Source organism: Pseudoalteromonas sp. SWN166 (assembly GCF_015864485.1).
Taxonomy (GTDB): Bacteria; Pseudomonadota; Gammaproteobacteria; order Enterobacterales; family Alteromonadaceae; genus Pseudoalteromonas.
This window is the reverse complement of sequence record NZ_JADYXB010000024.1, coordinates 1-57,671: the sequence shown is the minus strand read 5'-3', so window position 1 is coordinate 57,671 and position 57,671 is coordinate 1. Positions and strand designations below refer to the sequence as shown.

The following is a 57,671-nucleotide window of genomic DNA, read 5'->3' as shown; positions in this document are numbered from 1 at the left end:
AAGCGGTGCAAATGAAGAATACCTCAGCTACGAAAGTGCACTTGCTGCAGTTTCAGCTGAAGGCGCTATTGGCCCTGGTGAAACCACCACAGTAATCATTACTGTTGAAGAGCAAGAAACGCTTAATTTGTCATTTGCTGCCATGCTTGGGAATACAAATGATGCTTTTACCGGTCTTAGTTCTTTAGATGTATCAACATTAGAAGTTGGCGGCTCGTTATCACGCACTACGACAGCTTATGATGCGGGTACGGAAGCAAATACAGAAACAGCTGAAACTGTGCCAGGTCCTGCCGCTAGCGGTGAAGGGTTTAACGAAATACGTGACGATACAGCCGATATAATAACGATGCATCCAGGCATTGTTTCAAATCAAGATGGATTATCTACATCAGCACTTGGTGTTGAACATAAGTTTGATAACCCAGTATCGAAAATAGTAATTACGCGCACGCAGTAACGTTCCAGCTTGTAATGGGGAAGTAAGGGAGCACGGATGCCCCCCTTTTTACGAGGTAATACATGCGTCACGAAAAAATATTAGTAGTAGAAGATGACAGAGAAATAGGTAAGTTAATTACCACGCAGCTAACGTCGCTTAACTTACATGTTGATCATGTTGTGAGCGCAGAACTTGCCTTAAAAAAAATAGCTAAGCATCCCTACGGACTTATTTTACTCGATATAAACTTACCCCAAATGGATGGTTTAAGCTTATGCCGAAAAATAAAAGAGCATTACCCAACTACCTCCGTAATTTTACTCACCGCGCTTAGTAGCGATATGGACAGAGTTATTGGCCTTGAAATGGGCGCCGATGATTATATTTGTAAACCCTTTTTTGCACGCGAATTACAAGCCAGAGTAAAAACCCAATTACGCCACAGAGCACAACTACTCGCTAGCCAAAATAACGACAACTCCCCCGTTGATAGCGAACAAACACTAAATGTAGGCTCACTCAATATAGAATTTAGTTCGCACCAAGTGTATTTAGGCAAGCAAGCCCTTAACCTTACCGCCACCGAATTTGATTTACTCGTTTACTTTGCACGCCATCCTAATCATGTTTTTAGCCGCCAGCAGTTACTCGATAAAGTATGGGGTTACCAACACAGTGGTTACGAGCACACGGTTAATTCACATATAAACCGCTTACGTGCCAAGCTAGAAGAACACCAACAAGCGCCTATCATCGAAACAGTTTGGGGTGTTGGTTACAAACTAAACCCTAGCCAACTCAATTAAGACACCTATTATGAAATTATCTTTGTATCAAAAATTAGCTATATCGCTAGTCGTGATTTTTTGTTTTATTTGCGCCCTAGTTTACGGCTGGAGCAAGCAATTAGAACTGACTTCAAAACACCACGCCGAACAAAATCTGCACTTAGCGTTAGCGGAACATTTAGTACAAGATAACCCATTAATAAAAGAAGGTGTTTACGACTATAAAGCGCTTGAAAACCTCTTCCATACCTTAATGTTATTAGGTCCTGCGTTTGAATTTTATTTTGTAGACGAAACCGGAAAAATTCTTACTTACTCAGCAAAGCCGGGTAAAGTTAAACGCACGCATATTAGTTTAACGCCTTTAAAAAGGCTGATTAACGACCCAAGCGCTGCTCCTATTTATGGTGACAATCCTCGTAATAAAGAGCAACAAAAAATATTTTCAGCCGCGCCAGTATTTAATCAAGATAAGCTACAAGGCTATTTATATGTAATTATTGGTGGTGAGGCTTACGATACCTCCCTAAGCACTGTAAAAAATAATGATAAGTTATGGCTAGCTGCTTTATGGCTTGGCTCTGCACTAGCATTTTTATTTATTGCGATGCTAATTTTGCTACGTTTTTTTACCAACCCAATTCAGCGCTTAGCACGCGATGTTAGTAATATTGAAGCCGCTAACTACAGCCTTACCGACACCAAGCTAAGTAACTATTCAACGCAAAAAAGTAACGAAGTGCATAGTTTAGGTCGAAGTATTCAAGCCATGTTAACGCGTATTAATGAGCAGTTTAAAGCGCTTGAACAAGGCGATAAACAACGCAAAGAGTTACTAACTCACTTATCGCACGACCTACGTACACCACTTGCTTCACTGCAGGGGTTTTTAGAAGTATTAAATCAGTCAGGCGAGCAGCTAAGTAAAAAAGAGCAGCAAGAATACTTGCAGGTATCGCTTAATAATTGCGGGCAATTAAAGCTACTCATAGAGCAAATATTTGAGCTTGCTCACTTAGAAAATGGCGAAATAAGTATAAATAAAGAAACCTTTAATTTAGGTGAACTCATTTACGATTGCATGGCAAAATTTAGTTTAGCCGTTGACAAAAAAGGCATTAGTTTGTCGGTAGAACCTGCGATTTGTGATTTTCCTGTGGTTGCCGATATAGCTAAATTAGAGCGCGTGTTAAGTAACTTAATTGATAATGCAATTAGGCATACCCCTCGCGGCGGCAGCATTGCAGTACATGTAAAACGCAGTGACAATAATCAACTCTTTGTGCATGTATCAGACACGGGAGTAGGCATAAAAGAAGATGAGCTGAATGCTATTTTTGATCCGCACTACCAAGCAAGTAATTCTAATAAAGAAGGGCGCCAGCAAGGTGGTTTAGGATTGGCTATTTGCAGAGGGTTATTAAAACTGATGGATAGCGAAATTTACGTACAAAGTGAAATTGGTAAAGGCACTATGTTTAGCTTTAACTTGCCACAAAAAAAGGTGCTTTCTTAAAAAGCACCTTACATTTTTTGTTTATTTTAAATATATAAATTAATTACTTTTTAATACCCGCTAAATCAAGCATAAATGCATAGTTTAACGCGGTATCTTCTAAACGTTTAAAGCGACCCGATGCGCCGCCGTGCCCTGCTTCCATATCTATTTTAAACAGTAACTTATTGTCATCAGTTTTATAGTCACGCAGCTTAGCAACCCATTTTGCAGGTTCAAAGTATTGAACTTGTGAATCGTGCAAACCAGTCGTTACCAACATATTAGGATACGCTTGCTTAGATACTTGGTCGTATGGCGAGTAAGACAGCATGTAATCGTAATACGCTTTTTCGTTCGGATTACCCCATTCGCCGTATTCATTTGTTGTAAGCGGAATGCTCGCATCAAGCATCGTTGTTACTACATCTACAAACGGTACCGCAGCAACCATGCCTTTATAAAGCTCAGGCGCTTGATTTGCTACTGCGCCCATTAATAAGCCACCAGCACTGCCGCCTAACGCAAATATTTCATCTTTTGCGCCATACTTTTGAGAAACCAATGCTTTAGTTACGTCAACAAAGTCGTTAAATGTATTCTTTTTAGTTAGTAGCTTGCCGTCTTCGTACCAAGGACGACCTAGCATTTGCGAGCCACGTACATGGGCAATTGCAAATACAAAGCCACGGTCTAACAAGCTCAAACGTGAGCTTGAGAACGTTGGATCCATTGTCGCGCCATAAGAGCCATAACCATATTGCAGTAGCGGGTTAGTGCCATCTTTTTTAAACGCATCTTTTCGATAAACTAAGCTTACCGGTACTTTTATGCCATCGCGTGCGGTTACAAAAATACGCTCTGAGGCGTAATTTTTAGCATCAAAATCACCTAACACAACCTGTTGCTTAAGAAGCGTTTTATCGCCAGTCGCTAAATCTACATCGTACGATGAGCTTGGAGTGGTCATGCTTGTGTAGTAAACACGTAACGTGCTGCTATCTATATCGTTATTGCCATAAGTACCAATTGTATAGGCGCTGTCGTTAAAGCTCAGTGGTAACTCTTTACCTGTTTTTAAATCACGCGCAATCAACTTTGATTGGCCCATTTCACGTTCTTGGTAAACTAAGTAGTCATTAAATAAATCAATGCCTTCGAGTTTAATGTCGTCGCGCGCTGGGATCACACTTTGCCAATTAGCTTTGTCGCCTGCTTTATTAATATCAACTTTCATCAGCTGAAAATTTACAGCATCTAAGTTAGTTACAATATAATAAGTATTCCCTAGTTTAGAGATTTCATATTCAAGCCCTGCTTCGCGCTCAATTAAACGCTTAGGCATTGCCTTAGCATCATCAGCACTTAATACCGATACGCCTGATGCCGCTGTGCTGCTGTGCCAAATATAAATCTCTGACTCATCTTTACTCTTACTCATACCCATGTAATAGCTGGTATCAGTTTCTTCGTAAATTAGCTCGTCATCAGCTTGCGGTGTACCTAACGTATGGCGGTAAACTTGGTAGCCTAACAAGGTTTGTAAATCTTTTTTAATGTAGTAAACCGTTTTATTATCGTTTGCCCACACAATGCCACCGTTAGTGCCTTCAAGTGTGTCTTCGAGTAATTTACCGGTAGTTAAATCTTTTATTTTTACGCTATAAATACGACGGCTAACAGTATCTTCGCCATAAGCCATTAAATTGCCATTCGGGCTTACATCTAAACCACTTACTGCATAATAATCGTGATCTTTAGCAAGCTCATTTACATCTAAAATAACTTGCTGATCGGTACCTGCAAAATCGCTGCTGCGTAAGTAAGTAATGTACTCGTTATCGCCACGTGTTTGTGTTGAGTAAAAATAATCACCGTTTTTAACTGGGACTGAATCGTCGTCTTTTTGAATACGCCCTTTTAGCTCTTCAAACAACTCACTTTGCAGCGCTTTAGTATGTGCAAGCATGGCATCAGTGTATGTATTTTCAGCTTCTAAATAGTTAATTACCTCTGGCGCTTTTCGTTCGTCATCACGTAGCCAGTAGTAGTCATCTATACGTGTATCACCATGAATAGTCATTTCGTGCGGCACTTTTTTAGCAACCGGCGCAATAGCTTGTGCAACTTGAGTTGTTTTAACTTGCGTATTATTTTTTTGAGTGTCTTCAGGGGCTTGATTACAGCCACTTAAAATAGCGAGCGATAGTGCAGCAAGTGCAAATGGGGTACGTTTCATCAGTCAAAGTCCTTGTTGTATTTTTATTTTTTATTAAGTAGTTAAATATACCTATAAATAGCCTTTATTGTGATTTAGTTTGTGAAGCTATGTAAAAAGGGAGCCGAAGCTCCCTTTATATAACTATTTAGTTATAAAATTACTTTTGTTTACGACGACGTATAAATGCAAACGGCGCTACTAGTAATGTTAACCATGCAAGTGAACCAGATGAGCTCTTTTTCACTTTTTCAGGTGTAACCGTTGCTACTGGTGGTACAACTTTAGTAATACTCACAGTAACCATTGCCGGTGCTGATACATTACCGCGTACATCAATTGCAACAACTTGAAGTTCAGCTGATGAATCACCAGTTAACAATTCAGTATTAGTTACAACCACTTGTCCATCCGCATCAATACCAAAACCTTGGTGAGTACTTGATTGCACGTAGTATTCTGACACATCTAAGTCTTGCTCAGACTCAGTGATAGTTAGTGCACCAACAACCGTTCCGTTAGCAGCATCTTCTGAAACACTAAACTCACCACCAACTAGCATTGGAGCGTCGATTGCAGGAAGCTCTAACTCAGTACTACTCATCACTTTAACAATATCCAAACCAGATATTTGTGATAATGCAAATGGACCGCTTGCTTCAACAATTGCTTTTTCACCCGGTTTAAGTGAAGTAACTGCTTCGCCAGTTTCCATAGAAGTAAGCGTTACGCTTGGAGATGCTCCAAATGTAGTTGAGCCTTCAATACTATCGGTCTGAGTGAACACACCTGTAACATATGAAGGGTAACCTACAGATGCTTTAAAGTTCATATTCTCACCAAGTAATGAACCATCAACGTTTAGTAGCTCACTACAAGTTGAGAAGGTAATAGTATCTTCACCGGCTGAGTGATAAAGCGGAGTAACCCATGCTAACGAATCGTTACCAGCGCCATCAGTTTCACCAATTACTGTGCGGCTACGGCCAGGGAATGCTGTTTCACGACCGCGGTCGTTATAGTTTTGCATAACTTGATCATAAACACCGTCATTATCTGTATCTATTTCAAGTCTATAGCCCGCTTGGAATACATGAGTTAATGGGTCACGTAATTGGATAGACGATGTTACAAATATACCCGAATCACAAGTGTCATCAACAAAAGCAGAGAAAGTAGTCGCTAAAATATTAAACTCTGCTTCTTCTCGTGTTTTTTCTGTACCTGTTGCAACAATGCTTTCTGCGAAAGGAGTAATATCTGTTAGGCCGCTATTTTCAACAATAAGTGCCATTTCGTTATCAATGATTTGAGACGAAACACTTAATTCTGTCGCAGCTTTTGGCATTGCATGGTAAACAACATGCAAATCGTGATCTGTATCTGTGCTTGCATCATTAAATACTAACGCACCATCAAACTCTATTGAAGTAAGTGCAGCGCTTCTTGCAGCAATGTCGTCTGCACTAAATGGGTTTTCTAATTCCCACGCTGGTAGTTTTGTTGGATCAACAGTTAGCGTCACATCAAAGTTAATTGACTGACCTGCAGGGATTGTTACCGACTCAGGGAAATCCCAGCTAATTGCAGCTGTATCGTCATCATTTTGGTAGCGAGCTTCAGTACGCAGCGCATACGTTTTAGCATCTGATGAGAAGTTCTTAACAGTCACTGTTTTAGTTAGAGACTCCGTTCCAGCCATTGACACAAGGCCGAATGAAAGAGCCGCTTGTTTAGTATTAAACTGTGTATTATTAACCCATGCAGCAACTGGTAAGTTGACTGCTTTAGTTACATCAACCAAGCCTGAACCAATCATACTAATTGGAGCCAGTTCTGAGTCAGGACTGCTTGCTAAAGGCTCATTTGTTACATTTAAGTCAGCTGCATTCATTATTGTAGCTTTAATCTCAAATGCATTACGTTCAGGGTGAGCTTCACGAACCATCGCAACAGCACCGGCTGTAATAGGGCCTGAAAAAGATGTTCCAGATACAGGAGCTAGTCCATCTTGCGTGCCTGCTGCTGCAACTAATATACTAGTACCAGGAGCAGTAATTTCTGGTTTTAATAAACCATCCATCGAAGGGCCACGAGAAGAGAACGTAGCTACTGCACCTGCTGTAGTTTTAATTTTTACATCAATATCAAATGTTGCCGTATCGCCTGCAGCTAATTGAGCTTTTAAAGCAGCACCTGCAGCAAAATTAATACCTACACTTTTAATAGTTACATTGTCATCACTGCCACCCATTGGTGCAGGAGTGCCATCATCTGTGTTATTTGCAATCAGTACAAACTCAGCACCTTTCTTCTGTGCACTAAGTACTTTAACTGTAAATGCACATGCACCACGGTCGATTAAAACCGCTTTACCAGTAAAATCAACATCATCAGCAAAATCAACACAACCATCTTGGTTTGTGTCAGGGTACACTAAATCGATATCTGCACCTGTAATTACAAAATCAGTTTGCGGACCAAAGCCTGATGCTTGAATATTACCTTCGATACCAGCAACAGTACCTGTAGCAGTACCAACCTCAGTTGTAGGATGAGTCATTGCGCCTACTGATAACGCATTTGGTGTCGTGCTTGGGCCACCAATACGGAATGGATGATCACCATCATTACCAGCTGAAATAACCATATTCACACCTAAATCAACAGCACGTTGAATTAGGTATTGCGCACCACCACCTGTATATGTATCGCCAAACTCGCCACCTAATGACATGTTCATAACATCTACGCGGTCTGAAATATCACCATCGCCATTTGGATCCATTGCAGCTTCTAGTGCCGCAGCTTGAGCGGCACTTGGACAGCCACCACCACAAACAGAGTAAACATATAACTCAACATCTGGTGCAATACCATTTACTGAATTTGAAGAAGACGTACCATGATTCGTTGCATCACCTGTAGAAGGAGAATTTGCAGCATCATTTTCAATTGGATCAGCATCGTCACGAATAAAATCGTAACCGCCTTGTACAATACCTTGTGGCCAATCAACCGTTGTAGGATCAGCTTGAGCAGCCTCGTATGCTTCTACAGTACCCTCACCACCAAATGCTTTGTGGGTATAGTCAATACCAGTATCTAGTACAGCCACACGCTGACCTTTACCAGTTACAATGCCATCAACAATTAGAGGTTTAGCATTAATATAATCAGATGTTGCAGCTACATGCAGTTCGTAATCAAACATCGGTAGTACTTTAGCTACTCGAGAGTCCTTAGCAATTTTTTCTAAAGCTTCTGGCGTCGCTTGCACAATTAATGTTGGTGCTAATATTTTTGTTTTACCAATTATTTTTGCATCAAAGTCTAAGCTACTAAGCTCAATGGCCATCGTGTTTTGAAGCAGTTCAACGTTAGCAATCATTTCACGACTGCTTGACGCTTCATAAGTGCCAGCAGCCACAGCATCAACAGAAGTTGCAGCGCGTAAAACAATCATATGTGCTGAAGGCTGCTTTTGCTCAGATGCTAATTCTTTCAGCTGCTCTGCAGCTTGAGGTGCAATCGTTGCATTAGGTAAAGTTGCCGCACTAACAAAAGTAGCAAGAAATGCACTTGAGACTGCCGTAGCTATAGCAGTTTTTTTTATTATATTTTTAGCCATGAGTTTCCCTCAGATAGGTTATGTATTATTGTATTTGTAGTAATCAAAATGATTATATTGTACTGGTGAATATAAAACTTTCGGTGCAACCCAAGCAACACTTAGGTTACAAATACATGACATAAAATTGAAAAAACAAGAGATCGCCAACTCAGTAAGTTGATTTTAAACAATAAATCTAAATAAAACATTTGTGAACTAATGTAAACAACTCTAACTTTTTCTCGAGAATTAAATGAATAGTGAAGTAATTAACATTTTAACTATGGCTAAAGTGATTCAAACGGCCGTTGCTCCCGTATTTTTAATCACAGGTATAGCAGCAACTTTAGGTGTTTTATCTAATCGCTTAGCACGAATTACCGACAGAGCGCGCTTATTGGAGCGAAGATTAAAAGTAAATACAGATGACGATTTTAATAAGTCGCTAGCAACAGAACTCCGCGCTTTATTAAAACGATCTCGATGTATACATATTGCTTTTAGTTTAAGTGTATTAAGTGCCTTACTTGTATGTGCTGTGGTTATGTTTTTATTCTTGTCGCACATTCAATCAATTAACTTAAGCGTGACCATTGCTTGTTGTTTTGTAGCTGCCATGGCGTTACTCATTTGTGCATTTATTTCGTTATTAGGTGAAGTGTTTTTAGCAACCCGCAGCATGCGACGAGGCATGATATTTGCCGATATAGGCATTAATGATTAACTTTTCATTAAATCCATCGTATTCGCTTGAATAAAAATGACGTTACATACAAGATATTAAATTAGGAATAATACTCAACAGGGGCAAACTATGAAATTTAAAAAAATATTAGCAGGTATAGCATTAGCTACATGTGCACTTAGCGTATCGGCAAATTCTGCATTTAAAGAACCAAGTGACGCAATTGAATACCGCCAAGCTGCGTTTTCAATGATCTCAGTGCAAATTGGTGACATGGGCGCAATGCTAAAAGGTAAAGTACCTTTTGACGCAGAGCAATTTAAAATGCGTGCTAACAACGCTGCTGCACTTTCAAAAATGCCATGGGAAGCTTTTTACGAAGGTACTGATAAAAGCGATACAGCGGCACTTGCTGCTGTTTGGGCCGAAAATGCAACCTTCGTTGAAAAAGCAAATGCTTTTGCAGCAAATGCAGATAAGCTAGCGTTAGCTGCTCAATCAGGCGATAAAGCCGTAATTGGTAAAGCTTTTGGCGCTTGGGCTAAAGGCTGTAAAGATTGCCATAAGCAATTTAAAGATTAATATTTAGTTGTTTCGACTTAAGTCACAATAACTAAATAATAAAAAAGCACTGAGCGTTAATTACGGTCAGTGCTTTTTTTATGTTTTTTATCTACGAGACTTTCACAGCTCGGCTTTTAAATGGGCGCTTAAACACCGCACCAATATCACCTAAAATAATATATAGGCATGGCACTAATATAAGCGTTATTAACGTTGCAAACATAACAGCAAAGCCAAGTGCTACTGCCATAGGTATTACAAACTTAGCCTGCAAGCTTGTTTCAAACATAATGGGTAATACACCAGCAAAGGTTGTTATCGACGTTAATAGTATTGCTCTAAAGCGAGCACAACCAGCTTCTATTACTGCATTTTTAACGCTAACACCTTCGCGGCGAACTTGGTTTACATAATCGGTCATTACAAGTGAGTCATTTATCACAACACCTGCGGCAGCAATTAAGCCAAAGCCCGACATTAAGCTCATATCTAAATCAAACCAGTAATGACCCCAAATAGCCCCGGTTAAACTAAACGGAATAACCGACATTACAATAAGCGGTTGCGAATAACTTTTAAGCGGTACAGCTAGCAGTATGTATACTAAAATCATCCCGCCAATAAAAAACATTATTTGCTCATTAGCTTGAGCTTGCTGCTCTTCTATTGCGCCACCTAGCTCTGATTTAACACTTGGGAATTCTTCTATTAGCTGTGGCAGTAGATTTTCTTTTACTTGCTTAACCACTTCGCCTGGCTCAATTTGCTCTTCATCAATATTGCCATAAACATATACGGTACGGTAACCACCTTCGCGTCGTATATAGCTAATACCTGGCGTTTCGGTTAGCTCTACTACATCACCAAGAAGTACTTCTCGCCCTTGTGGGGTCGTAACAACGGTGTGTTTAAGCGATGAAAATGCTTCTCGAGTCAGTTTAGGGTAACGTACCATTACACGTACTTCTTCGCCGTTTCGGATTACGCGCTGCGCTTCGCCACCATAAAAACTAGCACCTACTTGATTTGCAATATCTGCCAAATCTAAGCCTAAATCGTATGCAACTGGTTTAAGGCTCATTTGCACTTCTTTGCTTGCAGGGTCGATGGTTGAACTAATATCAAACAACCCTTTTTGCTGTTGAAGTAATTGAATAAAACGACGACCTGCTTCATTTAAGGTATCTATGTCTGAGCCATACAATAAATAGCCAAACTCGCCGCCGCCATTACCACCGCCGCCACCAACATCGTCTTGAATAGTTAACGACTTAATACCAGCAATAGTCGGCATAGCTTCACGCCAGCGACGTGAAAGTTCAAATGCATTGTATGGACGTGAATCTTCGTCAACCAATGGCGCAAGTAATTGCGACTCAGTTCTGCCTTGGTTAAATACCAATACATCACGAATAATTTTTTGACCAAACTCACGCTCAGTTTCTTCATCGACTCTAAGTACCATGGCTTCTATTTCGCGAATAGCGGCAATGGTTTGTAAATCAGAAACGTTGTCGTTCATTTCAACTTGTATTTGTGGAAAGTCGTGCGGCACCTTAGGAGTAGGTACTGTGCGCACCTTATTTGAGGTAATAAGCGAAATACTTATTATAAACATAGCAATAAAGGCAAACAAAACGGTCCAGCGCCAATCTACACATTTCGCAATAAAACGTTTATACGGGCCATTTACAAAACCAAAAAAGCGCGTATTGAAGCGATCACGCCAGCCACCTTTTTTAATTGGCGAAAAGTGTGTATGCGCAATATGTGCAGGTAAAATTAGTTTTGACTCAACGAGACTAAACGCCAAGCACAGCATAACCACAACGGCTATACCATAAAAGAAGGCGCTTTCTGGTCCGCTCGACATTGTAAATGGGGCAAATACAGCAATTGTTGTTAATACCCCAAAGGTCGCCGGTGTGGCGACGCGGTTTGCTCCGCGCACCACGTTTTCAACGCCACCACCGCTTTTTTCAACTTCGGTGTAGGCGGACTCCCCTATGACAATCGCGTCATCCACCACTATGCCGAGCACCATAATAAACGCAAATAACGAAATAATATTAATACTAATGCCAAATAACGGCATCATCATCATGGCCCCTAAAAAACACACCGGTAAGCCAATCATTACCCAAAGCGCGAGTTTAAAACGCAAGAACAACGACAACATAATTGCCACTAAAATTGCACCTTGAAACAAGTTCGCTTTCATCATGTCAAGGCGAGCATTTAAGTAGTATGTCATGTCCATTAGTGGCTCTAACCTAATACCTGGCGGTAGCTGCTTATTTTTTTGATCAATAAATGCCTTAACCGAATCGGCCACAGGAATTATACTTTGTTCTTGTGTTGCTTTAACCGACATATAAACGGCATTTTCACCGTTAAACTTAAAGTAGCGCTCGCCTTCGGTAAATTGATCTTTAATTACGGCTATATCTTGCAGTAAAACTTTAGCGCCATACTCACCAATTTTTACCGGAATTTGTCTAAATTCATCACCTGAGTAAAACTGGTTTTCTACTCGAACAGAAATAACACCTGCATCTGTTTTTAACTGCCCCGCCGAAAAGTTAGCTGAGTAACGACGCACCGCATTCATAACATCACTAAGGGTTAAATTATATTGGCGAAGCGTATCGGGCTCTATTTCAATAGCAATTTCATCAAGCGGTACATCGTTTACAACCAAAGATACGTTAGATAGCTGTAGTAACTCATCTTCAATCTGATTAGCAATCGGCTTAAGCTCCGTAAGCGGCAAATCAGCAACCAGTGTCATGCCTATTACATCTTGTCTAAACTCAACCTGACTTATGGTGACCGGCTCCATACCCGCTGGAAAAGTCGCAATGCCATCTATACGTAACTTTACTTTATCAAGTACGTCGGTAAGTTCTGCATCGGTATTTATTTCGAGGCTTGCCGTACCGCCATTTCTAAATGCGCGATACACGCCTTTTTTAATTTCTGTTATATCTTTAAGTGACTCTTCAACTTTTATAAGAATACTTTCTTCTATTTCCTGAGGAGAGGCACCTGGGTAATTAGCCTCAATATTAATGTAGTTAATCTCTATATTAGGAAACATTTGGCGCTGAATCGTAAAGTAACTTATAGCCCCCATAATAATGATAAAAAACATCATTAAATTAGCGGCTACTGAATTATTAGCAAAATAGGCAATTAGCCCTGTTTGTTTTTGTTGTATTGATTCGCTCATAACTATTACACCCTACAGCTGTTGCGTGTTTGAAGTGCTCGTTTCTGAGCTTTCTGGTTTTGCAGCTACACCTGCAATTTTAACCTGCATTCCTTTTTGCGGGTATTCAGGTAGAGTAATAACGAGTTTGTCATCGGCATTTAAACCGCTGCTAATGTAAAAATACTCACCTTCTTCACGAATAACAGTTACTTTACGTGGCTCTAGTTCTTGGTTCTCGTTCACTACCCACACAGTTTGGTTATTTACTAAAGCTTGCGGTAAACGGTAAATATTATTAAGCATTGCACCTGCAAAATTTACCTGTACATAACTGCCAAACTTAATAGCAGGCTGTTTTGCTTTTAAGCCGTATGGGTCTTCAATACGTACCACTAAACTACTCATACGCGTAGCGTTATCAACAATCCCTAGGTCGCGGTCAATTACGCCTTCACGGGTAAAGCTGTTTAGCCCTTTTTGAATAATCGTTGCCGTAATACCTTTAATACGCTCTGGTAAAAAGACGCTGTCGAATCCTGCGATAGGAATAATCACTTCAGCAGTTTCAATATTATTGAGCTCAGCAACTTGCGAACCCATAGTGACAAATTGGCCAACACCTACGTTACGGCTAATCACTAATGCATCGTAAGGAGCGGTTACTTCACAATTATCTAAGTCACGCTGTGCACGCTTTAATGCTGCTTGCGCCGATTTAACAGATGCCTGCGCGCTTAGCACTTGAGGTTTACGTAAAAATAAGTCTGTACGCGCTTTATCAGGAAAACGCTTTGCTTCATCTTCTGCTACTTGGGCTTGGGCTTGTTCTTCAATTAAGCCAGCTTGTGCGCGAGCTATTTCGGCCTCAGCAACAAGTACTGCAGCTTCATAGTTATCTTTTTCGATAGTAAATAACGTCTCACCGCGAGCAACGATGCCACCGGCTACAAAATTAGGATGCCAACTTAATACTTCACCCGACACCTGCGCCGAAAGCTGTGTATTTTCAAGTGGCTTTACTTCACCGTAGCTATTAATAATAACTTGATGATCGTTCGCAGCTACAGGCTCAACTTGCACTGTTGGACGAGTATCAATAACTTCTTTTTTTTCTGGCTCTTGTGCAATGGCATTTATTCCCATAAAGCCAATAATACCAACAGCTAGCGCTACAAATGGAAAAACCCATCTAAGTGAATTTGTTTGCATATTCTATTATCCCCAAAACTCTATTAGCATCATAATACCAGAGCCTTATGAAACATTAAGGTGACATTTGTAAGCAACTGTTGCAAAAACTTATAAGCCAATACCTTTTGGGGGTTATAAAAAGTAAGTTTCCTGTAATTCATCTCATTCGTTATATTTTGTTACAAACTTTTACTTATAAATATCAACTAAGTAGGATTAAACCATCATATTTCATCGCGAAGATGTGCGAAATAAAATTAATTTACGTACAGTCCAATTAAATTAACAAATATTAAAAGTCTCAAAATGAAATTAACGACCATCACCCTTGCACTAAGCTTAGCGTTTGGCGGCCATGCATTTGCAGCCGATAAAAAAGACGAAAAAGAGCCAAAAACACTTAGCGAGATGATTAAAGGACAAACCGAATTTGCCGGTATATTTAGCCTTTATCAAGATGAAAAAACCGGTGACCATTTAATGGTGATTAACGAATCTCAACTTAATACACCATTTGTATATTTTGCGCATACTGTTGATGGCGTCACCGATGCGGGTCATTATCGTGGATCGTACCGCGAAACTAAGTTAATTGAATTTAGAAAATACTTTGACCGTATCGATATTATTAGCAAAACTCCTCGCTACAAGTTTGATGAGAACAGTGCGATTTCAAAGGCAAGCGACGCCAATATTAGTGAAGCGGTACTTGCGAGTATTAAAATAGAAAAAGAAGAAGACGGTAAAATAGCATTCAATGTAAATAAGTTATTTTTAAGCGAAGCACTTCATAAAGTATCGCCTACACCAAATCCTGCTGATAAAAACGCTAAAAAGCGCTTTAAAGTAGGCAAATTAGACGATAAAAAATCACGCATTATTAAACAGCGCCCATACCCTAATAACTTAGACGTGGTTGTTGATTATGTATTTACTAACCCAAGCCCAACGGTACGCGGCTCAAATGCAGTAAGCGACCCGCGTAGTGTATCGGTAAAAGTACAGCACTCGTTTGTTGCACTCCCAGACAATAACTACGTGCCACGCATGGATGATGCGCGCATTGGTTATTTTACAAATCAATTTGATCAAATGACGTCGACCGACTGGGCACCTTATGAAGACGTTATAAAGCGCTGGGATCTGCAAAAGAAGGACCCGAGTGCAGCACTTTCAGAGCCAGTAAAACCAATTACTTGGTGGATAGAAAACACCACACCAATTGAGTGGCGCGATACTATTCGTGATGCTGTTTTAACGTGGAATACTTCTTTTGAAAAAGCCGGTTTTAAAAATGCGTTAGAAGTAAAAGTACAACCAGACGATGCAAATTGGGATGCAGGCGATATTAATTACAACGTGTTACGTTGGACTTCGTCGCCTAAACCTCCATTTGGCGGATACGGACCTGCACTTGCTAACCCATTAACTGGCGAAATACTAGGCTCAGACATTATGCTTGAGTTTGTATTTATGAAAAACCGTTGGATTTACGACACACTTTTCACGCAAGGAACAATGAGCCACGGTGAAACTACAAATACTGGCGAGTTAAATTGCTCACTAGGGCATGAAATTCAACAAAACCTAATGCTTGCCAAAGGCCTCGCTAGCGGCGACAAAATTGAAGATAAAGAAATGCTTCGCCAAGGTTTAACGCAATTAGTACTACACGAAGTTGGCCATACTTTAGGTCTTAACCACAATATGAAATCATCAATTTTGTGGGATGAAAAAGAAGTACACGACAAAAACAAAACCCAAGGCATAGTAACCGGTTCTGTTATGGATTATGCACCCGCTAACATTGCCCCAATAGGTATGCAGCAAGGTGATATTTTTCAAACCAAACCTGGTCCTTACGATGACTGGGCAATTAATTATGGCTACAGCGTAGCACTTACCGATGAAGCCGCTGAGCAAGCTAGACTTGACAAGATTCTTGCTCGCTCTAGTGAACATGCCCTTGCCTTTGGTAACGATGCAGACGATATGCGCGCACCAGGTCGTCATATTGATCCACGTGTAATGATTGGCGATTTGTCGTCAAATCCTGCTGCCTATGGCGCAGATCGTATGGCACTTATTAATAAACTATTTACTGAACTAAAAGATAAAGCAACGGTTAAAGGCGAGTCTTACCAACAGCTTGTTACCTCTGCTAATAGCTTATTTGGCCAGTACCGAGCTCAAGCAGGTGTTGTCTCTCGTCAAATAGGCGGTGTATACGTTGAGCGCGCTGTAGTGGGTGATACAAACGCAGATAAACCATTTACACCGGTATCGCTTGAGCGTCAAACACAAGCAATGGATATACTCGCAAAATTTGTATTTGCACCAGACGTACTACAAAACATGCAGCCTCTATACAGCTACTTACAATTGCAGCGCCGAGGCTTTAATCACTTTGGTAAAAATGAAGACCCTAAAGCACACCAAATGATTTTAGGTATGCAAAAGTCTGTACTTGCACAGCTATTACACCCTGCTGTGTTACTGCGTATTTCTGACACCGCTTTGTACGGCAATGAATATAGCCTAACTCAGTTTATGGAAGATTTAACCGCCAACATTTTTGTAAAAAGCAAAGATGCCAACTCTATTAGTCACAACTTACAAATTGAGTATGTTAATCAGCTAATCGCGATTGCAGGCCTTCGCAAAGCAAGTAAATACGATAACTTAGCTAAAACAGCGGCGTTATATCAGCTAACTCAAATAGCCGATAGCAGTGTTGCATGGGGATCTGATACAGCAACTAAAGCGCATAAAAAATACATTGATCGCTTAATTGCAAAAGCACTAGAGGCATAAAATAGCTCTAATAATTGAGTAAACCAAGGCCACGTTTAACGTGGCCTTTTTTATAAAGCGAGATTTAAAAATTAAATATAAATAGTGCCCTTTAAATACCTTACAGCATGCCCCGTTAAGGTGACTGTTGTATCACCCACTTCACATAGTAAATGCCCGCCTCTACTTGAAGCCTGATAAGCACTTAACGTATTTTTACCCAATTGCTGCGCCCAAAAAGGTGCTAACCCTGTATGAATTGAGCCCGTTACATAATCTTCGTCGCCACCGCTTGCAGGCCAAAAATAACGAGATATAAAATCATATTCAACACTTGGAGCAGTGGCCACTACATCAAGTGGGTAAAGCGTTTTTAAAAGTTCAGAGTTAGTTTTTAATTCAAGTATTTGATCGGCATTTTTATAAATAGCAAAGTAAGCTTGGCGATTTTTAAGCACTTTACTCGGTTGTATAGACAGGCCATCAAGCAATTGCTGTGGCGCATTTTGTACCTCAACCGGTGCTTGTTTAGGAAAGGTCATTGCAAAACTGCCATCGTCGTTTTTATTAACGATTAGCTCGCCCACTGCATCAGCAATAAAGCGAATTTGCGATACGTTATGCTCTTCACATAAAACATACGCCGCAGCAAGTGTGGCATGACCACAAAAATCGATTTCCATTAACGGCGAGAACCAGCGAATAACAAAACTTCCATCGTCTTGCAGGCAGGTAAAAGCCGTTTCAGATACGTTATTCTCAGCGCCAATCTTTAGCATTAAATCGTCACTTAACCACGCTTTAAGTGGGATCACTGCTGCATAGTTACCTTTAAATAACTCATTCGCAAACGCATCAATTTGATGAATAGCTAATTGCACTTTAATCCCCTAAACTATTTTATATACACGCTGAAGGTAAAATTTCTTTTGGTACTGTTGTTTTATTTTCGCCAACCGCTTGCATGCCAGTTACCGGTTCGTCAAACCCACATAACCACGCAATCGGGCTTGTAGGGCTTCCCGTTACAACTGCGGGTCTGAATGTTAAAACTGTATTTTGCAAAAGCTGTGAAGCTTTATTACCCAAGCTAATATGAATAGCACCATTATCAACTGTAATACCTGTTACTCGATTGCCAATCAAAAATTTACTTTCAGGCACACCTGCTTGTTCATTACTTGCTGGAAAACGCCTGTTTTCAAGATAATAAACCGTAACGTCTTCTCTAATGGCAGCTGCCATTGCAAGTGGGTCAACAAGTTCTGCTCGTTGTATATACTTACTGTATTGAGGTAGCGCAACCGCAGCTAAAATACCAATAATGGACACCACCACCATCAACTCTATTAACGTAAATCCTTTTGTTCTCATAGCACTTCTCCTAGCATAAATAGTGGTTGATAAGCCGCTTTCACAAATAAGCAAATAGACACAACAATGACCAAACCATAAACAATAACGAGCTTATTTATAAAGCTTTTAATATGTGTATTAAGTAACTTTAGCTGCTGCTTTAATAACGCTTTAAATTCTTCTTGGGTTTCTAAACCTAGCAGCTCGCATTGAGCTAAGTGCTGGGTTTGAGGTGTAGAGGCTTTAACACCCTTTTTATGATTACTTGGAAATAATAGCGTGGTAATTAAAGAGTTATGCTCATTAATTAATTGACGAGGAATAAGAAATTTAAATAAACCCGAAAAAGGCTTTAGCTCTGTGAGAGCACTTACATTTTTTAGCTTTAAAATAACGGTAAAAATAACACTCAGCAATAAAACGAGTAAAATAATTGGCACATACCAGTACGTAAAATAATCATCAAATACATGATTTAAAGAAACAGTATGCTTGCTATATATCTCAACAAAAGTAGGCACAACAAAAGACTGATACAACAAAGAGGATAAAACATAAATAACAAATACAATGGTTAAGTAACTAAGCCAGCCCTTGTGCTCAAACTTAAATTCGTTAACTAATTCCGGTAAACATTGATAATACGTAGCTTGCTTTTGCGATGTTGCCTCATCTTGAGATGCAATTTGCGTCACCAGATTATGCGCTAATTTACTATGCGACCCGCTATTGGCATACATATTTAAATGGGGCTGTGTACTCAGCTCATCTTTTTGCTCTGTACTTAGTGTTTTAGAGCTATTAACACGGCAAATATAGCCAAACTGATTCCAATTCATACTTTATCCTTTTATTAGATAAAGTAATTTGCCATAAATTAGGCTAAATAGGAACTTAAGTAGCTTGTTTTTAAGCCATTACAGGCCGCATTCTATAATATTGCATACAACCAAATTGCACAGCATTGGTAAGCAACAGCATAATAAACATAAGTAAGTGCGCTGTGCTTGGAGCCGCTGTTGTAAGCTCAACAACTAAGCCGCAAATACCAGCAATAAACTGCAAGCTAAAGTAGCGCGCGCTTAAATTACTTACATTACCCGTACGCAATGTTTTATAAGTTTGCGGCATAACACGTACCGAACTCATCACAAGGCCAACATACGTTAAAGCGCTTAATACCGTTGCAGTATCGAGGCTTGAATTCAAAAGTAGTGAAAAAGGCAGTAACGAAAAACCTAGCATAGTAAACAACTGTACCCGTTCTCGTTTAGCTGCGTTATAACGTGCAAAAAAATACAAAATAAGTCCGCTTAACGCACCGGTTACAATAAATGGTAACGCAATATAAAAACGCTCAAAATAAATATTGTAGGTTATAAAATATAGGCTTTGTGCTAACCCAAACGTCATCATCAATAGTGATAAACCTGAGACACTACGATTTTTTCGAATTTTGTTTAGTAATGGTAAAAAACTAAAAACCAAAATAAATGAAGACAATATAGGCAAATAATGCGCCAAAGCAACCTCGCTCGTTACATAAATGTTAATTAAACACGGAAATAAAAACATTTAATAAACATTTGTTTTAAAAGGCTTTTACTATGAGCGCGGCATTGTAGAGCCGCGTAAATTTAACTCAACTAAATAAGACATTCTTGTTTTAGGTACTGGCAAGCTAGGTATACAAAAACCGTAGAATTAAGTTCACGGTTTACCGGTTTAATAGAAAGCCTCACCGCCAAACTATTAAATAAAAATGATAGTTGTTATCATGCGCAGGTCATTAGTTGCTGTATATAAAACTACCTATGAGAAAAACTCTTTTTAAAATTCACAGTTGGATCGCTCTAATAGCTATCATTCCATTGATTGTTATTAGTATTACAGGGAGCGTATTAGTTTTTAAAAGTGAAATAGATGGCTTGCTTATGCCAAGCAGCCACTTTGTTGTAAATGCACTGCCAGAGCGCATGCCAATCGACACGTTAATTGCCAAAATAGAGCATGCTTACCCTGAATATGTAGTAGGTAGTTGGGAAATATTTAACGATGATACAGCTGATCGGGTTTACTTAGTCAAACGCGGCACAGAGCAATGGTATAAGTTTCATTTAAACCAGTATACGGGTGACATTTTGTCTGAACCTGTTGGTACCAGCCATTATTTTACCGATTGGTTTTTAGAACTACATTACACTTTTTTACTGAACGACTTTAAAAACCTGCCAGGGCAAACAGGCACTGTACTAGGCTTCTTTTTTGCTCTGTTTTTATTGGTATTAGGTATTACTGGGCTTATTATTTATCGTAAATTTTGGCAGCGTCTATTTAGTGTGCGCTGGCGTGCAACACTGCAAATTGTACTTAGCGACATTCATAAAATGACGGGGGTTATAGGATCTCCCATCATTATTATTTTAGCTATCACAGGTGGCTACTTTAACTGGGCGGTGTGGTATCACGAAGTTATTGAACACGCAGATGAAGAGCACTTTGTACTAACCAAAAACCTACACAGTAGCGATATTTCGTTTCAACGCATACTTGATGACAGTAAAAAGCAAATCTCCACTTTTAACGGTACGTTTTTAGTTATGCCACTCGAGCCTGACGAAAACATTACCTTATTCGGCGAAGTCGATACCGCCAACCCACTTGCTAGTGAGTATGCCAATACGGTTAGCTATAACAAGCTAACAGGCGAGCACATAGCTAACTGGGATATTCGCGAAGTAGGCGTTGGCTGGCAGGTAATTGATAGCTTTAGAAAGCTTCACTTTGGCTACTTTGCAGGGCTAATAAGTAAAATACTGTGGTGCGTAATTGGTTTGAGTCCGGTGTGGCTAGCAGGTACTGGTTTTTACTTATGGTTTACTCGCCGTAGACGTAAAAAACAATCACAAAAAAACCGTTTTAATAAACGCAGCACAGCAAGTGCTTGTTTATAAAAAGTTAAGAATTTCAGGTTAAGTTACAGCCCTTACAGAATGGCAAGTAACTTAGCCTGAATCCCCATACATTTAATAGCTTTATAACGAATAATAAAAGCTCAGCCACGCTCGCATTTCATCTTCAAAACTGTCGCCTTCTACTCGCGATAGCCCCATATTAAATGTTAAATCGTTTACACCTGCTGGCCCCATTCCAAAACTAAAATCACCTTGGTATTTTAAGCCGTAGCTTTGTGCGTATACGGTGTCGTCGAGTTGATGTTGCTTATAATAAAGCCATGGCATGCCTTCTTTAAAGCTAAAGCCGCCACCGTAACCTTGATAGCGCTTTGCAGTTGCGCTGTAAAAAGGTAACTCCGATGAAAGTACATATTCACTATTTTGCTGCTGATTAATAAGATTTGAGCTAAAGCCACCTAATGCAAGGCTGCTGTCATCACGTTGTTTTTGATCAAAGTTTGCATAAAGAGGAATACCAAACGCTTTACCAAAAATTTTGGCGGCTAAATCGTAACCTTGCCAACTATTGCTCTTACTACTACCATCGTACCAACTGGCATAAATACTTTGGCCTATTGCAAAGTCTTGACGATCATATTGCCAATTTTGAGCAACGCCTAAACGCGTCCAATTTTTATGGCTTTGCTTATAATCAGTGTAATTGTAGGCAAGCTCTGGCGTTAAACTTAACTGCCCAAATTTAACGGGGTAACTTATTGCGGCAAAACCACCACGGGCATCCATGTCTGCACTTAGACTTTGCTGATACTGGCGCGATGTATTCAAATCATAGTCAAACAGTGCAAGTTTCAGTTTTACATCAAGCGCATTATATTTTGCCTGCACATAACCACCGTGCAGTGCCCCATCGTGTAAATCAGTGCTATAACCCGCTTGTAAGTCGAGCTGCTTTAATAAGTCGCTACTTTTAATGCTTAAATCTAACAAACTGGTAGAAGCCGAATAATACTGAGAGCCAATCGCAAAGGTAGCGTGCTGGTCGAGCACGTTGTAATTTGTTTGCTCTGTAGTTTCGTGCGTATATATTTTAGCTTTTGGAAGTGTATGTTCGTTTACTATTAGCAGCGGTGCTTTTTTGTTAGCTGCAAACTCAGTAACTACAGTGCTTTTTATAGCTTTTGGCAGTGTTTTTACATTTGGTCCATCTGCGGTTATCGAAAAATAGAGTAACGAGCCATCAGCCATTTCAATTGGGTGGGCAACTGCCTCTTGCCCTTGGGTTAACCTGGTGAGTGTTTTACTCTCTATGTTGTAGTTATAAATATCGGTGGCGCTATTTAAACCTGCAACAAAGTAAAGTGACTCGCCATTATGGCTAAAGCTTGGCTGACTTAAATATTGATACCCGTTTGGCATAGGTACTGATAGCTGTTGTTCGCCGTTTATACCTTGTATATACAATTGCCAATTTTCATTTAATGATGTTGATAAATAAGCTAATTTAGTTTCGTCAGGACTGAGTATTGGGTAATCGTAAGTTGTCTCAAGGCTTTTTATAAATAATGGTGTGATGGTTTGCGTATTGAGATCAACCTTTACTAATTCAGAGTAGCCATCTCTTATTTGCTCGCCATACAAGGTTTCACCGTTACTGGTTACGTTAAAGCGGCGAATACCAGCAAGTTCGGTAAGCTGTTCGATATTGCCTGTCTCAATGTTATAGCTAAATATATCAGACACTTTGTTATAAATACCCGACTCTTCATTGCTGTACGCATTAAAATATAACGTTGTGCTATTTACCCATTGAGGGTTTGCAATACCGGCTCGGTTTATTTGATTAAGCACTTGCTTTTGTTCGCGCTTAAACACACTTGGCACTGTATCGGGAATATCTTGTGCATCATTTTCGAGTAGTTCTTTTTGCGCTTTAGTAAACTCTTCTTGCGCTTTAATGTTGTCATCAGTGCTATAAATTATAAGCTTGGTATTACTCTCTTTATCTCGCTCAACAATCGCAATTTTACTACCATCTTTTGAAAGTGCGGGGTTACTCGCATATAAGTTAAGCTCAAGCCAAAGCTCACTATGAAGTAACGGCTCTCCTTGCTCTATTTGCATTACTTTATAGGTATATTCAGCTATAAATCGTCGATATAGCTTGGCTGCACTTTGCCCAAACACACCGCTAAATGCCTCATCGAAGTTACGCGTTTTTACGCCTTGCATTCGCGTCCATACACTATCGAGCGTTTGTTCTGAATAGTTTTTCTCTAACCAATTTAAAAAGCGGCTACCCATTAAGTAAGCCATTGAGCCGCCCATAAAGCCCTGCTCGCCATTTAACTGCCCATAGGTTGGCAGTGCGCCCTGTTGAGCAAACTCTCGCAGTATTGACTCTGAGTAGTTATCAAACAGGCGCCCACGTCCAGTCATTTTAGACTCAATCAATGTGGCATAGCCTTCGGCAACCCATCGTGGTGTATTGCTATAGGTTAAATCGTATAAATCCCATATACCACGTACTTTTTGCTGCCAGTCATTGCGTGTAGGCTGTGCTAAATGCACTAAATGAATATATTCATGCAGTACAAGTAACTGCTGCCAGCCAGAGCTGTTTGATATAACTGTGTCGGATTGCGGCGGGGTTGTAAAAAGTGCCATTACAGGGTTATTTGAGGTAGGTAATGCAAAGCCATTAGCTGCATTTAGGGGATCAAACACGACTACATCAACTGTTTTATCAAGTGCTCGGTTTTGCTGCTCAAGCACTTTGGTGCGTACTATTTCAAGCTCTGTTGCAGTTGATTTAGCAAAATCAGCATGCTCAACACTGTAGTGAATATTAAAATGTTCGGTATGAATAGTTTGCCAATCAGCGGCAAAGCTTGGTGCTGCTAGTAATAAAGCCGATGCGATAAGTGTTTTTTTCATGAGTGTCCCTAAAAGAATTCCTTAATACCATCTAGGGTATTATTAAATGTCTTTCATGGGCAGTAAGAAAGTGTAATAAAGCATGTGCAAATGTGTATTTACACATGTTTTATTACGGGAGTTTACATCCAGCTGCGAGTATCTGACTCAATCTGCTTAATTGTAAAATCGATAATAAAGTCAGCGTCTTGCTGCTTTATATAAGGCATAAATGCAAAACCTGAAGCAAGCTGTATGTATAAGCTTTTTAAGCCTGATTTGCGCATTAAGTACGTACTTATACTGCGTGCACTTTGCGCTTTATAAAGTTCAAAAACACGGTAATGAACGCCAATCATGCCTTTGCGTACAACCATGTAAAATCGACCATTATCCTCATGCATGTAATAACCATAACGCTGATACGATAAGGTTACCAAACCAGAAAACACCACCAAAACGCCAAGGCTAATCAAAGTATTAATATCGGCAATAAAACAAAAACCAAACACCAATGCACTAGGTAACAGTGCATAAAAGCCTAAGTTTTTATACAAAAGCGCTCGCTCTGCGCGCTTAAAAGCGAGTTTTTTACTATTAAACCATGGGTAAATCCATTGGCATACACTATCAACTTGTTCGCTATTTAATACAGGTAACACTAAGGTTTGTTTATTTTGTTTAGCCGCAACACCTGCAACTAAACCACCGCTACTTGCTTGCAAACACTCCACCGTAAATCGCTTTAGTAATCGGCCCATTAAGTTTTGCTTTATAACAATAGATTGCACTTTATCCATGCTCATCGAAAGCTGATGGCGCTCTAACAAGCCTGCAATACGTTTAAATTTTTGACCTTTAAAATAAAGCTCAAAATTATAAAAACGAATAAGCGACATAGTCATAGATAACATAACGGCCACCAAAATTAATAAAACAATTAAGGTGATCATCGCAAAGGTAGCAGCACTTGCCAGCATGCCAAGCTCTTGCTCATAAAAGCCTTCTACTTTAGCAATAATTTGCTTCTCTAAAAAATCAACAATCAGGTTTATAAATGGCGCAAAAGCAGCGATTGCTAAAATAGCCATATTCGACATTAAACCAAATTTGGCGATTTCTTTATTGCTAATGCTTAGGCTGTTTTCAGTAGTGTCTGCTTCGCTTTGTTCAGTGCTTTGTATTTCTTCTTGTTGCTGCGCTTTAAAAGCAAAGATCTGTTTACGCATTTGCTGCGCGTAGTCTTTAGTGACACCAGGTAAAACAACTTCTTGTGACACACTGCCTGCAGCATCAAAAATACAATTAACTAAACTTACGGGAGTAAAATAAAATGGCTCGGCAATATTAACGTTTTGTACACGGCCAAATTTAAGCGTAAGTCGCTCTTTTTTAAATACGCCTTTATTAAGCAATATTTCGTTATCGCTACTAATACAAAACTTAAAATTTAAATAATATAAAAATGAGTAAACAAGCAACGAAATCAGCGCAATACCACCTGCAACCTGTGCCCAAAACAACTTATTTTCTACTTGAGTAACAAACACTACAAACATAGGCAGCAAGTTTAAAAGGCCATCTTTTACAAAACGCACACTAAAATGCACAACAAAATATAAAAGCGCCCAAGACGATACTTTTTGCCAATCATTTGAGCTAGTTTGCTCCTCAATAATACTATTACTCATCGACTAAAACCGCCTGAGGAGCCGTATCGTCTTGACGGTAGTTTTGTACAAATTGGCGCATATTTTTACAATCATCATGGGTTAACCCACTAATTTGCAAATCGGCACTTACGCCGCCTGCGCTAAATAATTTGATGCTCGCAAGGCTAAGCTTTCGCTCTATTGGCCCCTGATGTATTTCCATATGTTGTACTCGCGCTAAAGGCAATACCGTTACTTGTTGCCAAATAACCCCTTTTTTAAAAGCAATATCATGGTTTCGTACCGCAAAACCCTGCAGCCTTATGCTAACCATGTTGTACAACATGGAAACAGCTACTAAAACGGGCATACCAATTAGCAAGTAAGTTTGCGCACTCTCAGCAAAAGCTTCGTTAAAATAACAAACCGCAATAAGTACCCCAATTAACGGAATATAAAATGTAAGCCAGTTAAGCTGAGTATGTAATAAGGCCTTGTCAGCTAAAGGCTTAAAATTAATGGCGCTATGCGCTGGTAAATCCATTATTTGTTGATTGTTATACACAATTGCATCCTATCGGGATTATTAATTAGCCCAGCTAATGGTGGTTACTAATGTATGATTTTGCTTTGGCTCAAGCGTTACTTTATCTGTCAGTACATTAGCAGCCTCTAGGCAGAGCATTGTTTTATATTCATCATCAGCAAAATTAGATAATCGTTTTGATTTTTCTATCCATGGGTTCCACAGTACACACGAGTTTGAATTTTCACGGCTCACATTAATAACACCTTCTGGCGTATTAATTGTTTGTACTGCACTTGCTTGTGTATAAATCATGTCGGTTTCGCGCTCAAAACTTACAACGTCATTTTGCACAAATGGCCCTTCACTAAACTCAATATATTGCGCGCCTTGCAAACCATCAACATGGGTATTTGTAATGTCTGATGTAGGAAAATAGGTATGCAGCGCTTGAGTAAAGCTAAATGGCGTATTTCCTAAGTTAGTCGTAGTTAAGCGAACCTGTAACTTATCACTTAATATAAACTCCACTTTTAATGCTGACTGATGCGGCCAATACGTTGTATTAACGAGCTTCATAGGTAACTTTAAACTCACCGTAATTTGCTCATCAGATTCGTGTACTTCATCGGCTTGCCACACGCTTGTGCGCGCAAAACCATGAGCAGGCCACCCATCGTTAGCGTGTGTACCAAACCACGGCCAACAAACAGGAATACCACCTCGAATACTTGCCCCTTCTTGATAGGTTTCGTCTTGCGATACCCAAATAAGCGGCTCATTATTTTTAGGGGTAAATTGGGTAATTTGCCCACCTTGCAAGAATATTTTTGCATCGCACTTTGCACTAGCTACTTTAATAAACTCAAGACCGGTTTCGCTTTGTTCAATGCTAACTGATGGCGATAATTTCATACCCTTCCCTATAATACTGATACTAAAGATTTTTAATGTTTACATATAAACAATAATGCATGCTTAAAGTATACGCTATTGATATTAAATATTGATTGCTGAATTTGTTCATTGCCGATTAATATATATACAGTAAACTCACAAACAATTACTTTGTGCTAACAGCTGTAAATGAATAATACTAAAGTCTATACAATAAGACTTGCCAATTATTCACAACATACGTACTGTGCGCAACTTAATGCACACAAGATACTAAGAAAATTTACTAAAATTTAAACAACATAATTTTACATTAGTTACTGCTCTAACTATTAAAAACCAATAAAAGCGGCCTAAAGTACAATATATTGTTTGAATTCAATTTATTTGATGTGTAACATTTCGCGATTACGGCAAACTACCGCCCCATCGATGAGATAAGCAAATGCAAAAATATGACGAGTTATTGGTTTCTTTACGTAAAGTAATCCGCGCGATTGACTTACATTCTAAGCAGCTAAATAAAACTTCGGGTTTAACAGGGCCACAACTGCTTATAATGCAAGAAGTGCAAAAAACTGATGGAATAACGGCGAGCCGTATTGCTCAAAATGTAAATTTAAGCCCGGCAACAGTCACCAATATTCTCGACAGAATAGAAAGCAGAAACTTAGTAACACGCGTACGCAGTCAAATGGATAAACGCAGAGTGAGCTTATACCTCACCGAGAAAGGAAAAGAGTTACTTGATAAAGCACCTCAGCCATTGCAAGAACACTTTATTGAAAAGTTTTCTGCGCTTGCTGAGTGGGAACAGAGCCTTTTACTCTCATCAATGCAGCGTGTAGCCGCAATGATGGATGCAGATAAATTAGATGCATCGCCCCTTCTAGAAGTTGGTGCGCTTACTCAAGCTCCTAAAGAATAAACAATAAAAAAAACACATAGTTTTTGTACTTACTCTAAACGTAAGGCGTTTTTCGACGTCTTGAATTTTTTATTTTTTAATCAAAATCTGAGCGGCAATTATGACTAAACTCTCAAAATTAACACTAGCACTAGTATTAGGTGGTGTTACAAGTACTTCTTATGCGTCTGATGATCTAGACACATTACAAAGCCAACTTAAACAGCTTAAACAGCAAATGCAGTTGCTTGAAAATAAGTTAGTTGAAGAAAAAACAAAACAGCAACAAATTAACAAGCAACACGAACGACAAGTTGCAAACATCAGTAAAAAATCTGATCAAAAAGTGGTTGAAGTTGCCGCAGCTACACCAGAGAAAAAAGATGAAGGCATTAAAGTAGGTGGAGCAATACGCTTTAACTACAGCACCAATACATACGATGAAGATACCCAAGATCGCGGTGGCGATTTTGATTTTGATATTTTTCGTTTAAATGTGTCTGGCGAAATTAACGATATTTCACTAAACGGTGAAATACGTTTTTACGATTATATGACCGTTGTTAAGTACGCTTACTTAGGTTACGAGTTTGCAGATGGCTGGGAAGGACAAGCAGGTATTGCACCCGTGCCTTTTGGTAATGGCCCATACAACTCACACAGCTACTTTTTCAGTACTAACTATTACGTAGGCCTAGAGGACGACTTTGATTTAGGTGTAGTAGTAAAACGTAAACTTAAAGATAACTGGAAACTAGACCTAGGCTTTTTCAAAAATGACGAGCGTGGCGGAGTAGAAAGCTCAACAGATATTAACCATCGTTACTCTTACGACATTATTGGTAGCCGCTCAGCAGACGAAGACACATACGATGCACCAGGCTCTCGCATAGGCGAATACAATACGTTTGCAGGGCGTGCAACATATCAAATTGAGCACAGCAAAAACGTAACTACCGATGTGGGTGTATCACTATTAAGTGGTGGCTTACATGATGGTAACGATCGTGCAGGTAACTACGGTGCATGGGCACTTCATGTTGATAGCACAATTAACAACTGGAATATCCAATTTCAACACGGTGAATACGACTACGACCTAGACGACAGCAGCGACCGCTTTGTTGTTGGTGCTTATGCGTATTACGACACTGTATCTAGCGAAGCAACTATGACTAACTTTAACGTTGCTTATAATTACTCGCTTGATTGGGGCCCAGTTACCGACATTCAATTTTACAACGATTACGGCATTATTTATGACAAGTCTGACGATAGCGCAGATACATGGATGAACGTAACGGGTATGAGTGTTGCTGCAGGTGGTTTCTTTAGTTACTTCGACTTTATTCAAGCTCGTAACCAGCCGTTTATTGGCGGAACAGTTATTGGTGATGGCGATACAGAACGTCGCTTCAACATAAATATCGGTTACTACTTCTAAACTGCTAACCACATTTATTTTTTAAAAGGGCAAACTTAGTTTGCCCTTTTTTATTGATTTTAAGCTTCGAATTAATAGTTATTTAGCCTACAATTACAGATACCTGAGCACGCCTAAAAAGAGCCTAAGTGAATATAAAAACAGCCTTTATTTGTTATAAAAACTTATGGTTTAAAGCGCTTGGTTTGTTACTTGTTGCGCTTGGTATCATAGGTATTGTGCTGCCTGTTATGCCTACCACTATATTTTTTATTTTGGCGCTTACCTGCTTTACTCGCTCATCCCCCGCGCTTGAAAAGTGGCTGTTAAACCACCCGCGTTACGGTGTAACTCTGCAGCAATGGCAAGCCCACAAAGTAGTGCCCGTTAAAGCCAAATGCTACGCTGCTATTGGCATGCTAATAGGATTTATATTTTTACTTTATTCAGCCGCCCCTATTTGGGTTATTTACCTTGTTGCAGCAATAGAAATATCGGTAATGATTTACCTTATATTAAGACCTTCCAGCCCTCCTAAGCATTAAATATCCATTTTTTACCTGCATACCACCTTTATTTCAAAGTTTTTATGTAAAGATAAGCAAGTAAATTTGTAATAGCTAATGCAAATCATTATCATGTTGTAAATTTAATTTATTAACTGTTTTTATGTCGTTTATTAATAAGCGGGCTTTGTATAGTACAAGCCGTGCTCTACATATTTATATTTCTACAGCTTTGTTTTTTTTGCTTATTTTATTTTGCGTTAGCGGCATTGTGCTTAATCACGTCGATTGGCTTAAAAACGATAAAAATAACGGTCAAGTAACCGCAACGATTCCTGCAGAGCTAGTTACTAAAGCAAATGCACAGCTAAATACGTTGCCTACGCTATATCCTGAAATAGAAGCTTATTTAGCTAAGCAGTATTCACTTACAGAAGTAAAAAGTATTGAGTGGGAAAAAGAAGATGCACTTGTCATGCTCGACTACCCACTACCAGCGGGATTTGCCTACGCAGAGCTTGATTTTAAAACTGGCGAGCTAAACCTTGATTACCAAACAGGTGGCTTTTTAAGCCTTATTGGCGACTTACATAAAGGTCGTTACACCGGTGAGGTATGGAGTTGGGTAATTGATATATCGGCCGTATTAATGATTTTATTTGCCATTACCGGCATGATTATTTTATTTCAAAATAGAAAAAAACGCTTAGCAGGAATATGGATAACCTTACTAGGAGTCGCAACTCCACTGGTTATTTATTTATGTTGGGTTCCACAAATAAAAGGAGTGTCTTAATGGTTAAATTTAAATTATTTATAAGCGCCACGTTACTACTTGTAGCTGCGTTTTTTCAAACATCAGCGCATGCGCAAACACCACAGCTAGAGGTTGAATTAACGCTTCCCGACTTAGAAGTGCAACCGTATCACCGCCCATACGTTGCAGTTTGGCTTGAAACACCCGAGCGCAAACACGTTACAACGCTGGCACTTTGGGTGCAAAAAGCAGAGTGGTTTAAAGATTTACGCCAATGGTGGCGTAAAGCCGGTAAAAGCGATGCTAACTTTGACGGCATTAGCGGCGCAACCAAGCGCGCCGGTACTTACACTATAAATTGGCAAGGTAATGATTTAGACGGTAACCCAGTAAAACCAGGCAAATACTTACTAAATATTGAAGTTGTACGCGAAGAAGGCGGCAGAGATTACACCCGTGTTGAGCTTGATTTAACTAAATCAGGCAAGCTAACAATTGATGGTAAAAACGAGTTTTCTAAAAGCTTCGTCACTGTAAGCACTAAGTAACTGCTACTTAATCATTTAAATTTAAGGAAATACAATGAAAATTAATTTATTAAAAACGGCATTAATCGGCGCATTGAGCTTATCTGCTTTAGTGTCAACTTCGGCAAGTGCACACGGACGTTGGTTACTACCTTCGCACACGTCACTTTCTGGCGATAAAGCGCATTACGTGATGATTGACGCAAGTATTTCAAACGAAATGTTTGCACCAGACAAAGCCTTTAAACCTAAAGAAAAAGGCGCAGAGTACGACGATACGTTATTAATGGCACTTGCGCCTAATGGTGAGCCAGTAATCGACACCATTCGTGCTTATTACCTAAAGCGTAAAAGCTCAGCAGCGGTAAGCTTAACAGAGCAAGGTACTTACCATATTGCCATGACGCAAAAGCCAATGTACATGACCTTCTACAAAAATGAAGAAGGCAAACGCAAGCGCGTATTTGGTAAAAAAGCAGACGCTAAATTACCTAGCAATGCAAAAGATGTAACTACAACGAAGGTTGTTTCAACAGTAGATACATTTGTAAGCCGAAATGGCACCTCAAAGCCTGCACAGTTAGGTTTAGGCTTAGAGCTTAGCGGCCCAACGCATCCAAATGATTTATTTGTAGGTGAGCAAGCACGTTTTCAATTACTACAAGATGGTAAATCTGCTGGTGAAGGCATTGAAGTAAGTATTTTAAAAGGTGACACCCGTTACCGTAACGAACGTGGCGAAGTAAAAGTAACAACCGATAAAGATGGTATGTTTACAATTACGTGGAAAGAGCCAGGCCTATACCTAATCGAAACGTCTAACGATGTTGAAGTAAACGAAGAAGGTGTAGACGCAGGACGTTATGCATTATTTACAACGCTTGAAGTTGCCCCTGAATAATTTTAATTACTAAATTTAAAAAATTGAAAGGCCAAGCATTTGCTTGGCCTTTTTACGTCTTACTAACTTTTATCTAAAATCCTCTTGAATTCGCAACCATTCGACACAAGATTGCAACTACAACGATCCAAACGCCTATATCGTGCGTAAACAGTGGCTTCACTTGTTAACAACTTAGAATATCTTAGATAGTTTTTATCTTTGCACTAGGGTAGCCGCTTCTATATGATTCGCTCCTTTCGAATCATCAATAAGGGCTTGTTTATCTTTCGAGGTTGAATTTGCAGAAGTATGTTTGGCTTTTAGGCAAGACAGAGCCTATGTAGTGTGGTTATTCCCCATAAATAGGCGATAACGCAGCATAAATGCAAAACATGCGCTGCCTTTAGGTTCGTCCTAGGGGCGATTTACTCTTTGTTGCTCGGTTTTTACTTAGCCCACTAGGTTACAAATCTCGCGCCGCGATTAAATCGCCCCTAGCTAGAACAAATTTCAACCCTGAAAGGTCAACAAGCCCTAACAGTTCTTGGGGAACAATTAATGACTTTTAAGCGTTTATCTGCAAATAAACTCGCACTTAGCTTGGCCGTTACCACTGCTCTTAGCACACCTTATTCTATGGCTGTTGCCGCAGAGCAAGATAATCAAGCAGAAAAAAATATCGAAGTAATTTCGGTTACCGGTACTCGCAGAAGCCTACGCAGTATTGCCGAAAGTACGGTACCTGTAGATATTATTACCAGCGGTGATATGCAAAGTACCGGTCAGCTAGAAATAAGCCAAATACTAGCAAACCAAGTACCTAGCTTTAACTACCCAAGCGCGACTATGGGTGATGGTACTGACCATGCAAAACCTGCTGTTTTACGTGGATTAGCACCCGATCACACATTAGTGCTTATTAATGGTAAGCGCCGCCATGCCGGTGCGCTATTAAACTTAGCAGGTGTTGTTGGCCGAGGCTCTACAGCTGTTGATTTGAACATGATCCCAACCTCTGCAATTAAGCGTGTTGAAGTACTACGTGATGGCGCAGCCGCACAGTACGGCTCTGATGCAATTGCTGGCGTAATTAACATTGTACTTAAAGATGCCTCAGAAGGCGGTAGCGTAAGCGTAACGTACGGTAAATACGATACTCAAATGGCTGGTGTATCTCAGCTAGACAGCACCTACGCAGATGCAAACGGCGACTTAGCCTTTAATACCGGTGGCGACAGAGAAGTAAACGACGGTGCAACACGCACTGTTAGTGCAAACTCTGGCTTTTCGTTATCTGATAACGGCTTTGTAAACGTATCAATTGAGTACCGCGATAACGACTCAACTCAACGCTCTGGCTTTGACCCACGCGAACAATACAGCCGCCTTGATGATGGCAGCCTAGACCCACGCGAATTTACTATCGATCGTTACAACCACCGTTTTGGTAAAGCAGACCTTGAAGACTACGCTTTGTTTTACAACATGGGTTACGATTTAGATAACGGCTATAACCTTTACTCATTTGGTAGCTACTCAAAACGCGAAGGTAATTCAGGTGGTTTTTACCGCCGTGCAAAAGACAGCCGTAACGTTTTAGAAGTGTACCCAGATGGCTTTTTACCGCAAATTGAAACCGACGTACAAGACTACTCGTTTGCACTAGGCTTACAAGGTGAAACTAACGACTGGACATGGGATGTAAGTACCAACTACGGCCGTAACGACTTTGGCTTTGGCGTTGTAAATAGTATTAATACATCACTAGGTGCCGACAGCCCAACCGAATTTGACAACGGCGCACTGGTTTACGATCAGTTTTTAGTAAACGCAACGGCAAATACCACGCTTGATTTTGGCTTGCCAGATGACGTATTTTTTACCGTAGGTACTGAATACCGCCACGAAAGCTACAAAATAGAAGAAGGCGAAGAAGCGTCTTACATCACTGCTCTTGATAGCGACGGCAATCCAATTGCAGCCGGTGGCGCACAAGTACTAGCTGGTTTTGGACCAGAAAGCGCGACTGACGAAAGCCGTCATAACATCGCTTTATTTGTTGAGTTTGATACCTACTTAACAGAAAACTGGAACGTCGTTTTAGCCGGCCGTTATGAAGATTACAGCGACTTTGGTGACACATTTACCTCTAAACTTGCCTCGCGTTACAGCATTACTGAAAACCTATCGCTGCGCGGTGCAATTAGCACAGGTTTCCGTGCGCCATCATTAGCACAAAGCTCGTACCGCCAAATATCAACCGTACTTGAAAACAACCAACCATTTGAAGTTGGTCTATTCCCTACCGATTCAGCAGCAGCGCAAGCACTAGGTGCTCAACCATTAGATGCTGAAGAATCAGTAAACGTTACTGCAGGTTTTATTTACACTCAAGGCAGCTTTAGCTTAACTGTTGATGCATACCGCATTGATATTGATGACCGTATTGTATTGTCTGAAAACTTAGAAGGCGATGCAGTAGTAGAAATACTACAAAATGCCGGTGAGCTAAACACAGAAAGCGTACGTTACTTTACCAACGCTATCGACTCACGCACGCAAGGCGTAGATATAGTTGCCACTTATAACTTAGATTTAGACAACTTAGGTGATTTACGTTTAAACGTAGCCGCTAACTTTAACGATACCGAAGTAACGCACGTAAACGACAACCCTAGCGAGCTTAACTCACTAGGTGACGACTACGTAGTGTTTGCGCGTCGTGAAGTAGGTCGTTTTGAAGAAGGCACACCAGATAGCAAATGGAACCTATCGGCAGTGTGGAACTTTAACGAATGGCAAACTACGCTTCGAGCCACGCGCTACGGTGAAGTCGCTGATATTTCAACAACAGCCGATCGCGATGAATACCTAGACCCTAAGTGGATCACCGACCTAGAAGTAGCCTACCGCCCAGACGAATACTGGAAATTTGCCTTAGGCGCAAACAACCTGTTCGATCAGTACCCACAAGCAACTGTAGATAATATTGGCTACTCTGATTTTGGGCAAATATTCCCATACAGCCCCTATGCACCTTACGGACTAGACGGGCGTTTCTTGTACGGTAATATTACTTATAGCTTTTAATTAGCTCCCTAATAAAAGCTGAGCAATTATAAAAGGATGCATCGCGCATCCTTTTCATTAATAGTTAGTTATTTTAACCACTTATTAGTATTTCAACTTTCATAAAAAACCACCACCCTATATAAAACAACAACTTACATTCCGGCCTCATTTTTGCTCTATATTGTGTATATAAATACAAACAATAAATACCAAAGGACTAAACATGAGCTCATCAACTGTATCTAACATTACAAAACCTCTTTCACTTATTGGCGGCATTTTATTATTAAGTGGCTGTGTATTTCATATATCGCCAAGCGTTGCGTCAGTTAAGCAAACCAAACAGCTTTCACTGCCAAACAATAATCTAGAATACTTAAATGTGTTAAGCGGTGCAGGTAGCCTTGAAATAAAAGGCTCAAAAACGGCCACCAGCATTAGTGTTGATGCCACTATTTACACAGCCGACATTGAAGATGAGTACGAGCTAACGCTCGAGCAAGACGGTAAACAGGCAAAGCTTGTTGCCCAAAATAAAAGCAGTAATGGTATTAGCTTTTACAATGGCCAATCTCCACATATTGATTTAGTGGTTACTGTGCCAAGTAATCTCAATTTAGATATTGATGATGGCTCTGGCGATATGGTTATAAGTGCTATGCAGAGCAATATTGATGTAAAAGACGGCTCGGGTGATTTAACAATTAACGGTGCTAAAAACCTAACAATCGATGATGGCTCAGGTGAAGTAAACCTTGAAAACATCGCGGGTAATTTAGAGCTTACCGACGGCTCTGGCAGCATTCATATAAACAACGTAAGTGGTAATGCCATTATTGAAGATGGGTCGGGCGAAATGCACGTGAGCAACATAAGCGGCTCGCTAAGAGTTGAAGATGGATCAGGTGATATAGTAATAAGCCATATAAGCGGCGCTGTTAATGTTGATGATAACTCTGGCGACATGCTTATTGAGCATATTGGCTCAAGCGTTACTATTGAAGACGGGTCAGGCGATATTCGTGTTAATTATGCCAAAGGACTGACCATTACTGAGTCCGGCTCGGGCGATGTAAGTATCGATAATATTACCGGCTCTGTAAAAGTAGCTGATTAACAGTATGATCTAAAAATAACGTATTTTCAGCCACATGAATTATTGTATTTAATAAGAACCTAAGTCATTCTATTTATGCTCAAATACCTTGAGCATAAATAGAATGACTTAGGATAAACGCGTGTTAGAAATAGCTTTAATTTACTTAGCAGCAGCCATTGTCGCTGTCCCTATTGCAAAACGAGTCGGACTTGGCTCAGTGTTAGGTTATTTAATTGCCGGCATACTCATTGGCCCTTATGCGCTGGGTGTTGTGGGCGATCAAACCGATGTAATGCACTTCGCTGAATTTGGCGTAGTAATGATGCTGTTTTTAGTGGGCCTTGAACTACAACCGTCGCGTTTATGGAAGCTTCGCCACTCTATTTTAGGTCTTGGTGGCTTGCAGGTTGTGCTTACTGCCGCCGCTATTTTTGCATTTTGTTATTGGTTTTTTGCCATGCACTGGCAAACTGCACTCGCCATCGGTTTAATGCTGGCGCTCTCCTCTACCGCTATTGTGTTGCAAAGCCTTGAAGAAAAAGGCTGGCTAAAGCAAGAAGCCGGACAAAATGCATTCTCGGTTTTACTGTTTCAAGACATTGCGATTATTCCTATTTTAGCGCTACTGCCGCTACTGGCTTTTGCACCGCAAAGTAGCTCAAAAGACATTAGCGACTCCATTATTGCAGGCTGGCCTGTTTGGCAACAAGTAGGCGTATCGGCTGCGGTTATCGCTGCAATTATTGCCAGTGGTAAATACGTATCGGCCCCGTTATTTAGGTACATTGCACAAACCCACATGCGTGAAATATTTACTATTTTTGCGCTGTTTTTGGTTATTGCCATAGCGCTGGTTATGCAAAGCATTGGTTTATCGCCTGCACTAGGCACATTTTTAGCGGGCGTAGTCCTTGCCGAAAGTGAATTTAGACACGAGCTAGAAGCCGATATAGAACCCTTTAAAGGCCTACTTTTAGGGTTATTTTTTATAACAGTGGGCGCATCAATTAACTTTGAGTTATTAGCTGATGAATTTACGACTGTTATTGCACTCGTTGCCCTACTAATTGTTATAAAAGCCTGCATTTTGTTTGCCCTTGCCGTTACCTTTAATATTAGTAAAAAGCAGCGCTTGTTGTTTGCATTAGCCTTAGCACAAGGCGGCGAATTTGCCTTTGTACTATTAAGTGTAACCACTACATTAAGCATTTTAACGCCAGAACAAACCAGCCTAGTCACCTTGGTGGTGGCGGTATCAATGCTAATAGCGCCGTTACTACTTATGGTTTATGAGCAAATACAAAAACGCAGCAGCAGTGCCATGCCTGAGTTTGATAAGCCAGAACAAATAAGTACTGCTAAACATGTAATTATTGCGGGCTACGGACGTTTTGGGCAAATTATGGGGCGCTTACTGCACGCTCAAGGCTACGAAATTACCGTACTTGATCACAGCCCTAGCCAAATAGAATTACTGCGCCGTTTTGGCAATACCGTATTTTATGGCGATGCCGCACGCCAAGAACTACTTGAAGCCGCAGGCGCGCATACTGCGCAAATGCTAGTGGTGGCAATAGACGACCCCGATAAAACCATTGAGATAATTAAGCTCGCCCATAAAAACTACCCGCAGCTTAAAATTGTTGCTCGCGCAATCGACCGCCGCCACGCGTATCAATTACTTAATTTAAAAGTAGATGCGTTTAATCGCGAAACAGTCGACTCAGCAATTAACCTAGCGGTAGAGGCACTGGAGTTATTAGGTAATACTAAGCAAGATGCAGAGCGTGCAGGTAAACTGTTTAGAGACCACGACCGCGCTGCCGTAGTACAACTTGCTGCATTATGGGGCGACGACGCCACCTACGGCGTAGCAGTGCGCCAACGCATGGAAGATTTAAAACACGTACTACAACAAGATAAACAAGCACAAAGCGATTTAAATACCTGCGATAGCGGTGATTGCGAAGATGGCTTAACAGAAGTAGCGAGTAAACCTAAAAAGCCTGATGATGCTCATCTTGAGTAGTGTTAGGCGGTTGAGTTTGAATTCTTAGTGGTAAGATCCAAATAATAGGCAGCTACAAAGTAGCCGCCTATTATTTGTTAGACTTAGTTTTCTTGAATGACTTTGCCCTACTCGGAATAAAACCGTTATACGCATGTACTCTTAATTAATGAATTTTGTTTATGAATTTCTTTAGAGTCTTCATTAGTTTTTGCGATAGCCAGATCAATTTTAGCTTTTTTGCATTTATCAGATAATTCTTTACTCATAAGGTGACTTTGGTCTTTTTGATACTGAGCCATACCTTCCACACCGCTATATTGATCTCTATTTTCAGGTGCTCTGTCTTTTTGGTATGAGGGTGAGTGAGTTGCACCACATGCTGATAATAAAACTATTAGTGAAATTGGAATTAATTTATTAAACAATGCTAATACTCCTTGTGCATATAACAGCTCTACCAAAGGACATTTCCTTATTTTCACTAAAACGTCCCGATAGTGTGAACTTCTATTAATAACAAATAGTGTAAGTTATTACCAACTATAAATATGTTGAAAATATTGAGTTACTTTGGAAATAAGTGGAAGGCAGCCTAATAGCATTACTTGATGCTTGTTACTTAAATTAACTCGTTCTTTAAACGTTTTTTTATAGGGCATAGCCGCCTCAGCAGCTTTTAGCTAAATGGGATTAAAGAATTGCTTGAAATTGCTTCAGTTTAAAAACAAAGCTTGGTAACTTTTGTTTTTGTAAACAAGCTAAAAACTCTTCTGCGCTCATTTGTGGATTCTTTAAACTATTTCTTTGTTGCTGGGCAGCAGTTATACATGCACTAGCATTCAATTCGAACATATCACATAGAAATTCATCTGGATGAATAGCTGACAACTCTAATGGATCCAACTCTTCTTTAGGGAAATCCTTTAAATTGAAAGTAATAATTGATTCCGCTTGACCTTTAATTGCAGCAGCAACGACATGCCTATCATCAATATCAGGTAAAGTAAGACCATTAATTAATGGCTCATAGCCTTCAATCAGACAACCCGGAACACTTTTGTCCATAAGTTCTCTAGTACGCTTAAGTTTTTCAGGGTCTAGCTCTGGGTTATTTTTTATTAAATTTCTAATCCATTCATCATGAATTTGATTAGTCCACCTTGCTCTGTAAAGCCCAGTACAAGCTAAATACATCAGGTAGCTACGAAGCGGTGCCGGATACATAACACATGCATCAAGAATTACAGTATATGAAGACATTAATATCCCATACCCATTTCCTGATCCAATGCAGATAAATCAGCAAGAGTAGCGAGACTTTCCTCTTCAAGGTGTTTTTTATGCGCCATAACGTCCGAAAAAGCCACCTTTCTGCGATTCCCAGAACGAGTAAAAGGAATAATTCCAGAATCAAGAAGTTTAATAAAAGTTGGGCGAGATACGTTTAGAAGATCTGCTCCTTCTTGCGTGGTTAGCTCTGCATGAATTGGTGTGATGCTAACAGAGTTTCCTTGCCCCAGCTGAGTTAATACTTCAATCATTAAGTTTAACGCATTTGCAGGGATAGTTACTTCATGCGACTTGCCACTTTTTTTATCAATAACATTAATAGTTTGGGCTTCACCGTTTGTTTCCATTACAGCGGATAGCTCTTGACTACCAAGTCTAGCCAATGCAATTTCTTCAGCACTTGGCAATTTTGTAGCTATGCTCATTTTGTTTCTCTCTATTTATAAATACGTAGCTCAAATTTCACTACCTCTTTATTATCCGAAACATTCGAAAAAATGTCAATATTCGCAGCATTCGAAAAAACATCAATGCTCGAAAAAGAAAGTTTCCTCATCTATTATTTTCGTGGTGGTAACTTTATTAACTCGTTCATTAAATATTTGCTCGTAGCTCATATTCTTCTACCTGCTGAAGTATAAACTTAACCTCAAAACAGCAAACAAACGATGAGCTACAACATTTAAAAACTAGTGGTGATGCCCGCCTTGAATAGCCTCGCCCTGCTGGTTGTAAAAACCTGTTGCGCTGTGCTCTATAAAACCAAGGTTTATCATTTTAGCTAAAAACGGGTCGTTTTCGTTATCGCCAATATCGGCGTAATCGGTGGTTTGAAAGCGATCCCATTTGGCAAACTGCGCGGTTATTTCGGCTTTATTGCTGTTTACATTATTAAGGCTAAGCACGGTGTTTGTTTGGGCTTTTTTATTGGTTACGCTAAAGGTTTTAACCAAGTTTGATTGCGTAAATAAAGCGAGTTTAAATTGGTTATCGCCCTCGGTAAGTGCGTAGTTTTTTACTTCATCGCAGCCTGTGCCTTGGGTGTTTAAAAGCGTCATTTTTTCTATTAAGTGCGCATCCACCAGCTGGTTTTTAGCACTCCAATTTTGTACGCCGCGTACCTCAGATGGCTGATATTCAATACCGCGTTGCTGGGCATTAAAGTAACGAATAGGGCGAATTTGCTTATTAGCTAAATGTTGCCAAAGCTCGGTAATTACTTGGCGTTGATGCGCTACTTGCTGATCGTTTCGCCAAAGGGTAAGTGACTCATTACTTTGCTGCGCTTTATGGCTGTTGGTAATTTTATAATCGGCTTTTAAATATTCGGCATTAATATCGCACTGCGCTGCTAATGTGCTGGTGCTGGTGCTTGCTAAGGTTGCCATTAAAAATAATGCTACTTTCATCGGTTAATCTCTTATTTAAACGTCACTGTAATAGCCATACAATAACGACTTACAATGGCATTTTTATGACATAAAAAAACAACTCGCACAGGGTACGAGTTGTTTTTAAACATACAAGTTAGCGGCTTACTGCGTTACTTTTTCGTCGGCTGTTTTAACTAAATCAGCCGCAAAGTCCATTACATGGAATAAAAAGCTTTGCTCGTTAGTACCTGTTACTAAGTGCGCGCCAGGGCCCATTGCATATACACCTACATCTTCTCCGGCGTGAGTTTCTGAGCCTAGCGGTACTAGTGCTTCTTGATGAAAGCCCGGTGTGGTTGTATCAACATCGCTTAAATCAACACGCCCTGTAACTGGTGCAAACGCGTAACCTGCATCGGCATCAGTCTCGCTGCCTAGGTTTCTAAAGCCACCACCATTAGTGTAACCAACCGTTGTATAAGGCATATCGTCGGCAGCAAGGCTTGGCTCAGTTGCACCAACCGCCACTACTTTACCTAGTATTGGGTTACCACGTTTAGGGTAGCCGGCAATGGTAAATACATGGCTGTGATCGGCTGTTACTATAATTAGCGTTTCTTCTGGGTTGGTGTTTTCCATCGCCACTTTTACGGCTTTAGCCAGCTCTACGGTATCGTTTAGTGCGTTGTATGCGTTACCCGCATGGTGCGCGTGGTCAATACGCCCTGCTTCTACCGATAAGAAAAACCCGTTTGCGTTGTTATCAAGCACGTTAATTGCTTTTTCGGTCATTTGCGAAAGCGAAGGCTCGCCCGCTACGTCGTTTGCGCGGTCGGCTTCGTATTGCATGTGGGACTCGTTAAACAAACCAAATACTTTAGTGGCATCGTCGCTTATTGCATCAAAACCGGTTTGATCCATTACGTATGTGCCGCTTGGGTAAGTTGTTTGCCACTCAGTCACTAGGTTACGACCATCAGTACGATCGCCTTCTACTGCGCTTACTGCATCGCTTGAATTTGCCGCTGCATCTTTTGGTAAAAAGTGACGACGACCGCCTCCCATTACTACGTCAATGCCATCTACATCAATACCTGCAAAACGCGCTTCTAGGTTGGCTTCAAAGTTAACTAGTTGCGATGCTATGTCTTCACATGCCTCAGAACCTGCTGGCATATCTGAAATATCTTCCCAGTTACGCTCTGCCGATTTAGCATACGTTGCCGCCGGTGTTGCATGAGTAATTCGCGCTGTTGAAATAAGGCCCGTTGCTTTACCTGCTATTTCAGCAAGTTCAAGCGATGTAACCAGCTCATTACCTTGCGCTGTTGAACACACGCCGCGTTCAATGTCTTCATCTACCCCAATTACGCCAACGTCGGTTTTAACACCCGATACCATTGCCGTCATAGTGCCTGCCGAGTCTGGCGTTTGTGCATCTACGTTGTAGGTTTTAACAAAGCCTGAATAAGGCATGGTTTCAAAGCTAAGCTGGTAGTCTTCACCTAAGCCGCCTTCAAGCTGGCCTGCTAAAATACGTGCAGCCGTTACGGTTGAAATACCCATACCGTCGCCTACAAATAAAATAACGTTTTTAGCTTTGCCTGATTCGGTAACAACACTTGCGTTAGCTTGCTGTGTTTTTGCAAGCTGAGCCTGCGCGCCGCTATACCATTCGTTACTTGTTAAGGATGCTAGCTGCTCGCTAGTAAGTGATGTAGCGGGTGTATTACACACTAAGTTAGTTGAGTTAACTTCATCGCTATCTAGCACGTCGTTATTATTGGTATCTGCGCCTACTTGGGTTTCTACGCCGCCATTTATACATTGCTCAGAGCCTATTGCTATGGCGTTGTCTACTGCAATAATATTGTTATCGCTTTTATCGTTATCACTTGAGCAACCCGCTAGCGCGACCATTACTGCCAAAGAAAGTACTTTTAATTTGTTCATGTTAGCCGCCATTATTGCTGAGTTAATTCAAGAGCTTGATTAATTAAATGAAACACTACATTTTGCTCAATTACGCCTTGGGCAAGTTGTGCACCGGGGCCTTTTGCGTGTAGTGAAATGTCTTCACCTGCATGTGTTTCTGAACCGAGTGGCACGGTTGTTTCTTGGTGAAAACCGGGTGTTGTTGTATCAACTCCATTAAGCTCAACACGTCCGGCTACTGGGCCAGTTGCATAAGCAGCATCGGCATCTGTTTCATCAACTAAATTTCTAAAACCTAAACCATTTGCATAGCCTACTGTGGTGTATGGCATATCGTCGGCAGCTAGGCTTGGTGTAGTTGCACCCACTGCAACTACTTGACCTAAAATTGGGTTACCGCGTTTAGGGTAGCCTGCAATAGTAAATACGTGGCTGTGATCGGCTGTGACTAAAATAAGGGTTTCTTCTGGGTTGGTATTATCGATGGCAGCTTGCACTGCTTTTGCAAATTCTATGGTGTCGTTAAGTGCGTTGTACGCATTGCCTGCATGATGCGCGTGGTCAATACGACCCGACTCAACCGTTAAGAAAAAGCCTTTTTCGTTTTTACCCAATACATCAATAGCTTTAGTAGTCATATCGGTAAGTGAAGGCTCGCCCGCTACGTCGTTTGCGCGGTCGGCTTCGTATTGCATGTGGGATTCGTTAAATAAACCAAATACTTTAGTGGCGTCGTCGCTTATTGCATCAAAGCCTGTTTGATCCATTACGTAGGTTGCATCTGGGTATTGTGTTTGCCATTCAGTGACTAGGTTACGCTCGTCAGTACGATCGCCCTCTACCGCGCTTACTGCGTCAATTGAGTTAGCGGCTGCATCTTTTGGTAAAAAATGACGACGACCGCCACCCATTACAAAATCAAGGCCGTCTACATCGGTACCTAAATAACGGGCTTCTAAGTTTTTTTCAAAGTTTACAAGTTGCGATGCAATATCTTCACATGCTTCTGAACCTGCTGGCATATCTGAAATATCTTCCCAGTTACGGTCTGCCGATTTAGCATACGTTGCCGCTGGCGTTGCATGAGTAATACGCGCAGTTGAAATAATACCCGTTGCTAGGCCTTTAATTTCAGCAAGTTCTGTGGCTGTTAAAAGCTCGTTACCTGCAGCGCTTGAACATACGCCGCGTTCTATATCTTCATCTACGCCAATAACACCTACATCGGTTTTAACGCCTGAGATCATCGCGGTCATTGTGCCTGCAGAATCAGGCGTTTGTGCATCTACGTTATATGTTTTTACTTGCGCTGAGTATGGGAACTCTTCAAAGCTTAAATAACCTTCTTCACCTAGCTCACCCGCGCGCTGGCCTTGTAAAATACGTGCAGCGGTTAGAGTAGAAATACCCATACCGTCGCCTACAAATAAAATAACGTTTTTAGCTTTTGTTGTTTGCTCACTTTGCGCTTGAGTCGTTTTTGCAGCTAACGTAGTTTGGGCATTTGTATACCAGCTACTTTGTGTTTGGCTTTGTGGTAATACATTGGCATAGCTTGGTGCACTTAACATAAACGTTAAGCCAACTGCCGCAGCAACTTTTTTTATTTTCATCCTTTATTATTCCCATTGTGTAGTGGTTATTTTTTGTTGAAGCGTAAACCTCTAATAAGTAACCGCTGCACTATAAAAAATAGATATGACTACCAAAGGACTTTTTAATGAAGAAACAATGACTAAATTATTACAAAGATAAGTCACAAAAATAAAACACAAAAAAGCGCAACGTGTAAAACATTGCGCTTATTTTCAGGGAAATTATTAAATGTAATTATTTAAATATTAAAAACGCACCTTAAACGATACGCCAAAGTAGCGCTCTGCATCACGCGGTATTTGGTAACGGAAGTTATCGCCGCTGTAGGTAGTTACGTAACTTTCGTCGGTTAAGTTTTTAGCAATAAGCGACACTCTAAACGCGTCATCTTTAAACGATAAACCCACACTTGCATTTAAAATACCGTAATCTGGTAATAAAGCAGCTGGGTTAAATTCACCAACGTTGTCTGGTAAGTCTGAGTATTGCTCGTCGGTGTAAATGTATGAGCTATTTATGTGTACGTTAAAGCCATGCTCAGTTTCAATAAAGTAGTCAGCTGTTAGTGAGTATTTTAAATCTGGCGAAAATGGAACATCTAAACCAGAGCGGTCAGTACACGAACCTGCAGCTACTTCTGCCGGACAATTAAACTCGTCAATTTCAGCTTTAATATAAGCGACACCACCGGTAAGCGTTAGTGACTCTGTTGCAGCCCACATAAAGTCAACTTCAACACCTTGTGTGCTTACATCGCCCGCGTTTGTTAAGCGGGTAATACAGGTGCCGTCTGAACAGTCAAAGTTGTTAGCTTGAAAACCTTCAATTTCTGTTCTGAAAAGTGCCATGTTAAACACAAACTCGCGGCTTGCGTATTTGTAGCCAATTTCGTAAGCATCAGACTCTTCTGGCGATATTTCGCGGCTGTCGGTGTCTGGATTAAAGTTGTAATAAATATTAAAACCAGGCCCTTTGTAACCTTGCGAGTAGGTACCGTATACCATTTGGCCATCGCCTAAATCGTATTGCATACCTAAACGACCCGATACGTTGGTTTCTTCTGCTTTGCCTTCGTCATCGGTATTTAGTGTTGCTGGGCGTACGCCTACACCGGTGCGGCCATATACATCGTTACTTACACGGCGGTGTGTGTACGACACTTCGTCGTCGGTGTAACGAATACCAAATAAAACGCGTAAATCTTCAGATAAATCATAAGTACCGTCGGCAAAGGCTGCCCAGTTATTAAATTCGGTGCTCATAAAAGCAGTGGCCGATACAATATCGTTAGCGTTACAGCTAACGCCTAGCCCTTGTGTGTAACCTTCTAAATCAGCAAGTGCAGTATCAAGCTCAGCGCCCGATAAGTTATTTTGCGCGTAAAACGCCATGGCACTATCAAGCTGGCCACCATTGTTTTGGCAACTTGCATCGCGAGTAAAGTTACGTTGTGAGTCCATGTTCCAATAAAATAAGCCGGCAACATAATTAAATGGCCCAGCTAGGTTTGATGTAACTCTAAACTCTTGTGAAAACTGATCCCATTGCTGTGCACCAATATCATGTAGTTGAAACGGCGCGCCAAATACTGGCTCGCTGCTGTCGCCAGCAATAGAGGTAAAGTCGCCTTCGCGGTATTCGGTGTTATCCCATGAGCGCTGCGCTGTAATTGACGTGTACGTATAGTCGCCAATTGTTTTATCAACTTGCACCGAAAACGCGCTATGTTCGTCAATTGTGCGCGACTCGTAATCATGGTCTACTTTGCGTTGGTCTAGGTCAATATCGGCTACGCCATCAACAATACCATTACTGTTTGGCGCTGCTTTTGAATCAGGATTACGACCACTTGGCAGGGCTTCTAAGTCGGCGCAACAATCGTCGTCTGCGTTATAAAATTCAGCTATAAATTTTACGCTTAAGTCGTCCTCTGGCTCGTATTTAAATACGGCGCGTGCACCTTCGCGGTCATAGCCGTTTACTTTTTCGTTGTTGTAAACGTTATCAATGTAACCGTCAAACTTGCCTTTAAATACCGTTAAGCTAGCGGCTAGGTCGTCGGTTAAACCGCCGCTAATAACACCTTTAAAACGGTATTCGTTATCTTGATAAAACGAAGTTTCTACGCTGCCTGTTGTGTCGTATGAGGGATCTTTTGTTGTTATGTTTACCACACCTGCTGAGGCGTTTTTACCAAATAATGTACCTTGTGGCCCGCGTAATACTTCAATGCGGTCTACGTCGTATAAATCGGCAAAAGCTTGACCAGAGCGGCCAAGTACCACGCCATCAACCACGGTTGCTACACTTGGCTCGGCAGCAATACTAAATGAAATAGTACCAATACCACGTACTGTTAGCGCTGAGTTACGTGTTGTTGTGCCTTTTCTAAAGCTCACCGAAGGGACAAGTGACTGTAAGCCTTCCATGTTATTAGCAAAAGCTGAATTAATTTGATCGCTGTTAAGTACCGATACCGCAACAGGTACTTCGTTTAAGCTTTGCGTTCGCTTTTGCGAGGTAACGACTATTTTTTCAAACGTATCGTTTTTAGCTTCTTCTACTTTTTGTTGTTCTTGCTCGGCTTGCTCTTGCTGCGCATGTACTTGCGTGCTTAATGCTAAACCGGTTGTCATTGCTAACGTGACTGCCAAGCTTAAGACGGACTTTTTAGCTCTCATGTCATTCTCCATATTGTGCGTGTGTGCTGTGTGGTACCGCGCTAGCAATTGTGTGGGTTGCTAATAAAGCGGTGCAGTGTGTTGTTATAATTCCCTTAAAGCTCTTATATCTTATATAAGAGCTTTAAATTTAAACAAACTATCTTCTTAATGCAATCATTATGTGAATAAAATGTAATTTTAAATTAAGTAATGAGGACTCACCCGCACGTTATGCGGCCTTTGGAACCCCAATATGCGCTAAGCTATTTTCGTAGCGTGTATGCCAACGACGAACGCTCCACCAGCTAAGTACAAAGGCTGTAGCCCAAACGGCAACTAAGCTTGGTACAAAGTACACACTGGTTCCACCAACAAGTCCAAGCGGAGAAAACAATATATATAAGCTAACAATTAGGCCTACTAATACGATGGCGCAAGGCAGTGCGTATTTCCAAGGATTAAGGTCTACCTCGGCTTTGCGTGTAAATTGCCATGGTGTTTTAAGTGGTTTGTAGTAACCAATACCCAGCATAATTGCCAATTCAATAAAGAATAAAATGGCGTAAATATGGATAAAGTTTATGTCTACATCCCATACAAATTTAAGCAAAGTGTAAGCAATAATATGGAATATAATTGCGACTTTAGCACCCAGTGCAGGCACTTTTCGAGTAAACAAACCCACTAATACAATTGTGATGACCGGAATATTGTAAAAACCTGTAAATACACGAATTATGTGCCACAAGCCTTCGGGTGCAAACATCAATAATGGCGCGGTTATAAACGATAATACGGCAATAATAATACTGGTAATTTTAGCCACTTTTATAAGTTGGCTGTCTGTTACTTTGTCTTTTTTCATTGGTTTGTAAACGTCTAAACAAAATAAGGTTGCTGCACTATTTAACAGTGAGTTAAACGAGCTAAATACGGCACCTAGTAGCACCGCTAAAAAGAACCCAGACAAATACTGTGGAAGTACTTCTTTTACTAAATGTGGATAAGCTAAATCGATAGTGGGTAGGCTTTCGTGTTTATAAAGATGGTAAGCAATAACGCCTGGGATCATCATCATAAACGGCACTAACACTTTAAAGTACCCTGAAAACAACACCCCTTTTTGGCCTTCAACTAAGTTTTTAGCGCCCAGTGTACGCTGGATCACGTACTGATTGGTGCCCCAATAAAATAAATTAGCTAAGATCATGCCTGTAAAAATAGTGCCAAATGGCACAGGATCGTCGCTGCTGCCAATAGCGTTGAGCTTTTCTGTATCGGTGTTTACAAGGGTGCTTAATCCTTCTGAAAAACTCCCGTCGCCCAATGCAATTAAACCCAGTGTTGGCACTAAAATACCAATAATAAGTAGCCCAACTCCGTTTATAGTATCCGACACCGCAACGGCCTTTAAACCGCCAAAAACAGCGTATATTGCGCCAATAGAGCCCACTGTAATAATAGTTACAATCAAGCTTGCTTCGTAGCTCATATTTAATAAGGTGGGTACATCAAACAGCCTAAGTACGGCTATTGATCCTGAGTACAAAACCGAAGGGATCGTTATAAAACAATACCCTACCATAAATAAGATCACCGTCATGCGCCGTACGGTATCGTCAAAACGATCCCGTAAAAATTCAGGTAAGGTAGAAAACGCACCCGCTAAATAACGCGGCAAAAAGATCAACGCCATAATGATTGTTGAGATCCCTGCGGTTACTTCCCACGCCATTGAGCTTAGGTTGTAACCATAGGCTGAGCCATTAAGACCAATAAGTTGCTCTGCCGATAAGTTAGTGAGGATCATCGACCCTGCTATAAACGTACCCGTTAACCCACGACCCGCTAAAAAATAGCCGTCTTGGGTATTAACTTCCCCTTTGGTTTTTTGGTACGAGATATATCCCACCAGCGCCATAAACGCCAAGCACGATAGCAGTGTCATGGTAATGTTCATACCTTCCATCTTGCGCCCCTTTTAGCTTACTTTACTCGGTAAAAAGTAAGCTAATATCTTTATTATTGTGTGTTGTATGTGTGTTGTGTGCTGTGTGTTTTTTATTAAGCCGAGTTTTATTTAGGCCATGGCGTTAATTGGCTCATGTCTTGTTCTGTGTGTTGAACGTCTGGGCCAAGCATTAGGCTGTCGCCTTCGCGCATAAATACTGCCATTTCTTCAAGTGCGAGTGTGTGCTCGTAGTACTTACCACCTTCGTAAGCTTGTTTATCGGGGAAGCGAATCCAGCTGCCTTGTGGTAAATAAAATTTCACTTTACCGTTTGGTACTACACATGGCACAACCAGTAATTTTTCACCGCACATAAATTGCTGATCAAAACTATGTGCTAGCACATCATCAGGAAATGCCAGTGCCATTGCACGCTGAATCGGCAAACCGGTTTGCTGCGCTTGCTCTGCACTTTGTTCTAAATAAGGAATAAGTTGATAGCGTAGTTTAAGTGCTGCAAATACCGCATCACTTGCTTGCTCAGTATAAGACCACGGTTCGCGAGGGCCAATACCATGTAAGCGCATGTGTGCGCTAAATACTGAGGCTTGCGCCCAGCGCACGTAAAGCTCTGCGTCGCGAGTGTCTTTGTAAAAACCGCCAATATCGGTTGCAAAAAACGGCCCGCCCGACATACCCCACGCTAAGCTGCCACGAATACTCGCCGCTAAACCTTGCCAATCGGCTTGTGGGTCACCGCCCCACTGTGCAGGGAAGCGTTGGCTGCCCGTCCATGCTGAGCGGCTAAATAAAAATGGCCCTGTTTTACAGTATTTTTCGGCGGCTTCATAAACGCAGCGGTTGTACAACATGCTATAAACGTTGTGTAATCTTATACCGCTGTCGCCACTGTGCGATACCATATTTTCGTCTTCTAGCTGCTCGCCAAAATCTGCTTTTATCATATCTACGCCAAGCTCAAACAAAGGCTTATGCGACTCAAGCCAGTATTCGTAAGCATCAGGGTGCGTAAAATCTAAAATACCCGACTCTGGCAGCGGCGTAAGTACTTCGCCAAATGGACTTAAATCCCACTCGTATTGATACGCTTTGCCTGTGCGTTTGTCTTTTATAAGCCAGCCGTTTTCGGCCGCTTTAGCAAACAATGGGTTATTTACCGAGATCATCGGGTATTCCCACACACAAATTTTAAAGTCCATGGCTTTAAGTTCATCAAGCACTGGTTTTGGGTCGGCGTAGCGTGTTGGGTCCCATTCAAAGGCAAAGCGAGTGTCGGTGTCTTGCCATGCTCGGCCATCAAGGGTAATTACGTCGCACGGCATTTTTTTAGTACGTACTTCGCGGGCAACACTAAGTAGTTCGTCGGCATCTTTGTAATACGCTTTTGATAAAATAACACCAAAGCTCCACTGCGGTGGCACCGGTGCAAAACCTGTTAGTTCACAATAGCGGTTAATACTTTGAGCTGGTGTTTGTTCTTGATATAAAAAGACATCTAGCGCGTCATCTTCAACTAAACATACATAAGCGCGTTGCGACCACAATGCATAACCTACGCCATGGGTAACAGGCGCGGGTGTATGTACAAATAAATTCCAGCCTTCTGGGCTCCATGCATACGGGGTATTTTTATAAGACTTTTCGGCGTTAACGCCCAGCGCATCGTGGTTGTATGAACGAATAAGTTGGCCGCGTTTATCAAGCTTGCCCCACTTTTCGCCAAGACCATACACTGCCTCATCGTAGTTAAGCTCAAGGCTTAAAATCCAGCCGTTATCTGTTTTAGCCAGTGGCGGTAAACGGTGTTGGCGTACAAAGTGGCCATCAGTTGCTGATTGCTGTACTAGCTCATCGTTTTTATAAAGTTTGAAATGAAAAGGGTCGCTGTAAAATTCTAGGCGGTATTCGCCACCGCTTACACTGTAATCATTATTGTTTTTGCTAAGTGTAAGGGGATATTCTGATAGGGTTGTGGTTAATATTTTAAACTGCTCGTCATGTGTGGTGCCTGCATTTAAACGTAAACCAAACTGGCTTATCGTTACGCTAATATCACCAAACTGAGTGGGCAAAACCAGCACATTACCTTGTAACTTTGGCGGTGCGGTTAAGCGTGCTGGCTCTATTGCGTTCCAGTCTGGCTCACGTAATTCAAATGCATTCATGGGAGTTCCTTAACCAATTATTAGTCTTGTATAAGACACAAGTTAAATAATTGTAATCCCCATGTCAATGTAAATAACCCTAAGATGAATTATTTACATCGTGATTTTTAAAATATACCCGGCGCCGATGTAGCCACCAGCGATACGCCGCTCAGCCCTAGCAGCGTAATAGCTATAATGCGTATCCATTTAGCGTCTACGTAGGGCGTTAATTTACGAGCAAAATGCGTAACTAGCAACACTAAAGGAATAGCCGCTGCAATTAAAAACATAATATCGAGCTCTGGCAAAGTACCAAATAAAGCGATACCTACACGTACTAGCCCGCCAATAGTAAATACCGCTAATAACGTACTGCGAATAGCTTCAATAGACCAACTTTGCTTATAACACTGAAACACAAGCGGTGGCCCTGAGGTTGAAAACAACCCTCCAAGTAACCCACTCACCCCACCGGCTATTAAAAACGAACGAGGACGGCTTTGCTTATTAGCACGATCGCGGCCAATCAGCATTAAAGCGCAGCACAATAAAATACTTACGCCTAAAATAAAGTTTAAGTAGTGCGTTAAATGCGACGACATAAACTCAAGCAGCACAAAACCTACCAGCATTAACGGAATACCGGTATACAACATAAGTTTTAGCTCGGGTACTTTTACCGAGCTGCGGTTTTTAACCACCACGGTTGTAGAGTTAACCAAACCCAATAAGCTCACTAAAAATGTAGTCGCGGTGAGCGGCAATACATCAAGCAATGTAAAGCTTGCAACCACTAGTAACCCAAAGCCAAACCCGCTGAGAGTTTGCATAATAGTGGCAAGGCTTAGGCACAGCGCCATAAGCAAAATGAGTTCAAAAGAAATACTGAGCACTTTTAATTTCCTAAGGGTGAGCTATTGTAGTGTAACGATTTGTTTTTAGGCATAATGTATATTTTGCGCCTATAAAAACATTACAGCAGTAGTTCACGTTTAATTGAGCTAGCGCAAATATGCGTAAAAGGTTTCACCTATGATATAACTACAGGTGGATTAAATTTAATGGTAAATAATAATGAGTAACTCTATGTTTGATCACAAATTAAGTGGCCCAAGCTTGGCTTTTCAACCGCTTTACTTACAAGTGGCTGATTATATTAAACAGCTCATTGTTGAAAGACGCTGGGTACCTGGCGAAGCACTACCAAGCGAATTTCGCCTTGCTGAAGAATTTAACGTAAGCCAAGGTACGGTTCGTAAAGCACTAAACTTATTAACCGATAATAAAATAGTGACTCGTCGCCAAGGCGTTGGTACGTTTGTATCGCAACATACTGCGCAAGATGCCTTATTTAGATTTTTTCCGTTACAAGCCGACGGAAAAGGCGCCGATTTGCCAAAGGCTGAACTGCTATCGGTTGAGCTTTGTGCAGCGCCAGTTGAAGTAATAGAAGCGTTACAACTCAATAAAAAAGACAAAGTTACCAAGCTTGTTCGTAGGCGTATTCTTGATAACGAATTTTGCATGAGCGAAACTATATACCTACCGCAAAGCTACTTTCCTGATATACATCAAAGTAGTGATATTCCGCATACATTGTACCATTACTACCAGACCAAATTTAACCAAACTGTACACAAAACCCAAGACAGTATTAAAGCCGTACTTGCTACAGTTGATGATGCCAAAATGCTTGCTATTAAAGCTGGCGACCCACTACTGCTGGTATCACGCATTACCGAATCAATCGAAGGTAAGCGTATTGAATACCGCCAAAGCAAATGCCGTAGCGATCATTACCACTATCAAATTGAGCTCGACTGATTAAGAGCCTCTTTAGTGCTAACAACCCACTTTAGCGCATAATAATTAAATATTTTTTAAAGGCAGCAAACGCTGCCTTTTTGCTGCCTGCAGGTTTTTTAACTGAACCATTTACTACTTTGCTGTTAACACAGTATTGACACTGTTTGATTCGTATAATAACTTATGTCTTATACAAGACCTAAGTCATTATGCATTTTTAACAGGAATTCCCAATGAGTTCATTAAATAATATCCCTCCAGTAGGGTTCGGTTTATGGAAAGTAGCACAAGAAGATTGTGCACAAACGGTATACCAAGCCATTAAGACAGGTTACCGCCATCTTGATTGCGCATCAGACTACGGTAACGAAGAGCAAGTAGGCGATGGCATAGCCCAAGCAATAAACGATGGCTTATGTACCCGCGAAGAATTATGGGTAACATCAAAACTGTGGAATACCTTTCATGCACCAGAGCATGTTGGCCTCGCGATTGATAAAACACTAAGTGACTTAAAGTTAGATTACTTAGACTTATACCTAATTCATTTTCCGATTGCGCAAACATTTGTGCCAATAGAAACCCGCTATCCACCAGAGTGGTTTGTTGATCCAGACGCGCAAAACCCACAAATGGAGTTGGCAAAAGTGCCGCTATATTTAACGTGGCAAGCAATGGAAGAACAAGTACATAACAATAAAGCTAAACGCATTGGGGTATGTAATTACTCAAGCGCACTGCTTCACGATTTAATGACCTACGCAAATATCAAACCTGCCATGCTGCAAATTGAATCGCACCCTTATTTAACGCAAGAGCGATTAGTAAGATTAGCTAAGCAGTACGATATTCCGGTTACTGCGTTTTCGCCACTGGGTGCACTTTCGTACCTTGAGCTTGAAATGGCAGATAAAACCGAATCGGTTCTTGAGCAAAGCGTTGTTAAAGCGGCTGCACAAAATCATGGCAAAACGCCAGCACAAGTCGTACTTCGCTGGGGCGTGCAACGTGGCACTGCCATTATTCCAAAAACTTCAAAACTTGAACGCATGAAAGAAAACCTCGCACTGTTTGATTTTGAATTAACAGAGCAAGAAATGGCGCAAATTTCTGCGCTTAACAGTAATCGCCGATTTAACGACCCTGGGCACTTTTGTGAAGCTGCCTTTAACCGTTTTCACCCAATTTACGATTAGGAACATACAATGTCAGCTACCGAAATTAACTACGCCTCAGTGCCAACTCAATTAACATTCGATGATTCGGTTTTTCCGTGCATTGTGGTTAATAACAATAACGCCAGCACCGTTGAAGAAGCGGTAGCTTTCATTCGCGCCAATAAAAGCGAACTGGCCAAAAAACTTCGCAGCTCAGGAGCTGTGTTGTTTCGTGGTTTTCCTGTAAATAGCGCCGAAACCTTTGATACGTTTTCAGCAGGGTTTGATTACGACAATTTTACTTATAAAGAGTCGCTTTCAAACGCGGTGCGTATTAATTTTACCGAGCGTGTATTTACAGCTAACGAAGCGCCAAAAGATGTAGAAATATACTTACACCACGAAATGGCGCAAACGCCTATTTCGCCAAGTAAGTTATTCTTTTTTTGTAAATCGGCCGCAGAAGAAGGTGGTGAAACACCTCTTTGCCGATCAGATAAGTTATTTAGCGCATTAAAAGAATACGACAGTAAACTTGCCCATGACTTTGAACACAAAGGCCTAAAGTACACCACCTATATGCCAGCCGCTGACGACGCAACATCAGGCCAAGGCCGAAGCTGGAAAAGTACACTAAGCGTTGAAACCAAAGACGAAGCACATAACAAATTAACCGAACTGGGTTACGAATGGGAGTGGCTTGAAGACGGCTCACTAAAAGCCGTTACTCCGGTTTTACCTGCAGTAGTAACCCTTGAAAACAATGTTCAGGTTTTTTATAACCAACTGATTGCCGCTTACATGGGCTGGAAAGGCGTACGCGAAAACCCATCGGTTGCTATTACCTTTGGCGATGGCAGTGCCATTCCTAAAGCTGGACTTGATAAAATTGTTGAGCTTTCAAAAGTATTTACCTTTGATCTTGCATGGCAAGATGGCGATGTAGCCTTAGTTGATAACGAAATGGCTATGCATGGTCGCCGCCCTTTTACAGGCGAACGTAAACGCCAAGTGTTAGTAGCACTTACCGCAGCTAAAGCGTAATGCAGCGCTTAAGTAGTAAATTAAGCTGTAAAATATCACCTTTATGGCAAGGTGCCAGCATTGCTGCAATGACTGGCCTTGCCGCTTTATTTTTAAGTGAGCATTACGGCGCGCCAGCCATGCTGTTTGCTTTGTTACTGGGTATGGCTGTCTCATTTTTGTATCAAAGCGATAGCCCTTGCGCCAAAGGTATCGACTTTACCGGCACCACGGTTTTGCGCGTAGGTATAGTGCTGCTAGGCACACGCATAGCACTGGGAGATTTAGTAACACTGGGTTGGCAAACCGCACTTATGTTAGCGGGCGCTATATTTACTACTATTATTTTAGGCGTAGTACTTGCGCGCGCATTTGGCTTACAAAAGCGCTTTGGTGCACTTACTGGCGGCTCGGTTGCTATTTGTGGAGCGTCTGCTGCGCTAGCCATCTCCTCTATTATGCCAAACAGCGAACATAAAGAGCGCGATACTTTACTTACGGTTATTGGCGTAACAGCCATGTCGACCCTTGCTATGATCCTCTACCCTATTGTGGTTAATTACCTTGAGTTTGACGCCCATAATGCAGGCGTATTTTTAGGCGGCACAATACACGACGTAGCGCAGGTAGTAGGTGCTGGTTATTCGGTATCACCTGAGACTGGCGATATAGCAACCCTAACTAAACTTGTACGTGTTGCTATGTTGCTACCCGTTGTACTTATTATGATGGTTATTATTAATCGCTCAAATAAAGAAAAACACGGAGAATTACCTAAAGTCCCTGGGTTTTTAATTGGCTTTGTCATACTCATGATAATAAATAGCTGCTTTTCTCTTCCTACAATAGTGCTTGAAACCGCTAACGAACTTTCGCAGTTCTTTTTAATTGCGGCTATTTCAGCCATTGGTATGAAAACTAATTTAGGAAAACTAACCGAAGTAGGTATGAAACCCATTATTTTAATTGTGGCTGAAACACTTTGGATTGCATTATTAATACTTGGATTTGTAATTTGGAACTAATGAATCACGTTATTTAAGATATATATCAAAAAATTTAGTAGGTAATTAGGTCATGTTTTAACCAGTTAAAACCTGTATTTTACCTACTCTAATATTGCGTATAAAAATAAGCGTAAAGCTTTGATTAAAATAAACTTAACTTTAATTTATAAGTTAAAAAAATCATCTCAATTATAACTAGCTAGTTAAAAAACAAACAAACAAATAAAGCACTTACTCTAAAATAAATTTACAATAGGGCTTGGTATATAACTTAATTTACTGTTATCCTGCTTGCCATCGGGTTGACAGAAAACCCTATTTATTTGTAAGTACCACGTTGTTTTAGTAATAATCCTTCGCGTTATCCTCAGTTAAATGTATGTTTTCTTCCTGTTAAATTGCCTAATTTAAGGCGCACTTTTATTAATTCTTAGGATACTATTATGTCTAATACTACAACTGGTACAGTTAAATTTTTCAACGAAGCAAAAGGTTTTGGTTTTATCGAGCAAGAATCTGGTCCTGATGTTTTCGCACATTTCAGCGCAATCTCTGGCGACGGTTTCAAAACTCTAGCTGAAGGCCAACGTGTACAGTTTACTGTTACTCAAGGTCAAAAAGGCCCACAAGCTGAAAACATCGTTAGCATCTAATTGCTTTCGTTAAAATGGGTTAGCAATAACCCATTTTGAATACTAGTTTGAAAGAAGTTTTGTTTTATTTGTTAGTACCGAGTTGTTTTAGTAATAATCCTACGCGATATCCTCAAGTTAACTATTTTTTCCGGCTCAATCGCCTCTTTTCAGGCACACTTATATTAATTTTTTAGGATACATATTATGTCTACTACAACTACTGGTTCAGTAAAATGGTTTAACGAAGCAAAAGGTTTTGGTTTCATCGAGCAAGAATCTGGTCCTGATGTTTTCGCACATTTCAGCGCAATCTCTGGCGACGGTTTCAAAACTTTAGCTGAAGGCCAACGTGTACAGTTTACTGTTACTCAAGGTCAAAAAGGCCCACAAGCTGAAAACATTGTTAGCATTTAATTGCTAAACAATTTAATGGGTTAGTAATAACCCATTTTGAATACTAGTTTGAAAGAAGTTTTGTTTTATTTGTTAGTACCCCGTTGTTTTAGTAATAATCCTACGCGATATCCTCAAGTTAACTATTTTTTCCGGCTCAATCGCCTCTTTTCAGGCACACTTATATTAATTTTTTAGGATACATATTATGTCTAATACAACTA

44 protein-coding genes (1 of these 44 running past the window's edge) are annotated in these 57,671 nt (G+C 40.7%); 22 read left to right on the top strand and 22 right to left on the bottom strand.

The window, feature by feature from the left end:
* The 3 genes from I6F49_RS14225 to I6F49_RS14215 all read left to right on the top strand — a co-directional run.
* On the top strand, positions 1 to 460 hold the 3' portion of the coding sequence (locus I6F49_RS14225) for a spondin domain-containing protein (RefSeq protein WP_024607274.1). Its footprint begins 275 nt before the window's first position; 460 of the gene's 735 nt are visible here — the last part of the coding sequence; the start codon falls outside the window, past its left edge; it ends in the stop codon at positions 458 to 460.
* Between the two features lie 62 nt (positions 461 to 522).
* Positions 523 to 1,248, top strand: coding sequence for a response regulator transcription factor (locus I6F49_RS14220; RefSeq protein ID WP_007580488.1), 726 nt, complete (start codon positions 523 to 525; stop codon positions 1,246 to 1,248).
* A 10-nt stretch (positions 1,249 to 1,258) separates the two neighbouring features.
* On the top strand, positions 1,259 to 2,746 hold the full coding sequence (locus tag I6F49_RS14215; protein ID WP_197181102.1) for a sensor histidine kinase: 1,488 nt from the start codon (positions 1,259 to 1,261) through the stop codon (positions 2,744 to 2,746).
* 43 nt (positions 2,747 to 2,789) lie between these two features.
* On the opposite strand, the gene I6F49_RS14210 is transcribed toward I6F49_RS14215, so the two are convergent.
* Together I6F49_RS14210 and I6F49_RS14205 are read right to left on the bottom strand one after the other, a co-directional pair.
* On the bottom strand, positions 2,790 to 4,964 hold the full coding sequence (locus I6F49_RS14210) for a S9 family peptidase (protein ID WP_197181101.1): 2,175 nt from the start codon (positions 4,962 to 4,964) through the stop codon (positions 2,790 to 2,792).
* 139 nt (positions 4,965 to 5,103) lie between these two features.
* Entirely contained in the window at positions 5,104 to 8,574 is a 3,471-nt protein-coding gene (locus tag I6F49_RS14205) for a S8 family serine peptidase (RefSeq protein WP_197181100.1), read from the bottom strand.
* Positions 8,575 to 8,809: 235 nt separating this feature from the next.
* Between I6F49_RS14205 and I6F49_RS14200 the strand changes: the two genes are divergently transcribed.
* Both I6F49_RS14200 and I6F49_RS14195 read left to right on the top strand, forming a co-directional pair.
* On the top strand, positions 8,810 to 9,280 hold the full coding sequence (locus I6F49_RS14200) for a DUF2721 domain-containing protein (protein ID WP_121953461.1): 471 nt from the start codon (positions 8,810 to 8,812) through the stop codon (positions 9,278 to 9,280).
* A 90-nt stretch (positions 9,281 to 9,370) separates the two neighbouring features.
* Positions 9,371 to 9,823: a c-type cytochrome gene (locus I6F49_RS14195; RefSeq protein ID WP_197181099.1), complete on the top strand. Its 453-nt coding sequence runs from the start codon at positions 9,371 to 9,373 to the stop codon at positions 9,821 to 9,823.
* Positions 9,824 to 9,914: 91 nt separating this feature from the next.
* Here I6F49_RS14195 and I6F49_RS14190 read toward each other — a convergent pair whose 3' ends face one another.
* Both I6F49_RS14190 and I6F49_RS14185 read right to left on the bottom strand, forming a co-directional pair.
* Positions 9,915 to 13,037 (bottom strand): efflux RND transporter permease subunit, encoded by a 3,123-nt coding sequence (locus I6F49_RS14190; protein ID WP_197181098.1) that lies wholly within the window; start codon positions 13,035 to 13,037, stop codon positions 9,915 to 9,917.
* Between the two features lie 12 nt (positions 13,038 to 13,049).
* Entirely contained in the window at positions 13,050 to 14,228 is a 1,179-nt protein-coding gene (locus I6F49_RS14185) for an efflux RND transporter periplasmic adaptor subunit (protein ID WP_166419535.1), read from the bottom strand.
* A 288-nt stretch (positions 14,229 to 14,516) separates the two neighbouring features.
* Here I6F49_RS14185 and I6F49_RS14180 point away from each other — a divergent pair, with 288 nt between their 5' ends.
* The gene (locus I6F49_RS14180) at positions 14,517 to 17,024 is read left to right on the top strand and encodes a zinc-dependent metalloprotease (RefSeq protein ID WP_197181097.1); all 2,508 of its coding nucleotides are present in this window, start codon (positions 14,517 to 14,519) and stop codon (positions 17,022 to 17,024) included.
* A gap of 71 nt (positions 17,025 to 17,095) precedes the next feature.
* Here I6F49_RS14180 and I6F49_RS14175 read toward each other — a convergent pair whose 3' ends face one another.
* From I6F49_RS14175 to I6F49_RS14160, 4 genes are all read right to left on the bottom strand, one after another.
* Positions 17,096 to 17,884, bottom strand: coding sequence for a PhzF family phenazine biosynthesis protein (locus I6F49_RS14175; RefSeq protein ID WP_197181096.1), 789 nt, complete (start codon positions 17,882 to 17,884; stop codon positions 17,096 to 17,098).
* 19 nt (positions 17,885 to 17,903) lie between these two features.
* Entirely contained in the window at positions 17,904 to 18,377 is a 474-nt protein-coding gene (locus I6F49_RS14170; RefSeq protein ID WP_197181095.1) for a pilin, read from the bottom strand.
* A complete protein-coding gene (locus I6F49_RS14165) occupies positions 18,374 to 19,198 on the bottom strand; it encodes a hypothetical protein (protein WP_166419528.1) in 825 nt (274 codons plus the stop codon). Before I6F49_RS14165 ends, I6F49_RS14170 begins: the two co-directional genes overlap by 4 nt.
* A gap of 70 nt (positions 19,199 to 19,268) precedes the next feature.
* Positions 19,269 to 19,883, bottom strand: a complete 615-nt coding sequence (locus tag I6F49_RS14160; RefSeq protein WP_033012533.1) for a PQ-loop repeat-containing protein — start codon at positions 19,881 to 19,883, stop codon at positions 19,269 to 19,271.
* Between the two features lie 290 nt (positions 19,884 to 20,173).
* Between I6F49_RS14160 and I6F49_RS14155 the strand changes: the two genes are divergently transcribed.
* Positions 20,174 to 21,313, top strand: a complete 1,140-nt coding sequence (locus I6F49_RS14155) for a PepSY-associated TM helix domain-containing protein (RefSeq protein ID WP_197181094.1) — start codon at positions 20,174 to 20,176, stop codon at positions 21,311 to 21,313.
* An 81-nt stretch (positions 21,314 to 21,394) separates the two neighbouring features.
* On the opposite strand, the gene I6F49_RS14150 is transcribed toward I6F49_RS14155, so the two are convergent.
* The 4 genes from I6F49_RS14150 to I6F49_RS14135 all read right to left on the bottom strand — a co-directional run bounded on the left by I6F49_RS14150 (position 21,395) and on the right by I6F49_RS14135 (position 27,283).
* A complete protein-coding gene (locus tag I6F49_RS14150; protein ID WP_197181093.1) occupies positions 21,395 to 24,211 on the bottom strand; it encodes a PD40 domain-containing protein in 2,817 nt (938 codons plus the stop codon).
* A gap of 122 nt (positions 24,212 to 24,333) precedes the next feature.
* Positions 24,334 to 25,881: a PH domain-containing protein gene (locus I6F49_RS14145; protein ID WP_197181092.1), complete on the bottom strand. Its 1,548-nt coding sequence runs from the start codon at positions 25,879 to 25,881 to the stop codon at positions 24,334 to 24,336.
* The gene (locus I6F49_RS14140) at positions 25,874 to 26,407 is read right to left on the bottom strand and encodes a PH domain-containing protein (protein WP_197181091.1); all 534 of its coding nucleotides are present in this window, start codon (positions 26,405 to 26,407) and stop codon (positions 25,874 to 25,876) included. The genes I6F49_RS14145 and I6F49_RS14140 overlap by 8 nt, the downstream gene beginning before the upstream one ends.
* Before the next feature lie 21 nt (positions 26,408 to 26,428).
* Positions 26,429 to 27,283 (bottom strand): D-hexose-6-phosphate mutarotase, encoded by an 855-nt coding sequence (locus I6F49_RS14135; protein WP_197181090.1) that lies wholly within the window; start codon positions 27,281 to 27,283, stop codon positions 26,429 to 26,431.
* A 427-nt stretch (positions 27,284 to 27,710) separates the two neighbouring features.
* On the opposite strand from I6F49_RS14135, the gene I6F49_RS14130 reads away from it, so the two are divergent.
* From I6F49_RS14130 to I6F49_RS14090, 9 genes are all read left to right on the top strand, one after another.
* Complete coding sequence (locus tag I6F49_RS14130) at positions 27,711 to 28,193, top strand: MarR family winged helix-turn-helix transcriptional regulator (RefSeq protein ID WP_197181089.1); 483 nt, start codon at positions 27,711 to 27,713, stop codon at positions 28,191 to 28,193.
* A 100-nt stretch (positions 28,194 to 28,293) separates the two neighbouring features.
* Positions 28,294 to 29,616: a carbohydrate porin gene (locus I6F49_RS14125; RefSeq protein ID WP_197181088.1), complete on the top strand. Its 1,323-nt coding sequence runs from the start codon at positions 28,294 to 28,296 to the stop codon at positions 29,614 to 29,616.
* Between the two features lie 128 nt (positions 29,617 to 29,744).
* A complete protein-coding gene (locus I6F49_RS14120; RefSeq protein ID WP_197181087.1) occupies positions 29,745 to 30,140 on the top strand; it encodes a YbaN family protein in 396 nt (131 codons plus the stop codon).
* Between the two features lie 124 nt (positions 30,141 to 30,264).
* Positions 30,265 to 30,897 (top strand): PepSY-associated TM helix domain-containing protein, encoded by a 633-nt coding sequence (locus I6F49_RS14115; RefSeq protein ID WP_197181086.1) that lies wholly within the window; start codon positions 30,265 to 30,267, stop codon positions 30,895 to 30,897.
* The gene (locus tag I6F49_RS14110) at positions 30,897 to 31,406 is read left to right on the top strand and encodes a DUF2271 domain-containing protein (protein ID WP_197181085.1); all 510 of its coding nucleotides are present in this window, start codon (positions 30,897 to 30,899) and stop codon (positions 31,404 to 31,406) included. Before I6F49_RS14115 ends, I6F49_RS14110 begins: the two co-directional genes overlap by 1 nt.
* Before the next feature lie 34 nt (positions 31,407 to 31,440).
* A complete protein-coding gene (locus I6F49_RS14105; protein ID WP_197181084.1) occupies positions 31,441 to 32,286 on the top strand; it encodes a DUF4198 domain-containing protein in 846 nt (281 codons plus the stop codon).
* A gap of 540 nt (positions 32,287 to 32,826) precedes the next feature.
* Entirely contained in the window at positions 32,827 to 35,358 is a 2,532-nt protein-coding gene (locus tag I6F49_RS14100; protein ID WP_197181083.1) for a TonB-dependent receptor plug domain-containing protein, read from the top strand.
* Positions 35,359 to 35,563: 205 nt separating this feature from the next.
* Positions 35,564 to 36,457 carry a hypothetical protein gene (locus I6F49_RS14095; RefSeq protein WP_197181082.1) on the top strand — a complete coding sequence of 298 codons (894 nt, stop codon included), beginning with the start codon at positions 35,564 to 35,566 and terminating at the stop codon, positions 36,455 to 36,457.
* Between the two features lie 121 nt (positions 36,458 to 36,578).
* Positions 36,579 to 38,468, top strand: a complete 1,890-nt coding sequence (locus I6F49_RS14090) for a monovalent cation:proton antiporter-2 (CPA2) family protein (RefSeq protein ID WP_197181081.1) — start codon at positions 36,579 to 36,581, stop codon at positions 38,466 to 38,468.
* Between the two features lie 125 nt (positions 38,469 to 38,593).
* Here I6F49_RS14090 and I6F49_RS14085 read toward each other — a convergent pair whose 3' ends face one another.
* The 10 genes from I6F49_RS14085 to I6F49_RS14040 form a co-directional block, all read right to left on the bottom strand.
* Positions 38,594 to 38,875: a hypothetical protein gene (locus I6F49_RS14085; RefSeq protein ID WP_197181104.1), complete on the bottom strand. Its 282-nt coding sequence runs from the start codon at positions 38,873 to 38,875 to the stop codon at positions 38,594 to 38,596.
* A 265-nt stretch (positions 38,876 to 39,140) separates the two neighbouring features.
* The gene (locus tag I6F49_RS14080; protein WP_197181080.1) at positions 39,141 to 39,710 is read right to left on the bottom strand and encodes a PIN domain-containing protein; all 570 of its coding nucleotides are present in this window, start codon (positions 39,708 to 39,710) and stop codon (positions 39,141 to 39,143) included.
* Positions 39,710 to 40,165, bottom strand: coding sequence for a helix-turn-helix domain-containing protein (locus I6F49_RS14075; RefSeq protein ID WP_197181079.1), 456 nt, complete (start codon positions 40,163 to 40,165; stop codon positions 39,710 to 39,712). Before I6F49_RS14075 ends, I6F49_RS14080 begins: the two co-directional genes overlap by 1 nt.
* 264 nt (positions 40,166 to 40,429) lie before the next feature.
* Positions 40,430 to 41,149 (bottom strand): hypothetical protein, encoded by a 720-nt coding sequence (locus I6F49_RS14070; RefSeq protein WP_197181078.1) that lies wholly within the window; start codon positions 41,147 to 41,149, stop codon positions 40,430 to 40,432.
* Positions 41,150 to 41,275: 126 nt separating this feature from the next.
* Positions 41,276 to 43,066 carry an alkaline phosphatase gene (locus I6F49_RS14065; RefSeq protein ID WP_197181077.1) on the bottom strand — a complete coding sequence of 597 codons (1,791 nt, stop codon included), beginning with the start codon at positions 43,064 to 43,066 and terminating at the stop codon, positions 41,276 to 41,278.
* 11 nt (positions 43,067 to 43,077) lie between these two features.
* The gene (locus I6F49_RS14060) at positions 43,078 to 44,661 is read right to left on the bottom strand and encodes an alkaline phosphatase (RefSeq protein ID WP_197181076.1); all 1,584 of its coding nucleotides are present in this window, start codon (positions 44,659 to 44,661) and stop codon (positions 43,078 to 43,080) included.
* A 228-nt stretch (positions 44,662 to 44,889) separates the two neighbouring features.
* Positions 44,890 to 47,325 carry a TonB-dependent receptor gene (locus tag I6F49_RS14055; protein WP_197181075.1) on the bottom strand — a complete coding sequence of 812 codons (2,436 nt, stop codon included), beginning with the start codon at positions 47,323 to 47,325 and terminating at the stop codon, positions 44,890 to 44,892.
* A 211-nt stretch (positions 47,326 to 47,536) separates the two neighbouring features.
* Positions 47,537 to 49,276: a solute:sodium symporter family transporter gene (locus I6F49_RS14050; protein ID WP_197181074.1), complete on the bottom strand. Its 1,740-nt coding sequence runs from the start codon at positions 49,274 to 49,276 to the stop codon at positions 47,537 to 47,539.
* 107 nt (positions 49,277 to 49,383) lie between these two features.
* Positions 49,384 to 51,444, bottom strand: a complete 2,061-nt coding sequence (locus I6F49_RS14045; RefSeq protein WP_197181073.1) for a glycoside hydrolase family 31 protein — start codon at positions 51,442 to 51,444, stop codon at positions 49,384 to 49,386.
* Between the two features lie 107 nt (positions 51,445 to 51,551).
* On the bottom strand, positions 51,552 to 52,319 hold the full coding sequence (locus I6F49_RS14040) for a sulfite exporter TauE/SafE family protein (protein ID WP_331458729.1): 768 nt from the start codon (positions 52,317 to 52,319) through the stop codon (positions 51,552 to 51,554).
* Positions 52,320 to 52,500: 181 nt separating this feature from the next.
* Between I6F49_RS14040 and I6F49_RS14035 the strand changes: the two genes are divergently transcribed.
* From I6F49_RS14035 to I6F49_RS14010, 6 genes are all read left to right on the top strand, one after another.
* Entirely contained in the window at positions 52,501 to 53,250 is a 750-nt protein-coding gene (locus tag I6F49_RS14035; RefSeq protein ID WP_165726269.1) for a GntR family transcriptional regulator, read from the top strand.
* Positions 53,251 to 53,465: 215 nt separating this feature from the next.
* On the top strand, positions 53,466 to 54,428 hold the full coding sequence (locus I6F49_RS14030; RefSeq protein ID WP_197181072.1) for an aldo/keto reductase: 963 nt from the start codon (positions 53,466 to 53,468) through the stop codon (positions 54,426 to 54,428).
* Between the two features lie 9 nt (positions 54,429 to 54,437).
* Positions 54,438 to 55,433, top strand: a complete 996-nt coding sequence (locus I6F49_RS14025; protein WP_197181071.1) for a TauD/TfdA family dioxygenase — start codon at positions 54,438 to 54,440, stop codon at positions 55,431 to 55,433.
* A complete protein-coding gene (locus tag I6F49_RS14020) occupies positions 55,433 to 56,437 on the top strand; it encodes a YeiH family protein (protein ID WP_197181070.1) in 1,005 nt (334 codons plus the stop codon). Before I6F49_RS14025 ends, I6F49_RS14020 begins: the two co-directional genes overlap by 1 nt.
* A gap of 425 nt (positions 56,438 to 56,862) precedes the next feature.
* Positions 56,863 to 57,072: a cold-shock protein gene (locus I6F49_RS14015; RefSeq protein ID WP_006792548.1), complete on the top strand. Its 210-nt coding sequence runs from the start codon at positions 56,863 to 56,865 to the stop codon at positions 57,070 to 57,072.
* A gap of 186 nt (positions 57,073 to 57,258) precedes the next feature.
* A complete protein-coding gene (locus I6F49_RS14010) occupies positions 57,259 to 57,468 on the top strand; it encodes a cold-shock protein (RefSeq protein ID WP_006792549.1) in 210 nt (69 codons plus the stop codon).
* The last annotated feature ends 203 nt before the right edge of the window (positions 57,469 to 57,671 follow it).

Bases quoted from the DNA above. Each gene is read 5' to 3' on its own strand.
- I6F49_RS14155 (WP_197181094.1), top strand. From the start codon at position 20,174: ATGAGAAAAACTCTTTTTAAAATTCACAGTTGGATCGCTCTAATAGCT.
- I6F49_RS14180 (WP_197181097.1), top strand. From the start codon at position 14,517: ATGAAATTAACGACCATCACCCTTGCACTAAGCTTAGCGTTTGGCGGC.
- I6F49_RS14200 (WP_121953461.1), top strand. From the start codon at position 8,810: ATGAATAGTGAAGTAATTAACATTTTAACTATGGCTAAAGTGATTCAA.
- I6F49_RS14025 (WP_197181071.1), top strand. From the start codon at position 54,438: ATGTCAGCTACCGAAATTAACTACGCCTCAGTGCCAACTCAATTAACA.
- I6F49_RS14050 (WP_197181074.1), bottom strand. From the start codon at position 49,276: ATGGAAGGTATGAACATTACCATGACACTGCTATCGTGCTTGGCGTTT.
- I6F49_RS14195 (WP_197181099.1), top strand. From the start codon at position 9,371: ATGAAATTTAAAAAAATATTAGCAGGTATAGCATTAGCTACATGTGCA.
- I6F49_RS14070 (WP_197181078.1), bottom strand. From the start codon at position 41,149: ATGAAAGTAGCATTATTTTTAATGGCAACCTTAGCAAGCACCAGCACC.
- I6F49_RS14145 (WP_197181092.1), bottom strand. From the start codon at position 25,881: ATGAGTAATAGTATTATTGAGGAGCAAACTAGCTCAAATGATTGGCAA.
- I6F49_RS14105 (WP_197181084.1), top strand. From the start codon at position 31,441: ATGAAAATTAATTTATTAAAAACGGCATTAATCGGCGCATTGAGCTTA.
- I6F49_RS14130 (WP_197181089.1), top strand. From the start codon at position 27,711: ATGCAAAAATATGACGAGTTATTGGTTTCTTTACGTAAAGTAATCCGC.
- I6F49_RS14150 (WP_197181093.1), bottom strand. From the start codon at position 24,211: ATGAAAAAAACACTTATCGCATCGGCTTTATTACTAGCAGCACCAAGC.
- I6F49_RS14055 (WP_197181075.1), bottom strand. From the start codon at position 47,325: ATGAGAGCTAAAAAGTCCGTCTTAAGCTTGGCAGTCACGTTAGCAATG.
- I6F49_RS14080 (WP_197181080.1), bottom strand. From the start codon at position 39,710: ATGTCTTCATATACTGTAATTCTTGATGCATGTGTTATGTATCCGGCA.
- I6F49_RS14115 (WP_197181086.1), top strand. From the start codon at position 30,265: ATGTCGTTTATTAATAAGCGGGCTTTGTATAGTACAAGCCGTGCTCTA.
- I6F49_RS14185 (WP_166419535.1), bottom strand. From the start codon at position 14,228: ATGCAAACAAATTCACTTAGATGGGTTTTTCCATTTGTAGCGCTAGCT.
- I6F49_RS14125 (WP_197181088.1), top strand. From the start codon at position 28,294: ATGACTAAACTCTCAAAATTAACACTAGCACTAGTATTAGGTGGTGTT.
- I6F49_RS14100 (WP_197181083.1), top strand. From the start codon at position 32,827: ATGACTTTTAAGCGTTTATCTGCAAATAAACTCGCACTTAGCTTGGCC.
- I6F49_RS14110 (WP_197181085.1), top strand. From the start codon at position 30,897: ATGGTTAAATTTAAATTATTTATAAGCGCCACGTTACTACTTGTAGCT.
- I6F49_RS14010 (WP_006792549.1), top strand. From the start codon at position 57,259: ATGTCTACTACAACTACTGGTTCAGTAAAATGGTTTAACGAAGCAAAA.
- I6F49_RS14045 (WP_197181073.1), bottom strand. From the start codon at position 51,444: ATGAATGCATTTGAATTACGTGAGCCAGACTGGAACGCAATAGAGCCA.
- I6F49_RS14205 (WP_197181100.1), bottom strand. From the start codon at position 8,574: ATGGCTAAAAATATAATAAAAAAAACTGCTATAGCTACGGCAGTCTCA.
- I6F49_RS14210 (WP_197181101.1), bottom strand. From the start codon at position 4,964: ATGAAACGTACCCCATTTGCACTTGCTGCACTATCGCTCGCTATTTTA.
- I6F49_RS14165 (WP_166419528.1), bottom strand. From the start codon at position 19,198: ATGAATTGGAATCAGTTTGGCTATATTTGCCGTGTTAATAGCTCTAAA.
- I6F49_RS14060 (WP_197181076.1), bottom strand. From the start codon at position 44,661: ATGAAAATAAAAAAAGTTGCTGCGGCAGTTGGCTTAACGTTTATGTTA.
- I6F49_RS14215 (WP_197181102.1), top strand. From the start codon at position 1,259: ATGAAATTATCTTTGTATCAAAAATTAGCTATATCGCTAGTCGTGATT.
- I6F49_RS14220 (WP_007580488.1), top strand. From the start codon at position 523: ATGCGTCACGAAAAAATATTAGTAGTAGAAGATGACAGAGAAATAGGT.
- I6F49_RS14035 (WP_165726269.1), top strand. From the start codon at position 52,501: ATGAGTAACTCTATGTTTGATCACAAATTAAGTGGCCCAAGCTTGGCT.
- I6F49_RS14075 (WP_197181079.1), bottom strand. From the start codon at position 40,165: ATGAGCATAGCTACAAAATTGCCAAGTGCTGAAGAAATTGCATTGGCT.
- I6F49_RS14190 (WP_197181098.1), bottom strand. From the start codon at position 13,037: ATGAGCGAATCAATACAACAAAAACAAACAGGGCTAATTGCCTATTTT.
- I6F49_RS14135 (WP_197181090.1), bottom strand. From the start codon at position 27,283: ATGAAATTATCGCCATCAGTTAGCATTGAACAAAGCGAAACCGGTCTT.
- I6F49_RS14030 (WP_197181072.1), top strand. From the start codon at position 53,466: ATGAGTTCATTAAATAATATCCCTCCAGTAGGGTTCGGTTTATGGAAA.
- I6F49_RS14170 (WP_197181095.1), bottom strand. From the start codon at position 18,377: ATGAGAACAAAAGGATTTACGTTAATAGAGTTGATGGTGGTGGTGTCC.
- I6F49_RS14015 (WP_006792548.1), top strand. From the start codon at position 56,863: ATGTCTAATACTACAACTGGTACAGTTAAATTTTTCAACGAAGCAAAA.
- I6F49_RS14020 (WP_197181070.1), top strand. From the start codon at position 55,433: ATGCAGCGCTTAAGTAGTAAATTAAGCTGTAAAATATCACCTTTATGG.
- I6F49_RS14065 (WP_197181077.1), bottom strand. From the start codon at position 43,066: ATGAACAAATTAAAAGTACTTTCTTTGGCAGTAATGGTCGCGCTAGCG.
- I6F49_RS14095 (WP_197181082.1), top strand. From the start codon at position 35,564: ATGAGCTCATCAACTGTATCTAACATTACAAAACCTCTTTCACTTATT.